The organism is Zemynaea arenosa (assembly GCF_004614185.1).
Taxonomy (GTDB): Bacteria; Pseudomonadota; Gammaproteobacteria; order Burkholderiales; family Burkholderiaceae_D; genus Telluria; species Telluria arenosa.
Genome location: NZ_SPVF01000257.1, coordinates 1 through 56,577 on the forward strand (window position 1 = coordinate 1; position 56,577 = coordinate 56,577).

Genomic DNA, 56,577 nt, shown 5'->3' on the forward strand with positions numbered 1-56,577 from the left:
GAGGCGTCCACGCGCGGCCCGCCCGGCGCCGCCGGTGCTGGTGCCGAGGCAGGTGGGGTGGCCCCTCCCGCCGGGACCAGGCGCCGGGACGACCCGGTCAATAGCCGCTGCAGCCACTGGTACATGGGAACCCTTTCCGTGTTGTCTCTTGTGTTTGTTTGTGTTTCTTGCGTGGACGTGCTGGACGTGATCGACGTGCTGGACGTGCCAACCGACAGTCGGATCATTGTATCGACTTCCTCTCCTCTTGCAACTAGGAAAAAAGTTGATTGCAGTCAACGAACAACAGCGCCGCTGCCGTAGGATGCAGACTCCGATATCACGGCGCTCCTTCACCATGAACATTTCGGCCTCTCCCCGCAACGGCACCACGGACTTCCTCAGCTTCCGCCTTGGCGGCATGGAGTACGGGCTGGATTTCAGGAAGGTGCATGAACTCCGGGTGCTCAAGTCGCTGGAGCGCTTCACCACCGAGGGCATGATCGTCAGCGGGGTGGTGATGTCGCGCGGCGTGATCATGCCGCTGGTGGACATGCGGGCAGCCTTCGGCGGCGCGGCGGGCGAGCCGGATCCGCTGACGGACGTGATCGTGCTGCAGCTGGACGACACCATCATGGGGATGCTGGTCGATGGCGTCACGGACGTGGTGGCGCTGCGGCCGGACCAGATCGCGCCGCTGCCGGGCGTGCAGGCGGACTACCTGCTGGGAATGGGGCAGGCGGACGGGCGCCGCCTGATCCTGGTGGACATCGACCGGCTGATGTCGATCCGGCGCCGGTCAACCGAGACGGCGAAGTAGCCGCCCGCACCGCCGCGCGGCCCGGTGCCGCGATGGCCGCGCGCGACGCCACTGGGGCATGCGCCGATGCTGGCCGCGGCCTCAGGCCGCGATCTGCTCCAGCTGCTCCTGCAGCTCCAGCCACTCGTTCTCCAGCAGCTCCAGGTCCTTCACGCATACGGTCTGTTCGGCCAGCAGCTTCTTGAGGTCTTCCTTGCGCGCCGGCTCGTAAATGTCGGTGCCGCCCAGCTGTTCGTCGATGCCGGCCTTCTGCGCATTGCGCTCGGCGATCTTCTGCTCCAGCTTCTTGATCTTGTTCTCCAGCGGCTTGCGCAGGGAGGACAGGCGCTGGCGCTCCTCGGCCTCGGCGCGGCGCTGCTCCTTGCGGTCGACCGGCGCGGCGGACATGGGCGCGGCAGCGGCAGGCGACGCGCTCACCGCCGGTGCGGTACCGGGTGCCGGCTTGGCCAGCTTGGTCTGGAACAGCCAGTCCTTGTAGTCATCCAGGTCGCCGTCGAACGGCTGCAGCTTGTGGTCGGCCACGATCAGGAACTGGTCGGTGGTCGCGCGCAGCAGGTGCCGGTCGTGCGACACCACCACCAGCGTGCCCTCGAACTGCGCCAGCGCGAGCGTCAGCGCCTCGCGCGTTTCCAGGTCCAGGTGGTTGGTCGGTTCGTCCAGCAGCAGGAGGTTGGGGCGCTGCCACACGATCAGGGCCAGCGCCAGGCGCGCCTTCTCGCCGCCGGAGAACGGTGCGATCGACGAGGTCACCATATCGCCGGGGAAGTTGAAGCTGCCCAGGAAGTTGCGCAGCTCCTGCTCGCGCGTAGTAGGTGCGATTTTTTGAAGATGCCACAGCGGCGATTCGTCGTGCCGCAGCATCTCGACCTGGTGCTGCGCGAAGTAGCCGATCGAAAGGCCCTTGCCCAGCGTGGACTTGCCCTCCAGCGGCTTGAGATCGCCCGCGATGGTCTTGATCAGGGTCGATTTGCCCGCGCCGTTCACGCCCAGCAGGCCAATGCGCTGGCCGATCTGCAGCGAGAAGTTCACGCGCCGCACGATGACCTTGTCGCCGTCGTCGGTGTGATAGCCCGCGTTCACATCCTCCATCACCAGCAGCGGATTGGGTGCGGACAGCGGCTCGCGGAACTCGAACGAGAACTCGGTGGCGGCGCGCAGCGGTGCGATTTCCTCCATCCGCGCCAGGGCCTTCATCCGGCTCTGGGCCTGGCGCGCCTTGGTGGCCTTGGCCTTGAAGCGGTTGATGAAGGATTCCAGGTGCGCGCGGGCGCGCTGCTGCTTTTCGAGGGCCGCTGCCTGCAGCACCATCTGGGCGGCGCGCTGGCGCTCGAAGGCGCTGTAGTTGCCCGAGTAGCGTTTCAGCTTGCGCTCGTCGATGTGCACCACCACATTCACGATCTCGTCGAGGAAGTCGCGGTCGTGCGAGATGATGATCAGGGTGCCGGGGTAGCGCTTGAGCCAGTCCTCCAGCCAGATGATCGCGTCCAGGTCCAGGTGGTTGGTCGGTTCGTCCAGCAGCAGCAGGTCGGAAGGGCACATCAGCGCCTGCGCGAGGTTCAATCGCATGCGCCAGCCGCCGGAGAAGCTGGCCACGGGCTGGCGCATCTGGTCCAGCGTGAAGCCGAGGCCCAGCAGCAGCTGTTCGCCGCGCGACTGCACGGTGTAGGCGTCGGCATCGGCCAGCGCGCTGTGGATCTCGCCCAGCCTGATGCCGTTCTCGGTGGTGTGGGGCAGGGCTTCCACGCGTTCGAGTTCGGCCTGCAGGTGGCGCAGGTGGACGTCGCCGTCGATGGCGTAGTCCAGCGCGGCGCGCGGCAGCGGCGGGGTCTCCTGCGCCACATAGGCCATGCGCCACTTGGAGGGGTAGTCGATGGAACCCTGGTCGGGGTGAATTTCATTGCGCAGCATGGCGAACAGGCTGGATTTGCCTGCGCCGTTGGCGCCGATCAGGCCGACCTTTTCGCCGGGGTTAATGGTCAGGTCGACCGACTCGAGCAGCGGCTTCACGCCGCGCATCAGGCTTACATTGGTGAGTTTGATCATCGAAGATTCTTGTTATCCCGCCGGGGCGGAACAACGTCTATTTATTCTGAAGCTGTTCAGCCGTGACGAGGAAGACGGCATCGTCACCCGCGCTGGTGGACAGCCAGGTGAGTTCGAGGTCGGCAAACGCCGCCTCCGCAAACTCGCGCTCATTGCCGATTTCAACGATCAGCACACCCTCCGGCGTCAAACGTTCACCCGCACCGGCGACGATCTGCCGTACCAGGTCCATGCCATCCTGCCCGCCCGCCAGGGCAAGCTGCGGCTCGCGCAGGTACTCCTGCGGCAGACGCTTCATGGACTCCGCGTTCACGTACGGCGGATTGGTCACAATCAGGTCGTACTTCTTGAAGGGCACATCCGCATACAGGTCGGACTCGATCAGGTTCACGCGACCATCGAGCTTGTAGTCCTGCACATTGCGGCGCGCGACTTCCAGCGCGTCCTTTGAAATGTCGACCGCGTCCACCAGCGCATCCGGGAAGGCATCGGCCAGCATGATCGCCAGGCAGCCGGACCCGGTGCACAGCTCCAGCACGTTCGACACGCTGCCCGGATCAGCCACCCACGGCTCGAAGTACGACGGAATCAGCTCCGCGATGAAGGAGCGCGGCACGATGGTGCGCTCGTCCACGTAGAACTTGTACTCGCCCAGCCAGGCCTCGTTGGTAATGTAGGCCGCCGGCACGCGCTCGTTGACGCGGCGGTCGATCACCTTGATTACCTGCGCCACTTCGTCCGGCAGCAGGCGCGCATCGAGGAAGGGCTCCAGCCGGTCCAGCGGCAGGCGCAGGGTGTGCAGGATCAGGTAGGCCGCCTCGTCGAAGGCCTCGGCGCTGCCGTGCCCAAAGAACAGCTGCGCCGTGTTGAAGCGCGTGACGGCATAGCGCAGCAGGTCGCGCAGGGTGGTGAAAGGTGCATTGTTCATATGGTTCATGGCGCGTCCTTGGCCAGCAGCTTGCACAGCGTGCGGCGGTAGATGTTCTTGAGGGGATCGATGTGGCGCAGTTCCACGTGTTCATCGATGCGGTGGATGCTGGCATTGGGTGGCCCGAATTCCACCACCTGCGGGCAGATCGCGGCGATGAAACGCCCGTCCGAGGTGCCGCCCGTGGTCGAGAGCTCGGTCTTGACGCCCGTTTCGTCGCAGATCGACTGGCACACCGCGTCCGACAGCGTGCCTTTGGGCGTGAGGAACGGTTTGCCGCTCAGGGTCCATTCCAGGTCGTATTCGAGGCAGTGTTTGTCGAGGATCGCGTGCACGCGTGCTTCCAGCCCGTCCGCGGTGGACGCGGTCGAGAAGCGGAAGTTGAAGTCGATGCACAGCTCACCCGGGATCACGTTGGTCGCCCCGGTCCCCGCCTTCATGTTGGAGATCTGGAAGGAAGTGGGCATGTAGTACTCGTTCCCTTCGTCCCACTGCTCGGCGGCCAGTTCGGCCAGGGCGGCCGCGGACTGGTGGATCGGGTTGCGCGCGTTCTGAGGGTAGGCCACGTGGCCCTGGATGCCTTTGATGATGAGGTGCCCCGACAGCGAACCGCGCCGCCCGTTCTTGATCATGTCACCGAGGATGTGGGCGGAGGTCGGCTCGCCCACCAGGCAGTAGTCCAGCGTTTCGCCGCGTTCTTCCAGCATATCGACGACAACCTTGGTGCCGTCGACGGCCGGGCCTTCCTCGTCGCTGGTGATCAGGAAGGCGATCGAGCCTTCATGGTCCGCATGATCTTTCACGAATTCTTCGACAGCGACCACCATGGCCGCGATGGAGGTCTTCATGTCGGCGGCGCCGCGGCCATACAGCTTGCCGTCGCGGACCGTGGGCTGGAAGGGGGCACTGGTCCACTGGCTGGGCGGGCCGCTCGGCACCACGTCGGTGTGGCCCGCAAACACGAACACGGGCGCCGTGGTCCCGCGCCGCGCCCACAGGTTGGTTACGCCGTTGGATTCGATGGTTTCACACCGAAAGCCCAGCGGTTCCAGCAGCTTGATGAGGCGCTGCTGGCAGCCCTTGTCGTGCGGCGTGACCGAGTCGAGTGCGATCAGTTCTTCGGTGAGCAGCAGGGTGCGGGACGGGGCGGCGACCATGGTTCAGCCCTGGAAGATCTGCTGGTAGGTGGCATCCGAGAAGCCGACGTGTACCTGCGGCCCGGCGCCTTGCAGCACGGGGCGCTTGATCACCGATGGGTATTCCAGCATCAGTTCCAGCGCGCTGTCTTGGTCCGTGACCTGCGCCTTGCGCTCGTCCGGCAGGCCGCGCCAGGTGGTGCCCTTGCGGTTAACCAGCGTCTCCCAGTCCACTTTCTGCAGCCAGCCCGCGACAGTGGCGCGGTCCAGCCCCTGCTTCTTGAAGTCGTGGAAGTCGAAGGCGTGGCCGTGGTCGGCCAGCCAGGTGCGGGCCTTCTTGACGGTGTCGCAGTTGGGGATGCCGTAGAGTTTCATTGCACTGTCGAGTGAGTGGGTTGCGAACGCAGGCCGACATTATACTGTTCGGCACCCGGCCGGAGCCCGCCTCACTTCTTGAGGATGGTGATCCCACCGTCCACTTCCAGGAAGGCAAACTTCATGTCTTGCTGTTCGCAATCGGCCTCGCGCAGCGATTCCTTCAGGTCTTCCTGGGTCAGGCGGCAGCGCCGCACGGTCTTGTCGAAGAAGCGGCCATCGCGGCCGATCATGATCGCCTCGCCATCCAGCAAATGGGACATCTTCTTGCTCCGCGCCGCCAGCGTGGCCACGATGGCGTTGAGCGCGAGAAGAGTGGCTGCGATGATCAGGCCACCGGCCAGGGAATCGTCGCCGCCGGACAGTGAGTTGGACACCGCTTCGCTCAGCAGCATCACGACCAGCAGGTCGAAAGGCGTGAACTGGCCCACCGTGCGGTGCCCGGACAGGCGCACCATGGCCAGCAGGGCGAGGTAGACCACCACCCCGCGCACGATAAATTCCCACCAGGGCAGGTCCATGTCAAACATGGTGCACCGCCGCTGTCAATGGGGCGTGCCAATCCCCGCGCCCGTTTTTGCGCCGGCACCGGCCAGCAGGGGGTAGGGGTCCTGCGGCGTGCCTTTCCACCACTGCTTCTCGGGCGTCAGCTGGAACACGGCAAAGTGCAGGTGCGGGGTGTTCGGGTCCGCGTTGCCGCTGGTGCCGACGTAGCCGATCAGGTCTCCCTTCTTGAGCTCCTGGCCTTCCTTCAGGCCTTCGGCATAGCGATCCAGGTGCGCGTAATAGTAGGAGAGCGTGCCACTCGGGTCGAACTGGTAGACGGTCAGGCCACCGGGCTTGCTGTTGAAGAGCTTGACCACCTTGCCGTCCGCCGCGGCCACCACTTTCGTACCCTTCGGCGCGAGGATGTCGATCGCCTCGTGGCGGCGCTGGCCGTCGCGCGGCTGGTCGAAGGTGTCGGAGAGCTGCGCGGCGGTGACGCCCTCCACCGGCACCAGCAGCGTGGCCGAGTCATTGCCGCCGCCCGTATGGACGCTGCCTTCCGTCCCGCTGGAGCCGACCTGCGCGTCTCCGCCGCCGGCTCCGGGGAGCGGCGGTTGCGGTAGCGGAGGCAGGGCGCTTTCCGGCAGCGCCACCTGCACGCCGGGCGGTGGGCTCGGCGTCGCCTGCACGATGCCGGGTTCGGTGGAGGTGACGGTCGCGGTGCGCGTGGTGTCACCCGCCGGGTAGCGGCTGAGGAAGATGAAGAGGGCAACGGCGCCCAGGATGGCGCCGAGGATGAACGTCCAGATGCTTCTCATGTGAGCCTCCTTGTCGATAATGCCCCGGCTATTCCTCCAGCACCACCTCGGTCCCGGTGGGGACGGACTTCAGCAGCGCCGTCACGTCCCAGTTGGTGACGCGGATGCAGCCGTGCGATTGCGTCTTGCCGATGCCCGAGGGCTCCGGCGTGCCGTGAATGCCGTAGTGCGGCTTGGTCAGCTCCAGCCAGGCCAGGCCGACCGGATTGTTTGGACCCGCGGCGATCCTGGCCTTCTGGTGGCCGGGCGTGGCGTCCCAGAACAGCTGGGGGTTGTAGAAGAAAACGGGGCGCTCCGAGATCAGTTTGATGGCCCAGGTGCCGATGGGAAGCGGGTCATGTTCGCTGCCGGTGGAGGCGGGGAATTGCGCGATCTCCTGGCCGGTGGTGTCGAACAGCGTGAGTGTGTGCTGGGCTTTGCTCACCACCACGCGGCCGGCCTTGGGCAGCGGTTCGGTGTCCAGCACATTGGGCACCACGATCTGTTCACCGGCACGGGTGAAGTCCTTGCCGGGGTTGAGGCGCTTGAGCAGGGCCGGGCTGGCATGGAATTTCTCGGCCAGGCCTTCCAGCGGGGTGGCGAAACTCAGGGCCTGCAGGTTGGCCTTCTCCATCATGTCTGTGGGGATGGGCTCGAAGGGGCCGGCCACGTCGGCGTCCTGGATGGTGTAGTTGATCAGGGCCGGGGCCTGGTCTTCGTTCAGCGCGGCCCAGGTCTGCTTGCCGATGGCGCCCGTCTGTTCGAGGCCGCGCTTGCGCTGGAAGCCGGTGATCGCGGCGCGCATGTTGGACCCGAAGCCGCCATCGATCTCGCCGACGCCATAGTGGGCGCGATCCAGCAGGATTTGCGCGCGCAGCACGGCCGGGCCACGGGACTTGGCGCTGACGGCGGGCGTCTTGTCGCTGGCGTTGACAGTGTCAATGGACAAGTTGGGCTGCGGCGCCGCGAAGACGGGGGCGCCAATGGCGACGACAACGCAGAAAATAAACTGGCGAATCACATGGGCTCCTGAAACTGCTCGGTGAGCCCAGCTTAGCCCCCGGCCGCCAGCCGGTCTGTTCGGCAACGAACGTGGGGAATCGCCAAAGGTGAGTGCCACACTGCTGAGTCGGAAACCGTTACAATTGGTAAATATTCCTACTGGAGACCGTTATGGCTGGTTCAATCAAGTCCTATCAGTTGCTAGTTGCGTCGCCCTCAGACGTGGGAGAGGAGCGACGCGTGGTCGAGGATGTTGTGTCTCAGTTGAACTCTCAATGGAGTCGGTCGCTAGGCCTTCGGATCGATACCGTTAAATGGGAAAATTCGACTCATCCGGAATTTGGTGAATACCCCCAGGCCGTAATTAATGAGCAAATTGGCGACGATTTCGATATCCTTGTCGGCATTTTTTGGACGAGAATAGGGTCTCCGACGCCACAGGCACGTTCCGGAACAGTTGAAGAAATAGAGCGCGCGCTTAAAAGAAGAAAAGATACTGGCGGCGTACCCGAAGTGATGCTTTATTTCAAGACAGCTCAGATCTCGCCAAAAGTTGACATCTCGCAATTGGCTGCGGTTCAACAGTTCCAAGCCAGCATCGGTGATCTGGGAGGACTCTATTTTGAGTTCGAATCTTTGAGCGACTTCGAATCATCGTTAAGGGCACACTTAGCTGCTGTCGCTCAGAAGCTGGCCGCAAGGCGCTCCGCCGACCGTGCCGGATTAAATAGTGTAGAACATCCATTGTCACCAGATCGTGGTTCAGAAGAGGATGACGACGAGCTTGGATACTTCGACTACATCGACATTCATCAATCACAAATCGAGGTGATGAATGCCTCAATGACCGCGATTAGTCGGGCGACTGTTCTGATTGGGGAACAAATCGAGGGGCAAAGTGTTGAAATGGGCGCGAATGGCAAACATGATGTTCGTATAGCACGAACTATTGTCAATCGCACCGCGCAATACATGAATAACTATGCTGACACTCTTTCAGGTCAAGTCAGAGTGTTAGGGAATGCTCGGGTCCAAGCGTTCGATTCGTTATCAAAACTTTTAACGTTTGCAGGAACAGGCGAAAATTCACCTGAAGACCTCACGGTGCTACGGAAGACCCTTCGCGAAACGATTAACAGCGCAGAATCTGCGCGGGAAGGGATGCAAGGGATGAGGGACGCTGCGGCGGGCCTTCCCCGGATGAGCAAAGAGTTAAACGCCTCGAAACGTCGTGTGGTCGCAGAGCTAGATTCCCTGCTTTCCGAGATTGATAGTGTGAGGTCTACGGTCCGAAATATTGTGGAAGCTATTGATCGGCTGCTCACCTCGAGCTAACTTCGAGTAAAAAAACTGACCGCGTACCCAACGTTAGTCGAATATTTTGTTAGGTGTTGAGGGTGAACTCGGTGAACGAGGCGGAAGGTTCGGCGGGTTTGTCCGGCTCCGCCTCCGACTTGGCGAGCGCGCTGTCCGGGCCATTGTTGAGGAGCCAGAGCAGGTTGGTGGCCGAATCGGCGTTGGCCAGCGCTTCTTCCTGCGTGACCATGCCTTCCTTCACCAGCTTGTACAGCGCCGCCTCGAAAGTCTGCGAGCCAGGCGTCAGCGACTTCTCCATCGCCTCCTTGATCTGGCCGATCTCGCCCTTTTCAATCAGGTCCGCCGTGTAGCGGGTGTTGACCAGTACCTCGACGGCCGCGTGCCGCTTGCCGCCTTCGGCCGCGCGCACCAGCCGTTGCGACACGATTGCCTTCACCGCCGCCGACAAATCCTGCAGCAGCGCCGGACGGTTCTCGATCGGATAGAAGCTGATGATGCGATTGAGCGCGTTGTAGCTGTTATTGGCGTGCAGGGTCGCCAGCACCAGGTGGCCCGACTGCGCATACGCCAGCGCCGCCGCCATGCTCTCCTGGTCGCGGATCTCGCCGATCAGAATGCAGTCCGGCGCCTGCCGCATCGCGTTCTTCAGCGCTGTGTGGAAGTTCTTGGCATCGCTGCCGATCTCGCGCTGGTTGACAATCGACTTCTTGTTCTTGAATAGGTATTCGACCGGATCTTCCAGCGTCAGGATGTGCCCCGGCTTCTGCTCGTTGCGGTGGTCCAGCATGGCCGCGATGGTGGTGGATTTGCCGGAGCCGGTCGCGCCCACGAGCAGCAGCAGCCCGCGCTTTTCCATGATCAGCTCCGCCAGTACCGGAGGCAGGTCCAGCGAATCCAAAGGCGGGATATCGACCGGGACGAAGCGGAAGACGGCAGATACGGTCCCACGCTGCACGAAGGCCGACAGGCGGAAGCGCCCCAGGTTGGGCACCGAGACCGCCATGTTCAGCTCATGCTCGTCTTCGAGCGTCTTCATCTCCTCAGCCGAGCAGACTTCGGCGAGGAGGGCGATGATGTTCTCCGCCTCCAGCTTCTGCTGGTTGATCGGAATGAGGTTCCCGTTGATCTTGATATGTACCGGTGAATTCACCGCGAAGAACATGTCCGACGCGCTCTTCTCTTTCATCAGCTGGAACAGCCGCTCCATCATCGCCATGATGCGTCTCCTTTGAGATTAGATCCCGCGCAGCAGCTCGTTGATGCCGGTCTTGGCGCGGGTCTTGGCGTCCACACGCTTGACGATCACCGCGCAGTACAGCGAGTAGGTGCCATCCGCCGAGGGCAGGTTGCCCGAGACGACCACCGAGCCTGCGGGCACGCGGCCGTAGGTCACTTCACCGGTCTCGCGGTTGAAGATCTTGGTGGACTGGCCGATGTACACGCCCATCGAGATCACCGAGTTCTCCTCGACGATCACGCCTTCCACGATCTCGGAGCGCGCGCCGATGAAGCAGTTGTCCTCGATGATAGTGGGGTTGGCCTGCATCGGTTCCAGCACGCCGCCGATGCCCACGCCGCCCGACAGGTGCACGTTCTTGCCGATCTGCGCGCACGAGCCCACGGTGGCCCAGGTGTCGACCATCGCGCCTTCGTCGACGTAGGCACCGATGTTCACGTAGGACGGCATCAGCACCACGTTCTTGCCGATGAAGGAGCCGCGCCGCGCCACGGCAGGCGGCACCACGCGGAAGCCGCCCTTGGCAAAGTCCTCGGCGGTGTAGCTGGCGAACTTGGTCGGCACCTTGTCATAGAACTGCATGCCGCCGCCCGCAGGGACCTGCACGTTGTTCTCAAGGCGGAAGGACAGCAGTACGGCCTTCTTGATCCACTGGTTGACGACCCACTCGCCGGTGTCCTTTTGCGCCACGCGCAGGCTGCCGTCGTCCAGGCCCGCGAGCACGTGGGCCACGGCGTCGCGCACTTCGGCGCTGGCGCTGGTCGGCGAAAGGTCGGCGCGCTGGTCCCAGGCGGTGTCGATGATGGCTTGCAGTTGTTGGGTCATTTGGAGTTCGGGTTCAGATAGGGTGGTTGTTTCAGTTCGGTGCAGAACTGGACGATCCGCTGCGCGGCTTCCAGTCCCTCGTCGATTTCGGCCACGAGCGCCATGCGAATGCGGTTGCGGCCCGGGTTGGAGCCGTGCGCGTCGCGCGCCAGGTAGGTACCCGGCAGGACGGTGACGTGATAGTCCGCGTACAGGCGGCGGGCGAATTCCTCGTCCGTCAGGCCAGTACGGGCGACGTCGGCCCACAGGTAGAAGCCGGCGTCGGGCAGGTCCACGTCCATCACGCTCTTGAGCAGGGGCGTGATGAGCGCGAACTTCTCGCGGTATTTGTTGCGGTTCTCGACCACGTGCGTCTCGTCGTTCCAGGCCGCGATGGACGCAGTCTGCACCGGCGGCGACATCGCGCCGCCGCTGTAGGTGCGGTACAGGAGGAACTTCTTGACGATGGCGGCATCGCCCGCGACGAAGCCGGAACGCATGCCCGGCACGTTGGAGCGCTTGGAGAGGCTGGAGAACACCACCAGGTTGCGGTAGTCCGCACGGCCCAGCTGGTGCGCCGCTTCCAGCGCGCCGAGCGGGGGCTGGCTGCCGTGGTAGATCTCGGAATAGCATTCGTCCGCCGCGATGATGAAGCCATAGCGGTCGGACCGCGCGAACAGCTCCTTCCAGTCATCCAGCGAGACGGTGGCACCGGTCGGGTTGCCGGGGGAGCAGAGGTAGAGCAGCTGCGCGCGTTCCCACACCTCGCCGGGGACGGTGGCGTAGTCGCAGGCGAAGTTGAGGGCCGGGACCGAATTCACGTAATACGGCTCGGCGCCCGCCAGGAAGGCCGCGCCTTCGTAGATTTGGTAGAACGGGTTGGGGCAGACCACCAGCGCCCTGGACGCCGGGTCGATCACTGCCTGCGCGAACGCGAACAGCGCTTCGCGCGAGCCGTTCACCGGCAGCACCTGGGTGGCCGGATCCAGCGCCGGAATGCCGTAGCGGCGCTGCAGCCAGCCCGCGATGGCGGCGCGCAGCGCGTCCGTGCCGATGGTGCTGGGGTAGTTGGCCAGCCCACTCATCGCGTTGACCAGCGCTTTCTGGATGAACGCGGGCGTGGCGTGTTTTGGCTCGCCGATCCCCAGGCTGATCGCGCTGTACTCGGCATTGGGCGTCACGCCCGCGAACAACTGGCGCAGCTTTTCGAAAGGGTAGGGGTGGAGCTGGTCGAGATTGGGGTTCACGTGCTGTCGGGCGGTGAAGCGGCCGGGTGGCCGCTGCGTGTCTTTGGGCGATTCTTATTATAGCTTTGTCAGCTGGCGGTCGCGCCAGGCGCCCGGGTTTATGCCCGACCACTCCTTGAACGCATGCGTGAAGGCGCTCTGCTCCTGGTAGCCGAGCAGGAAGGCGATGTCCACCAGCGACAGGTTGGGCTGGCGCAGGTAGTCGACGGCCAGATCGTAGCGGGCGCGGTCCAGCACCTGCTGGAAGCTGGCGCCTTCGTCGGCCAGCTTGCGCTGCAGGGTGCGCGGCGAGAGGCTGAGCTCTTCCGCGATGCTGGCCAGTCGCACACGGTCGTGCGCGAGGTTGCGGATGATGGCGGCGTAGACCTGCTCGGCGGTGCGCGGCTCGGCGGCGCTGGCGTGGGGGCTGGCGCTGGTTCGCTGGCGCAGCAGCTGCTCCGCGTGCTGCTGGAGCACGGGGTAGAGGCCGACATCCGCATTCGGCACCGGCCATTGGAGCAGCTGGGCGGGAAAGGTCACCGCGTCCGTCGTCGCCCCGAACTCTGGCAGCGTGCCGAAAATCCGCTCGTACTCGGCGCCGTCCGCATCCTGTTGATGGCGGAAGCGCAGGCGCGCGCCGGGCAGCTCCATCCCGGCCAGCCACGTGCTGAAGACACGGATGCCCGCGAACACGCTTTCGGCCAGATGGCGCGGGCCGTCTGGATAGTTGGTCACCCATTCGTACTGCGCCACCGGGCCATCCAGGTGCAGCACTGAGCGGCCCAGGTCGTGGGCCAGCTCCTCGTAACGACGCGTTTGCTCGAATACCTGGCCGAAGTCGCGGCAGGACAGCAGGATCAGGCCATAGACGCTGTAGGTACCCAGCTTGACGCGTTCTCCCACGTGCAGGCCGAAGTGCGGATCGTCCGTGACCTTGGCGGCGATGCCGAGCAGGCGAACGTAGTCCGCCGCGTTGAAGGAATCGGGCAGCGGGGCGAGCGCATCGTCCGGCAGCCCGGCAGCGCGGGCCAGGGTGCGGGCGTCGATGCCGCGCGCCTCGGCCGCCTCCAGCAGGGGCTGGAGATAGCTGCCGGTGACGCGGCGGGTGTCATGTTTGAGCAATTCAAGTGGCATGAAAGAGCAAGACCGGATGGCGCGCGTGAACGTAACCTGCTGTGATCAAAAGTATAGCGGGAATTGGGTATGCGGCGATGGAATGGCTGGGGTGACTCGGCGGTGGAATACGGTCTGCACGCGGACGCGCTGGCGTTCCTGCGCGCGCGCGTCGGCGAGGGTGCGCGGGTGGAGGATGCAGGTTTCGAGGCCGTCTGTGCGGCAGCGCCGCCATCGCGCCTGCCGTCGTTTGGTTCCGTGGACCGCACGCCGCAAACCCGTGTGCTCAATGCGCTCGGCCAGAGCCTGCCGGACTGGCTGCGCCTGCGCTATGGCGACATCGGCCCGGTGCCGGATGGCGTGGCTTTCCCGGAGAGCGATGGGGAGGTGCGGGTGCTGCTGGACTTTGCGCGGTCGGTTGACGCCATCGTCATTCCGCACGGGGGCGGGACCAGCGTGGCGGGGCACCTGGCCGTGCCTGCGGGGGAACGGCCGGTCCTGTCGATCAACCTCACGCGGATGCGCGCCTTGTTGAATCTCGACCGGCAGTCGCAGCTCGCGACATTCGGCGCGGGCGTGTACGGGCCGGACCTGGAAGCGCAGCTGCGAGCGCACGGCTACACGCTGGGCCATTTTCCTCAGTCGTTTGAGTATTCGACGCTGGGCGGGTGGATCGTCACGCGGTCCTCGGGCCAGCAATCGCTCAGGTATGGGCGGATCGAGCAGATGTATGCGGGCGGCCGCGTACAGACACCGCGCGGGGCGCTCGCCATCCCCACATTCCCCGCGTCGGCAGCGGGGACGGACTTGCGCGAGCTGGTGCTCGGGTCGGAGGGCCGCATCGGTATCCTCACCGAGGCGACGGTACGCGTCTCGCGGCTGCCGGAGCGGGAGGCGTTCCACGCCGTGTTCTTTCCCAACTGGGACGCAGCCGAGGCGGCGGTGCGTGAGCTGGCGCAGGCACGCCTGCCACTGTCGATGCTGCGCCTCTCGAACGCGCTGGAGACGGTGACCATGCTCACGCTGGCCGGGCACGCACGCCTCATCGGTCTGCTGGAGCGATACCTGGTCCTGCGCGGCTGCGGCGAGGGCAAATGCATGCTGATGTTCGGCTTCAGCGGCACGCATTCCGACTATCGGCATGCCGTCCGCGCGGCCCTGCGCATCTCGCGCGCGCGCGGCGGCGTTCATGTCGGCACCAGGATGGGCGAGAAGTGGAAGCAGAACCGCTTCCGTACTGTCTACCTGCGCAACGCGGCATGGGAGCAAGGCTATGCCATTGACACGGTGGAGACGGCGGTCGACTGGCCGCGCGTGAAACCAATGATGCAGGCGGTCGAGCAGGCGGCTGTGGCGGCCTTCGCCCAGTACGGTGAACGCGTACACACGTACACGCACCTGTCGCACCTTTACGCGCAAGGGGCCAGCGTGTACACGACCTTCGTTTTCCGGCTCGCGGGCCGGTACGAGGTCGATCTTGCGCGCTGGCGGACTTTGAAGGCGGCGGTGTCGCAGGCGATCGTTGCGCAGGGCGGCACCATCAGCCACCAGCATGGCGTCGGCAGCGACCATGCACCGTACCTCGCGGCCGAGAAGGGCGAGGCGGGCGTGGCGGCGCTGCGCGCCCTGTTCGCGCACTTCGACCCGGATGGACGCATGAATCCCGGGAAGCTGGTGCAGCCATGACTGCGCTCTGGCACGCCGGATGGCGCGAGCGTTTGCCTGAGCTGTTCGGGCAGGAGTGGGATGTTCTCGTCATCGGCGGCGGCATCACGGGGGCGGGTACCCTGCTGGAGGCGGCGCGGCGAGGCTTGAAGGCGCTGCTGGTGGAACAGCGCGACTTTGCGTGGGGGACGTCTTCTCGTTCATCGAAGCTGGTGCACGGCGGCTTGCGCTACCTGAAGGAGGGGCGCATTGCGCTGACCCGCGAATCGGTGCACGAGCGCGAACGGCTGTTGCGCGAGGCCCCGGGCTTGGTCGAGCGGCAAAGCTTTGCGTTTGCGGACTATGCGAACCACAAGCCTGGCCGGCATTCTTTCCTGCTCGGCCTCACTGTGTACGACATGCTGGCCGGGCACCGTGAGCGGCACTATTTGCCGCCGGATGAATTCCTGATGCTGGCGCCGAACATCTCGCAGGACCGGCTCGAAGGTGGCATCAAGTACACGGATGCGAAGACGGACGATGCGCGGCTGGTGCTGCGCGTACTGCAGGAGGCGCTGGCGGCAGGTGGTGTGGCCGTCAACTATGCGGGTGCCAAATCGCTGCTGCGCGACGCGGACGGGCGCGTAGCCGGGGCCGTGATTGCCGATGCGCCGAGTGGTTCTTCATACGAGGTCCGGGCACGTGTGGTCGTCAACGCCACCGGCGCCTGGGCCGATGGCCTGCGCGGCCAGGCTGGCGCCGAGCGCAAACTACGGCCCCTGCGCGGCAGCCACCTGGTCCTGCCCGCATGGCGCTTGCCGCTCGCGCAGGCCGTGAGCCTCATGCATCCGCTGGATGGCCGCCCCGTATTCGCGTTCCCGTGGGAGGGCGTCACGCTGGTCGGTACGACGGATGTGGACCATGCCGAAGACCTGGTGCAGGAAGCGGCCATCACCAAGGGCGAATTCGACTATCTCATGGAGGCGCTGGTCTTCCAGTTCCCTCAGTTGGGCCTCACGCCGCACGACGTCATCGCCACCTACGCCGGAGTCCGTCCCGTGATCGACAGCGGCCAGTCCGATCCCTCCAAGGAGCCGCGCGAGCACGCAGTGTGGACGGACCACGGCATGGTCACAGTCACCGGCGGCAAGCTGACTACCTTCCGCGTCATCGCACTCGATACCTTGAAGGCTGTGGCGGCGCTGCTGCCTGATTGGTCCGCGCCGATGGATGCACGGCCGGTGTTTGCGCCTCCGCCCATGCCCGACGCGCGGCGCCTGCCCGCCACCTGGGCCGCACGCTTGCAGGGGCGGTATGGCACGCACGCGGCGCAGGTGCTCGAACTCGGCGGATATGACCTCTACGAGCGTATCCCCGGTACCGAAACACTGTGGGCCGAACTGGCCTGGTGCGCGCGTGCCGAAGCGGTGGCCCATCTTGAAGACCTGGTGCTGCGCCGGACCCGTCTCGGCCTGCAGCTTCGGCTGGGCGGCATTGATCATCTGCCGCGCATCCGCCAACTGTGCCAGTCCGCGCTGGGCTGGACCGACGAACGCTGGGATGCGGAAGTGACCGCGTATCTGGCATTATGGAACGCTCACTACGCCCTGCCACGGGAATATGCCTGACCACATCCTCGCCATCGACAACGGCACCCAGTCCGTCCGCGCCATCCTGTTCGACCTGGATGGGAACATCGTCGCCAAATCGCAGATCCATTTGCAGCCGTACTTTTCGACGCACCCCGGGTGGGCGGAGCATGATGCCGATGGATACTGGGGGGCAGTATGCGAGGCCTGCCGCGCGCTGTGGCAGCAGCCGGGCGCCGTGCCAGCGAACGTGCGCGGTGTGGCCGTCACCACGCAGCGCGGCACGGTGGTCAATGTGGACAAGGATGGCGTGCCGCTGCGGCCCGCGATCACGTGGCTGGACCAGCGGCGCGTCGAGACCATCCCGCGCATCGGGCCATTGTGGACTGCGGCTTTTCGCTTGGCCCGCGTGCACGACACCATCACGTACTTTCAGCGCGAGGCGGAGATCAACTGGCTGCATGTGCACCAGCGGGACGTGTGGAATCGCACGCACAAGTATCTTCTGCTGTCCGGGTACCTGAATTTCAAGATGACGGGGCGGTATGTGGATTCGACAGGGTCACAGGTGGCCTATATCCCGTTCGACTACAAGCGGCAGGCGTGGGCTTCGAAACGGGACTGGAAGTGGCAGGCGCTGAAGGTCGAGGAGCACATGCTGCCGGAGCTGGTAGAACCGGGGACGGTCATCGGCCAGGTCGAGGCACACATCGAACAGGCGACGGGCATTCCCGTCGGCACGCCGATCATCGCCGCTGCTGCGGACAAAGCCTGCGAGGTGATTGGTGCGGGATGCCAGCAGCCGCACATCGGCTGTCTGTCTTACGGCACCACCGCAACCATCAACACGACGACCACCAAGTATGTCGAGGTGACGCCGTTCCTGCCGCCTTACCCCGCTGCGATCCCGGGAGCGTACAGCACCGAGGTGCAGATCCCGCGCGGGTACTGGATGGTCAACTGGTTCAAGAACGAGTTCGGGCACCACGAACAGGCGCTGGCCGCGGAGCGTGGGGTGGCGCCGGAGGTACTGTTCGATGAACTGGTCAATGCGGTGCCGCCTGGCTCTATGGGTTTGATGCTGCAGCCGTATTGGAGTCCCGGCATCCGCGTGCCGGGGCCGGAGGCGAAGGGCGCCATCATCGGCTTCGGCGACGTGCACACGCGGGCGCACGTGTACCGCGCGATCCTGGAAGGCTTGGCGTACGCGCTGAGGGAAGGGAAGGAGCGCACTGAGAAGCGCTCGGGCGTACCGATCACGGAGCTGCGCATCTCGGGTGGCGGGTCGCAGAGCGACGCGGCCATGCAGCTTACCGCCGACATCTTTGGCTTGCCGACGGCGCGGCCGCATATCTACGAGACCTCCGGCCTCGGCGCCGCCATCGACGCCGCTGTCGGTCTGAAGATGTACCCCGACTTCAGCGCCGCCATCCAAGGCATGACCCGCATCGGCCGCGTCTTCGAGCCGATCGCCGCGAACCACGCCACCTACGACCGCCTGTACCACAAGGTCTACCGCGGTATGTACCGCCAGCTGCAGCCCCTCTACGCGCAGATCGCGGAGATCACGGGGTATCCGAAGCGGGGCTAGTCAGAGGTTGGTCTGGAAGTTTGGCGCAGTCGAAATGAGCTTCGCCCCGCAGCTGGTCAAGTCGCCTTCAAAGGCGACTGCCTTGCCGTTGATGCGGTGGTGCTCCGAGCCTGTCGCAATTTTGCAGCCGCTGTGTCCTGGAAGCGGGCAGCTGCATGTGTCGCCGACACATGCGACAGGAATCCCCGCTACTTTGAAGTGCCCCGCGTCTGCCGAAATCACCTTGCCTCCATGGGAGGTCGGGTCGCCCAGTCTGATGACTTTGCGCATGCGCTTTCTCCTCAGGTTGCAATTTTCTTGTCAGCGCGTGACCGCTTAATGGGTCGACTCAGCGTAATTTGCCGGGTCGATGGCCATCGATTTGATACTGCGGAACACGTCACCGCCTCGTGCGTGTTCCTGGGACTTGCGCTTCTCTTCCGAGGGCGGGCTTATGAAAACAAGGCTGGCCTCGTGCGGATCGCGTAAGTTGATCGCAAGGCTCGGACCGCCGGCGCGGTAGCTGCCCATGACGCCAATCGCCATCTCCATAAACAGGGTGGCGGCGCCAGTATTGCCCAAGCGGCGGTCGATATTGATGAATTGGTCTAGCTTGCCGCTGTCGATCTCAGGACCACCCTGTGCGGCGTACTCGTGCAGCACGCGTTCGAGTGCAATCAACTGCTCGGTTTGGTTGTTGGTGGCGGCGATGACCCGCGCTGGGCCCTTCGCGCGTTCACCTTCCGGCAGGGTATGGAGCGCTTCTTGTAATCCTTTAAATAGCGCCTTTTCGCGGGCATCGCGTCGGGCGAGCGGCTTGCCGTGTTCGTCGGTCATCTTGATGAACACGGGCCGATGGACGAAACCCAGCGTGGGCAGCTTGTCGAAATCAGCCAGTTGGGTTTTGCTCCAGGGAACGGGGAACCAGGGCGTTGATTTCCAGTCCAGCGGTGGCAAATGCTTGGCTTTGAATTCCCGGTCCAAAAAGCTGGTCGGTCCGGTCCCCCGGATGTCTGGACGCACGGCGAATTTGGCGGCGAAGTCCAGCCATTCGGCGACCGTGACGGTGCGTTCGGTCCGCCATGCGGGTTCCTTCGGCCTCGGTACTGTCTTCTTCAAGTCCAAGTATCCCAGATACAGTCGGCGCGCTACCCCATCGCGATTCAGCACCTCCACGCCGAGGCGCAAGTCATCGATATCGTCATAAGCGAAGGGCCGGACAGGATCTACCCTTTCGCGCCGGGCCAGTACCAATAGGGCCGAGGAGTCTGGCATTTCTGGGACGTAGTAGCCGGTCTTGACGAGGGGCGGTGATCCAGATGCCTGTGACAGTTCTCGTAGGGCTAGGTCGTCATCCGAGTTCAACACGACATACGGGATGTCTGGATGAGTGTCGAAAAAATCGAATACATCTTCGAGGATTCGGTCCGGCCGCTCCGCAAATCGACGCGGACCAGCCACGAACAGGAGACTTGCCATGCCAGACGACACGGCCGAGTTCGCCAAACCCATGTCAGGCGACTGTGGCCCATCCTGATCATCACTCATACTTGGTGGCCTGGCATTGAATACCGGAACCCCCCACTCCGATAGCGTGTATGCCGCTCCATTTTCCAAGGTGTCGCCACTGCGACTGCCACTTGTGCCGAGCTTGTCGTTGTTCAACCAAGGATATTTTTTCGGATCCTGTTCTCGAATCGATGTGTAGGGTGTGGCGGTTTGCAGAACATCCCACAACTTTCCCTGCCTGTACTTGTCCAGCGTGACTCCTAGGCTGATGACCTCCAATACGTATTCACGGCGGCCATTTTCAGTGTGTGCTAGCGACCGCTGCAACCGCATCGCCTCTGCGGCAGCAGCAGCCTGCGCCTGCCTCGTACTGGTCTCGCGGGCGGCCAGCAGCCAACGTCCGCCAAGTAGCGCTCCAATCCCTAATGCGACCGCAAAGAACCACCACACTTTGTTCATGCTCGTCTCCGGTTGGTTGTGTGCCGCCAATCCATCGCGTGCGAAGGCAATGAAAGAAGCAAATGCGAGAACTAGTGCGAGAGCAATTCTGTGAATTCTTGGTCTACCATTGCCATGCCGCGTTTTTCTGTTGATATTCATGAAGTCACCCGCTTCGCGTTCGTAGTGAATGGTGACATCGATTCAACGGTCAGGGCCGGTGGTAATTCCGGGGGCAATGGGAGATTCTTCGGAAGTTGGCCGGTTGAGTAATATGTTATGTTGGCTTCAATCAGCTCCGTGCGCCATTTTGGTTCAGCGCTCCAATAGCACGCGAACTGACTAATGAAATTGTCCCTTGTGAGTATTCCAAGACGTATGGTTTCACGCACATCCGGTTGCTTTAACCGCCAATCAGCCACCGCGCACAGGTACAGGTAGAACAGCGGGTGGGTCGGCGCATGTCCTCCGCCGATGGCGACGTCATAGGCCGTCACGTGGCTGTGATTCTTGCGGCCGCCATATATGGCGCTGTGAAATGAGCGGGGCGCGTCCGTCTTTTGCCAGCGCTTGCGAGCCTCGTTGGCCGTCTCGTTCCGCTCGATCAATAGCTTGGGCGGGTTAAGCGGGCGCGGTCTGTATCCGCTGTCCAGGCACAAGTACAAGTTCTTAATCTCACGCTTGTCAGCATTGTCCTTGCTCCGATTGAGACGCTCAGCGAGTGCCGGAGAGTGCTCGTTGACCTTCGCGACTTTTCCATCGTACAGCTCGGGATTTGGGCTTCGCATCGATACATAGCCGTGCAAGTTATTCCAGGGCCCGGTGGGATCCGTGAGGCATTCCCAATGTTTGTTTATGCCGTAATCACTGGTAACAGCGGTCGAGGCGTCGACTTGATCGACGTGTTCGCTCGCACCGTACCGGTACTGCGCATCCGTGAAAGCGCCTTCGGCCATGCTGGCGCAAATGGGCTTTGGCAGCGGTTCACCGGTGATACGTCGGACAGCGTGGCGTGTGCGCTCATCGGGTGACGCGTCGGCCGGCGCGTCGCCGTGGGTCGGCAGGTGAGCGCGGGCGATGTGATTGCTCGTCCATTTATCACTGTCAGCTGTATGCGCGTGATCGTCCTCACCAGGTAACCGAAGTATGAAGTCATGGGTGCCTTGTCCGAGCATGACGAATCTGCCGTTCTGTGGATCGGGTCGACGCTTCAATGTGAATATGCGTTGAAGAAACGTTCCGCCCAGTTCCGCGAGAGGCCTACATACGAACGGGCGCGGTACTTGTGTCGTCTTGCGGATCGGCGCATTGTCTTTGAAACCTGCACCAACGTTGGCTTGCCCAGACTGGAGTCGATGGCCCCGCTGGTAGTCAGGCACCCCCTGCCACCCGATCCCTTGCACATTGGCGAGCGCCACGGTCATGTCCTCAGGCGAAAAATAGAGGTAGACCTTGCCTCGGTTGTCGCGGTCAGCGCTGGCCGTCCACTTGGGTCCAACAGTGCCGAAGTGTTTTCGCGTGTCCGTGAGTTCCGCGAGCGGAGGCGACTCGTGCTTTTGCGCAGCCACGCCTTTGACAATGTTTGCCAACGTGGTCAATCGCGCATGAAGTGTTTGGCCGCCGGTAATGTGCCGGTAGCGGTCGTCTTCCCTCATTTGCGCGTCTTCGCCTGAATAACCGTCAACCATTCCAGCCAGTTTCGGTACCTCATCGACCAAGCTGTACGGTGGGTTGCACAAGATCAGCGTGTCCGCGGGACGTGCATTGGGCTGGATGTCCTTCATTTTGGGATCCAGGAGAAAAGCCTGCGCCAACAGGCTGAGCATACAGCCCTGGCTGTGCGCGACGATCGAGACCGTTTCGTCTTCATCGTAGTCACGGATCATCGTGATGAGCGCCGCTAGCCGTCGGGCCGCCAAGATCATGTAGAGTCGGCCCGGATTTCTTAGGATGGGACGAGTTGCATCGTGCGCCATCCAGTCAAGCGCTCCGTGGGCGTCGCTCTTCCCGCGATTCCACATCTCTGGGAGCGAGTTGGTCGCATTCGAAAACGGCCCGCCACCCTTCGAATAGTCCCTGTCCAGACGGTTCCCGTAACGGTCAACTGCTTGTCCATGCGGGGTCTTTTTCCAGTCGCCGACTTTGTCCAGTTCTTCGCGAAAGCCCCAGTAGAACGGGATCACTGGACTGTACGCAGTGTTGGTGATGTGGCGCTTGTAGAACACCGCGTCCGGATCCTCCTCCAGCTTCTCGCGATCGGCGGCTTGCGGCATTCGATACGTCGCGGGTCGGATGTCGCCGCACAAGCGCGTCGTCAAGCCTTCGCATAGGCCCGATTCCACCGCGTCGTAGCCTGTGCCCACATCGTTGACGCCATGCACGAGAATGATGGAACCGGGCAGATTGTGCTTGGCCGCGAGGATCCTTTCGTTGCCCTGGCCGGGAAGTGTCACGCCGTCTGCGGTTCCGACGCTGAATGGAAGCTTCTTGTACAGTCCTGCGCTTTTTTGCTTGGTCATGACTGTTCGTCCTTCCTGACGAGATTGATTGTCGCAAATTGCATCTGTCCGTGCGTCAATGTCGTGGTCTTCCCGCCCCCGTCCGTGACCCCGTTGCTGCTCGCCGCGGCTGCGGATTCGAGTTCGTAGTGGAGACCGCTTGCCGGTACTCCACCGTCGAGGTACGGGTAGTAGTGAGGAGCGAACTGAAGGTCTGTGCCGCCGTCGTCGAATCTTGGAAGTTGTGAGCTCATCGTCTCCGGGCCGTCCCAAGTGAATTGCGGTGCGTGGAATTTGAGCTGATGCTTGCTGCCGATGACCGGTGGACCGTCACCTAATTTGATGAATGAGCCGTCGGTTGTCACGAAAAGGAGCTTATCCGCCGCGATAGTGACGGTGCCTTTCGTGGCAGTGATCTTTACGTTGTCGCTCGCGGCGAGTTCGGTATCCCCGTGCTGGCTTTGAAGAATCAACTTGCCGTTGTGCGCAATGGCGTGCATCCCGCCGCTCTGCGCGAACAGAGACAGGCCATTGCCAGCATTCAGATTCACGCGCTGCCCGGCCACCATTTGAAGGTGTTGCTGCGCGACTGTGTCGATGTTCCTGGCCGAGTAGCTGACGATCGCCTGGGAGCTTGCGAATCCGATGCCAGCCGGTGAGGTCACCCCAATGACCGGTTCCCGCGGCTCCGGCGCCTTGGGCTTGGTGTTACTCCCGTCCTCCCACTTCTCGAAGCGGCCGAGCAGGTCGTCCTGGTCCTTGGCGTCGATCGGCAGGCCGTTATGGCTGCCCGCATAATTCCCGAGCGATGCGAACAGCTCGCCACACTCGCGCATCAAGCTGAGGAACTCCTCGCGCTCCAGCTGGCTGCCTTTCGTGGTCCCCGTACCGAGAAGCTTCCAAGCGCTCAAAAATATGCCTCGTGCTGCGTGCAAAGCGATGGCCTCACTGGTGCGCAGTTCTGCGCCTTCACCTCTGGGGTTGGATGAACCATCGGCGCGCGGTTCGGTCATAAAGCCAAGGTTGAGCTCACTGGAGGCGTGGTCGCTCGCCAGCTGCGCACTGATCTGGCCCGTCGTGTCATCAAACCGAAGCTGACTGCCGCGTGCCCCGCGGATCTCGCGGCTGCGCAAACCGGACTGATATTTCGTTCCTGGCAAAGGCGATTCGCGATGGAACGCAGGCGGGACACCACTCCCGTTATAGAGCTGGCCGATGATGACCGGCTTGTCTGGGTCGCCCCCAGAAAAGTCGATCAGGACTTCGGAGCCAATCCGTGGCAAATACCGGGTGCCACATTGTTCGGTACTCCCCGGGCCATTTCCGGCCCAGCTTGTGGCAACGCGTACCCAGGCTGAATCGATGTCTGAGTTTGAGGCTCCAGCGCCGGCGGCGTGCGCGTGATCTTCCGGGCGCGTCGCTGGGAAGCGTACTTTCACCCGCCCGAGCTCGTCGCACCAGATTTCTTCATTCGGCGGGCCGACGACAATGGCGCTTTGCAGTTGCGTGCGTGGTAAGACGGGCTGCGGCGGAACGATACGGCTGCCGCGCCGCACGCAGGTAAACCGGCTCTTGAACCGAATCGGTTCGCCATCGATGTTCTCGAACATCCGGTAGTCGCCCTCGCCCCATCCACTGTGGTTAAAGAGCCGGTGAACCCGCGCGGTGACTTCCTTCGGCAGGTTGTTCTGTGCCGCCAACAGCAGCGACGTGATGACGAATTCACGTTCAACCTGTGGATGGGTATCGATCTCAGGTTGTCCGCTCAGGCCAATCCACTCGCCGACGGCGAGATCGCGCACTCCGCCCTCTCCCTGGAAGACTTTCGCTTCGTAGGCAAAGTGCGAGGCATGAACATTCCCAAGGTCGGTCAGATCGAGGGCACTGTCGGCGAAATGAGGCGGGGCGACCTCATAATTTTCCAGCAAACCTGCAAGGGAATTGCCGCCATCGCCCTGGTCATGCCGGACGGGCGAACTCGTTGCCATGAAATCCGTGCTGGCCGGTTTTTTGTAGTCCCAGCTCTGCAGGGCGATATTCCCCGGCTGCAGTGAGCGTACGGCGCTCCAGGCGGTGACGGAGTCGCGCTGCTCGGTGGCGGCGTCGCGGTGAAAGCGCACGGTACCCGCGGCATTTGCTCGCAGCCGGCTCGTGTCCTGGAATAGGACGAGCGCATGGCCCACAGCCTGATCGTTGGATCGCTGGCCAGCGCGCTCTGGCAAGCCAGAACGGAAGAACCACGAGATGCCGCGGCGTTGAAGCAGTCGGCGGATAAAGCCGGCGTCCGATTCATTGTGCTGCATGATGAACTCGCGCTTGGGGATTTGACGGGCCGCGAGAGCGGCGTCGATGTCGAGTTCGAAAGAGCGTCGCAGGACCGTATTGCGCTCGCGCCATTCCGATGTCAACACGCGCACCACGTCGAGTTCGTTCATATTGCGGAAGACTCGCGTGTTGGTCCTGGCTTCCATGATCGCCAAGGCATCCGTGATGACGATCTGGTAAGTCGCCAGGGCGCCATCGCTTTGTCCAGATGAGGCTTGGCGAATGATGCCGCAGACCCGCCGGAGATCGCCGCGGTCCGTGACGATTCTGAGTTCCGCCGGTACACCAATAAAGGATTTCAGCGGTGAAGTGGCGCTGGAGGATAGGCACAGGATTCTGTATTCAAATCCCCCGCAAACCTGTTCTCGTCCGATGACCTTTTGGGGCAGGAGCTCGTCCTCACCGCTGCCGTCCTGCCGCGACAGAACGAGCGACAGGGGGCGGTTCTGCGCCTGAAGGGCGTATTCCAGCAACGCAGAAAATGAAAGCGAATTTTCGGCCATTCGATCACCCATGGAGATCAAGCTGGTAACAGACTCCTTCGCGATCAACGGTGTTGACGGCGGAAGTCAGAAATGAGGAGTGTCCCAGGCGCCAGTTTGCATCGGAGCGGAGCTGAGGTGCTTCGATAGCGTCGGCCTTGAGGACAAGCTGCACTTCAAATGACAATGCGGCGACACGAAATAGTCTCAACACAGCCGCAAGGGCGGCGGCCGCCGGACCGCGTGGCAGGAACTGCTGATATGAGTTCAATGAAAGCGGGCCAATCCTGAGACGCACTCGCTTTTGCTTGCACATGGCGCGGGCACCCAATGCGAACCCGCCGCCCAGAGTCCCGTGCTTCCCCAGGCAGACCTGCTCTCCGGGTTCAAAGTCCAGCATTTCAGGGACAAATTCCTCAACTTGCACTGGTACGCAGAAAAATTCACTGAGAACCTGCCCGAGCGTGCTGGCGGAGACCGTTGGATGCCGCAGGATCACCGCATAAAATGCTGCGAAATCCGCTGGCAGGTATTCTTCGGATCGAGCCTGCTGGGCATTCGAAGATTGCCCCGGGAAGCCCGCCAAACTGCACCCGATCGTGCGCAAATCAGGCAGCTCCGCCTGCTCCGAGGTGTGGGCTTGAACCCCCAAGGCGTGCGCACGCTGCGCGACGAAATCGAAGAACCCCAGAATGGCGGCGCCCCGGTTCCCAGCCGCCAGTAGCGCTTCTGTGTAGTGATAGGGAAGGGTGCCTCCGGTTCCGAGCAGTCCGCCGGTGGATGGGGTGAGGGTCACGTTCTTTGGCAGGCCTTCACCAGTCTCCGGGATGTCGGCCCGGAAGGCTTCTATGCCAGCCGTAGGGGAATGCAGGCCCGCGTGATTCTGGTACCGGATGCGCATGCGCCTCGTTTCTCCGCCTGCTTGCGCGGGCCGGTCCACCCGCGCCTGGGCGACCTTCGCCGCCTGCGAGAGTTGGAACTTGAAGGGCTCTCGCAGCAGTTTTTGCGTCAGAGAGAAGTTTGGCTTCCGCTGCGGGGGGCGCATCGCAGAATCTCCTTTCCGGTCTGGGCCGAGACCACGACCAACTGCACGAAGCTGTTGAGGTGAACGTATAAGCCGAAAAAATGATCGAGCAGCTGCGTGAAGGCGTGCAGCCCAGTACCGGCGTACGCCTCCTCGTTCATCGACAAGCTGATTTCAACGCCGTGCAGAAAGCCGGAGTAGTGCCGGTCCTGCCAGGGAATGCGCGCCTGCCTGCTTGTCATTGCTGCGATCCCGTCGATCTGCTTTTGCATCGCGGCTGAACGGGGCAGGTTGTACAGCGTGAGGAGTTCGGAGAGCGGGGCCGTGTCATGGCCCATCAGCGAGCTGTTATTCAAGGACAGGTGAGACACCAGCCTCCATTGATCGCTTGAGGGCAAACGGTAGGGCGGTGTTGGCTTGCGCAGCATCCGAATCGGTACGCCGCCCGTGGTATTCGCCATGCTGAAATCGCCGTCGGGTGCGCCGAACCGCATCTGGGTGGGCAGATGGCCGTTGGTGCAGGTCAGTCCTATGGAAACGCTGGCCTCATGTGCAGACAGGGGATCGAATTCCAGATCGACGAAGGAGATGAAATGCTCGTGGCCGGGGCTGATGTGCGCCAAGTGAGGATCCCGGCGCATGAGCCAATAGCGGCCTGACGGTCCCGATTCGCCATGACGCAGCGAGTAATAGGGGTGGTACTCCATGAGGCGGGAGTCGTCGCCGTTTCCTTCGATGGCGGTGACCGAATCGACGCTGTAAATGTCGAAACAGCGCGGATTGACGGAGTCGGATGGCAAGGAGTATTCGGCCTTGGTGTGATCCAGGCTCACCGGGCACGCCGCTTTGGGAAAGAGGTTGACCGCCGGAGTGCAGCCGAGGCGCAGATGATCCGGCGTGAGCTGCGCGAGCATATCTCCAATGGCCGCGTCGTGCCGCGACAGGCGAACGGCGAAGTAAATGCTGAACTGCTCGGCCGAAGGCGAAACTGAGCGTTTCACCGCCCGCATATCCAGCCTGAGGAAGTTGAACTTCTCCGGGAAGCAGCCGAATTCCAGCAGGAGGCGGTAGGCTTGATGGGAGCGCGAAGGGTAGGGCAGCAATGCTTCCTCGTCTGCGAAACCGGGCGTGTCGAGAATGGATTCCCGTATCGCGATCGCATTGCCGTCGCACTCGGTCCAGATCGAAGACACACTCATGGAGAGCGTGTCGCGCAGGCAGGAGGACAGGGCAGCGTCGGCGTCCAGGAACAGGTTCAAGTGATCCGGGAGGACGGATGCAATCCCTGTGCGGGACGACTGGTTTTCGAATGTCAGGCCAATGCAGTGGGTGACGCCAGGCGGGATCCCCAGGCCCGCCAGATCGCGCGGCACGGGGCCGAATCGCGCGGCCGCCAGCGATACCGGGGCTATCTCGACTGGAAACACAGTCTGGAACTGGTAGCGCACCCCATCCATGACGGGGCCGTGCAGCATCGAACCGCGAGGGACGCTGGTCACATTCTCGGCTTTGGCGCGGCCGGCCCGCCGGGCGGCGTCGAACTGGACGATGGTGCAGGAGGGGAAAGGCCGCAGATAATGCGGATAGTTGACGTTCAGGAGCGCTTCCGTGAACCGGTCGTAATTGCGGTCGATCCGCATCGCCGTGTGAGCGTTCATCAGGGCCACACCCTGCAGTAGCCTCCGGATGTGCGGATCCTGTTCCGCCCCGGCCGCGTTCACGCCAAGATGGGAAGCCAGCGCCGGGTACCGCCGCGCGAACTCCTCCCTTAGAACCTCGTTCTGGGCGAGCTCACGTTCGTAATACCGGAGAAGTTCCTGCACCGACCCACCTCATGGCATGGCACTGATGAGGATCAATTATTGCCATGCCAAAACGTGGACGTTTGCGCTATCGCAAACGAAAACCGAGCTGAGCGGAAGGAACCGGAGGGTGTCTCAGATCGCCGACAACGCCTTCACCGCCTCCCACGCGGTAGTGGCCGAACCGACGGCCTCCACGCGATTGCGGCCGCTTTCCTTGGCGGTGTACATGGCGCGGTCGGCGGCGACGAACAGGCGTTCGACGCTGTCGAGCTGCGTGGGCGCGAGCGTGGCCACGCCGATGCTGACCGTGATCCACGGCGACGTGGGCGACTTCGGATGCGGGATCCGCAGCCCCTCGATGTGCTGGCGGATGGTCTCCGCCAGCTGGGCCGCCGCAGCGGGTGGCGTATCGGCAAACAGCAGCACGAACTCCTCGCCGCCGTAGCGCGCCGCGAGGTCGGTGGCGCGCATGGCGTGGGCCTGCACCGCCTCCGCCACCCTCTGCAGACAGAGGTCGCCCTGCTGGTGCCCCAGCGTGTCGTTATAGAGCTTGAAGTGGTCCACATCCAGCACCACCAGCGACAAGGGCGCGCCGCTGCGCACCGCGCGCTGCCATTCCTTGTCAAGGAAGCTGTCGAAGTGGCGCCGGTTGGCGATCTTGGTCAGCGGGTCGGCCAGCGCGGCGCGCTGCAGCGCGGTGGCGGACTGCTTGTGGTGCGTGATGTCGTGGAACAGCCCAATGAACAGCGGCTCGCGCACAAACATCGGCGTGATCGACACATCCATCGACTTGACGCTGCCATCGTGCAGCCGCACCGGCACTTCGCGCGCGGCCTGCTGGCGCGTCTCGGCCGGCTGCTTGGCGTACATGTGGAACCAGGTCAGGTATTCATCCGCCACCGACGCGGGGAACAGCTCGCGGATCGAGCTGCCCGCCAGCTCCCCGTCGCGGTAGCCCAGGTACTGGTCGCAGGCGGGATTGGTGTACTGGATGCGGCCATCGGCCTCGATGATCATCAGCCCTTCGCCCATGCTGTTGACGATGGTGCGCAGGCGGTCGGCCTGCTGCTGCTGGGTCTCGGCCTGGCTGCGGATCTGGAGCTGGGTGCGCACGCGCGCACATACTTCGGCCATGCGATAGGGCTTGGTGATGTAGTCCACGCCGCCGATGTCGAAGCCCGCGACCACGTCATCGGTCTCGTCGCGCGCGCTCATGAAGATCACCGGAATGCGCTCGGTGACCGCGTGCGCCTTGAGCTGGCGGCAGGTTTCGATGCCATCCATGCCCGGCATGACAACGTCCAGCAGGATCAGGTCCGGATGTACGCGGCGCGCGATCTTGAGCGCGCGTTCGCCGGAGTTGGCGACGAAAGTCTGATAGCCCTGCTGGACCATCATCTTGCGCAGGACGCTCAGGTTGGTGGGTGCGTCGTCGACGATCAAAATCGCGGCTTCGCGGGGCGTGTCCTGTGTATGCGTACGGTACGGAATCATGCTGGTGTTCAATATGTCCCAGCGCTGATCATACCGCCGCTGTAGTGACGGTGGGAAAAATCTTAGGCCTTACAGCCGTGTCCCTTGAACACAGGATACGGCTGTTGTACTCGTGCAACCAACCGTTATCAGAAGTGGTAGACCGCCTGCAACGACGCGGTGCGCGGCGCCATCGGCAGGTCGTGCGGCAGGGCCAGGCCGGGGGCCAGGCTCGGTTCACGCACGTCCGCGTTGAACACATTGCGCAGGGCCAGCGTGAAGTCGACATTGCGCCAGCCACGCTTGGTGCGCAGGGCCAGGTCCACCGTGGTGTAGTCGGGGATGGCGGTACGCGCATCGCCCGCAGGACGGCGGCGGTCCGCCACCCAGTTGGCCTGCAGGCTGGCCTGATAGTCGCCCGCAAAGTGCCAGTCCGCGCGCGCGAACAGGTGCTTGCGCGGCGCGTAGCCGGCGTCGGTGTGCGTGGTCTCGTCGATCGAGCGCTGCAGCGCGAGGCTGCCGGTCAGGCGCAGGTCGCGCGTGACGTCCCAGGTGCCTTCCACTTCCAGGCCCTTGCCGTTCTGCGCACCCCTGTTGGCATAGGTCGATCCGGTGTTCGGGACCGTGTTAGGCACCGCGCGGATGATGTCGTTCATCGCGTAATGGTACACGGTCACGTTGAGCAGCGCGTCCGAGCTGACCTGCCAGTTGACCGAGCCTTCGATCGTGTTGTTGGTCTCCGGCTTGAGGTTCGGGTTGCCCAGGGCGACCGGATTGCTCATGCCGTAGCTCTCGATGAAAGCCGGGGCGCGGAACGCGCGGCCGTACAGCAGCTTGGCCGTGAGATTCAGCGCCGCGTCCCACACCACGGCCACGCGCGGATTGGTGGTGCCGCCGAAGTCGGAGTAGCGGTCATGCCGCACACCGGCCGTGACCGACCAGTCGTTGGCGAGGCGCCATTCGTCCTGCAGGTACACGTAGTCGATGCGGCGGCGGTGCGGCAGCAGGAAGCTCAGTTCCGGTGCGATTTCCACCGCCTGGCCGCCGGCCAGCGGAATCGGCGTCCCGGAAGTGCTGTAGCTGAAGTTGCGGCGCTCGCGCGTGCGGTACAGGTCCAGGTCATCGTGGCCGATGCCGATGCGGATGTGGTGATCGTCGATGCCGGTGTAGCTGGCAAAGCCGCCCAGGCGGAACTGGCGCTCCCACGTTTCCGGCGCACCGAACATCCCGAGCGGGAAGGGGCCAGTCGGCAGGCGCGCGCCCGGCGGCAGCAGCTGGTAGTCGGTCGGGATCAGCTGCATGTACTGCAAGGAGCTCAGTGACACGCCCAGCGCCCAGTCCTTGGCGAACTGGTTGTCCGTCCACGAGAGGTCCGAGGTGATCCGTTCGCTCTTCGATTTACCGACCGGGTCCAGCGCATAGGCCACGCCCGCGCCGCTGCCCAGGTCATGCCGTTCCTTGTAGCCGGCGCGCAGGCGCCAGTTGCCCCAGGTGGCGTCGAAGTTGGCGTCGATGGCCTTGCCGCCGGTCTGCACCTGGCCGGGCGCGAGGCTGGCGTGGGTGCCGAACAGCGCGTCGTTGCGGGTCTGGGCGTCGGCGTCAATGGTGGAGTCGAAACCATCGGTCTCGCCGACGCGGATATAGGCCGAGTAGTCCGCCGGACCGGCCTTGCCGCCATGCTGGACCCAGGCGTCACGCGAGTTGAAGGAGCCGATGCGGCCACCGATGTCGGTGCCTTGGGCATCCGCCGCGGACTTGGTGATGATTTTGATGACGCCCGAGAAGGCGTCCGATCCGTACAGCGCCGAGCCGGGGCCGCGAATGATCTCGATACGGGCGATATGTTCGACCGGGTAGCCGCCCCACAGGTTGCCCTTGTTCCCCTGGAACAGGGTGGTGACGGGGATGCCGTTCTGGAGGACCAGCAGCTGCGGGGTGTACTGCGTGACGATGCCGCGCACCACGTACAGCGGCGCGTACATGGAGGCAGCGCGGGCCACGTGCACGCCCGGCACCGATTCCAGCACCTGGTCCAGGTCCGTGGCGCCCATGGCGGCGATGTCCTGGGCCGTGATCACGGTGGCCACCGCTGGCGCACGCCGCAACGACTGCGCGCTGCCGGTGGCGATGGAGACGGTCTCCTTGTCGCCGTAGATCTGGCTCAGTTCTTCTTCCTCGCTGGCCTGGGCCAGCGGTGAGCTGCGTTGAGGCGTGTCTTGAGTAACCTGGCGTCCCATTGCGGTGCAGGCCTGGGTGACCAGCACCGCCATCAGGGCCAGGCGCATGGCAGCGCTCGACGTCATTGGCGATCCCCTCTTATGTAATGCTCAGGCCATTGTAGCCTGAGGGATACATTTTTCGAAAGGGGCAGTTTGCCCTAGCGGCTGGGCGGCCACACTCGCCCGGCCACGCCTTCGTAGGCGATGCCGGAGCAGGGCGTCGGGAACAGGGTGCCTTCGGGCTTGGCGGCGGCATCGGCCACGCAGGGCGGCATCCCGGCCAGGAAGGTCGGCACCCGCACCATCTGGTAGTCGCGCGGGGTGAGTCCCATGTCGGCGATGAGGGCCGCGTGCAGGGCGGCGTAGTTCATCTTCAGCTTGGGAAAGCGCGGGACCAGCACCTTTTCGATCTCGTGGGCCAGCAGCACGTGCTTGCCCTGGTCCAGCCCATTCTCGCGCGCCACCTGCATGATGAAGGGGTTGCGTTCGTCGATGGAGTTGATCGGGCGCCCGTAGCCGTAGATGCGGCGCGCGGCTTTTTCGGCCAGGACCACGTCCTCGATGCTGGCGCCTTGCTCGACTTTCTGCATCGCTTGGGTGATGAAGGTGATCGAGCGCAGGCCCGCTTGGCCGCCATAGGTGGTGGCTTCGGACAGGGCCAGCCCGGCCACGATGCCGAGGTTCGCGCTGCTGCGGTTGGAGGCGGCCAGCGAGGCCACGCGGTTATTCCACAGGCGGGTGTCCGGGTAGCTGGTGCAGACCCAGATCGCGTGCAGCATCCGCACCTGGGCGTCGCTCAGCTTGCGGCCGGTGATGGAGAATACGTACAGGCCCACCCAGTCCATGTCCAGCAACTCCTGATGCAGGTCGTGGCCGCGGAAGATGGTGTGGGTGCCGGGGAAGCACTGGCCCATGGCCGTTTGCAGGCGGCCGGTGTTCTGTTGGAGGATGTCCGGGCCGCTCATGGCGCTTGCTCCGATTGCAGGTCGATCTGGTAGAAGGGGAAGCGGCGGTAGCCGTGGTGCTGCTGCTCCAGCGCGTGGGCGGCGGCGCCGGGCAAGCGCAGGAGCAGGAACAGCATCTCGCCTTCCGGGCCGGTGAAGCCGAGGTCCGCGAACAGGGCGGCAGCCACGCCACTCATGGCCAGCGGCTTGCCGATAGCGTGGGTGAGCGCGTCCAGGTTGGCGTGCAGCCAGGTGGTGCGCGGCGTTTGCGCGCCGCTGGCCACGGCGGCCAGCAGCTGGCGCACGACGGTCGGGGTGACGGTGCCGTTCGGGTCGAAGCCGGGGGTATGTTCGCGGTCGGGGAAGGCTTCCACCGGGTCGCTGGCACGCGGGCCGCCGTTGGCCTGCCAGGCGTCCACGCTCATGCCGCAGTCGGACCACATGCGGATGGCGTCCAGCACGTCGCGCGCGCCGCCGGTGCGTCCGGCGCCTACGGCCAGGGCGGCCATCAGCGAGGCGGCAGCGGCGGAGCCGCCCACGCCGCCGCACATGGCGGCGTGCACGGATGGGTCGCGCGGGCCTGGGTTGGCCAGGCCGACGGCCAGGGTTTCGAGGGCTTGCAGCTGTTCGGACGAGGGCAGCTCGTCGCGCAGCAGCAGGACCAGCATCTGGATCCAGCTGGCGCGGCCCAGCATCTGGCCGTACACGTCGTAGCCGCGCACATAGGCGGCGCGGGTGGCAAAGTCGTTGCCGGGTTCAGGCTCTTCACGCCAGATGCGGGTGTGGACCACATCGGCTTTGTCGATATCGCTCATGAATAGGATGCGCCTCCCCGGGCGAGGGAGACAGCGCTCAAGTTGTGGGGTTATTGATTTGCGGCGAGCACGCGCATGCGGGCGTTCATCGGGGGGACTTCGTCGCCGTCGATGTGCACGTCCAGCAGCGTGGGGCCGTTGCGGGTCAGGATGGCGTCCATGTCCAGCGCTTCCAGGTCGGCCGGGCTCTTGATGGTGTAGCCGTCCGCACCAAGGGCGCGCGCCAGCATGGCGAAATCGGTCGGCGGCATGTCGCAGCCGACGCGCTCCGCACCGGCCAGGCGCTGGCCGTGCTTGACCATGCCGAGGGCGCGGTCGTTCAGCACCACGAAGATGCAGTTCAGGCGTTCGGCCACGGCCACGGAGATCTCCTGCCCGTTCATCAGCAGGGAGCCGTCGCCGGTGATGCACACCACTGGCACCGAGGGATTGGCCATCGCGGTACCGACCGCGCCGCCGATCGCCCAGCCCATGGCCGCGAAGTTCATCGTCACGCGCAGCCAGCCGCCATGCGAGGTGCGCTGGCCCGGCACGCGTTTGCGCTCGCCGCCGCCGAGGCGGCGCTCGCCCATGCGGCGGTCCTGCGGCTGCAGGTAGTGGGTGGCCCAGGCCACGCTGTTGCCGGTGTCGGCAAGGAAGCGGGTGGTGGGCGGGAACATCTTGGAGAGTTCGCGCATCAGGCGCTGCGGCTTGATCGGTGCGGCGTCGCTGGTGAAGGCGTGCGGCGCGGCCAGGATGCTGTCCGGATCGAACTTGATCGCAGCCAGGTCGCGCGTCGCGCTGCGCTTCTCGACCGGGACTTCGGTGCCGATGCGGATGTCGTGGATGCGTTCGACCAGGCGGTTGAAGATGGCGCGGATCGAACCGCGCATGTGCAGGCTGGCCATCGGCGTGCGCGCGAGGTTGTCCTCGGACTCGTCGATGTGGACCATGCGCGCGTTCATCAGGCTGTTCGACCAGCCGCCGGTGTTCCACTCGCCCATGCTGGCGCCGATGGCCAGGATCATGTCGACCGACGGATCGGTGAGCGCATCGTCCGCGCTCTGGTGGCCGCCGAAGCCGAACACGCCGCGAAACAGCGGGTGCTGCGGGCTGACGAGGCCTTTGCCGTCCGGCGTGGTGACGAAGGTCGCGCCCTTCAGGCCCGCGAACTGCAGGATCGAATGAATCGCTTCGCCGCAGCCGCCGCCGACCAGCAGGACCACCTTGCGGGCCTGGGCCAGCTTGTCGCGCAGCGCTTCCACCGCATCATCATCGACCAGCGAGGAGGGGCGCAGCAGGTTGGAGAGGTCGTACGACGGCGTTTCGACCATGGCGGGCTGGCGGAACACGTCCACCGGTACGGCCAGGTGCACCGGGCCGCGCGGAGTGCGGGTCGCGTGCTGGAGCGCCTGCACCAGCTTCGGTTCGAACTGCTTGGCGTGGGAGACCAGGGAGTTGTAGCGGGTGCAGTGGCGGAACATGCCCAGCACGTTGATGCCGGTGCAGGACGACTCCTGCAGCGGGTGGCGGCCGAAGTGCGGCAGCGCGGGCTGGCCGGTCACCATCAGCAGCGGGACGTTGTTGTCGTAGGCGGTGGCGGCGGCGGTGATCAGATTGGTCGCGCCGGGGCCGGAGGTGGCGATGCACACGCCGATCTTGCCGGTCTCGCGGGCGTAGCCGTCGGCCATCGAGGCGGCGCCGGCTTCGTGGCGCGCCAGTACGTGGCGGATGCTGCCCCGGCGTTCGCTGCGGGCGAGGGCGTTGTACAGCGGTTCGATGGCGCCGCCCGGAATGCCGAACACATATTCGACACCCATCTGTTCGAGGTAGGCGACCAGCAGGTCGGCCATATCCATCGGGGGGACGGCAAGCTTGGGGTTAATCTGGGACAGCTGGCGCAGCAGGTCCGGCGTGGAGGTGCCGGGCGATTCGAGCATCATGGTCATACCTGGTCGGGGTCGGCCGTGACGTCTCCGTGGGACATGGCCTACATTGTGAAAGAACTGACTGCTTCGACTATTGTGTATTTTTTAGCAGTAATTAATGTTTCTACACGTAATTTTAAATTATTTTTGTGAAACCGTGTGGAAATTGGTGAGAAAAATCCGTTGGGAAACAACACGTTGCGACGTGGAAATGTCACTTGGAAATAAAAAAGCCGGCGCACCTTGCGGTGGCCGGCTTTTCGGAGGATGTAGGACGGGTCTTACAGCATCGCCTTGATCAGTTGACCAAGAATCGCAATGCCTTCACGAATACGCTCCGGTGGCACCGTCACAAAGGACAGGCGCAGGGTGTTGGTTTCCGCCTCGTTGGCGTAGAACGGCGCGCCCGGGACAAAGGCGACCTTGGCGGCAATCGCCTGGTCCAGCAGCGTCATGGCATTGATCTGCTTTGGCAGCGTAACCCAGATGAACATGCCGCCTTCCGGACGGGTCCAGTGGGCTTCGCTCGGGAAGTGCTCGGTCAGCGCGTCCAGCATCGCCTGGCACTGGTTGCCATACAGCTCGCGGATGGTCGGGATGTGCTGGTCCAGGAAGCCGTCCTTGACCACGTCGTGCACCACCATCTGGGTCAGCTGTGCGGTGTGCAGGTCGGCGGCCTGCTTGGCCAGCTCCAGGCGGCGCACCAGCGGCAGCGGCGCGCACACGTAACCGAGGCGGATGCCCGGGGTCAGCACCTTGGAGAAGGAGCCCATGTAGATCACACCGTCCGGGTTCATGGCGACCATCTTCGGCATCGGCTCGCCCTTGTAGCTCAGGGCGCCGTACGGATCGTCCTCGATCAGCGGCAGGCCGAGGCGGGCGCAGGTCTCGACCAGCTCCACGCGGCGCTCGACGGACAACGAGCGGCCGGTCGGGTTCTGGAAGTTCGGCAGGGAGTACAGCAGGCGCGCGCCTTCGGCCACGGCATCGATCGACTTCGGCACCAAGCCATGGTCGTCGGTCTGCACGGATTTGAATTCGGGGCGGTACACCGAGAACGCCTGCAGCGCGCCCAGGTAAGACGGGGTCTCCACCAGCACGCGGCTGCCTTCATCGATCAGCACCTTGCCCAGCAGGTCCAGGGCTTGCTGCGAACCGGAGGTCATCAGGATCTGCTCGGGCACGATCTTGGCGCCGTTCTGCGACAGCTGGTTCGCAATCCATTCGCGCAGCGGCGGGAAGCCGTCGGTCGGGCCGTACTGCAGGGCGACCTTGCCAGCGCTGGTCAGCACGGTGTCGTAGGCCTGCTTCATGCGCTCGACCGGGAAGGTGGCCGGCGACGGCAGGCCGCCCGCGAACGAGATGATCTCGGGACGCTGGGTGATCTTCAGGATCTCGCGGATGAACGAGCTTTGCAGCTGCTGGGCGCGCTCCGAGAAGCGCCACTCGATGGGATTGGGATTTTCGATTTTCATTGCTGTCTCACTGTGTGGGTCCGCTGTGGTCTCTAGGCGGCGGGCCGTTGGTTCGCAGTCCGCTTGTGGCGGGCCGTGGGAGGCGCCGCCGGGTAGGCTGCGCCCGAATGCTTGGGTTCTTCTATATTAGGCCAGTTCGGCGATCAGTTCGATCTCGACGCAGGCGCCGCGCGGGATCTGCGCCACTCCGAAGGCCGAGCGCGCGTGCTTGCCGGCGGCGCCGAACACTTCGCCGATCAGTTCCGAGCAGCCGTTGGTCACCAGGTGCTGGTCGGTGAAGTCCGGGGTGGAGTTCACCAAACTCATGACCTTGACGATGCGCTTCACTTTATTCAGGTCGCCGCCGGCGGCTTCCTGCAGGGTGCCGATCAGGTCGATGGCGATCGAGCGCGCGGCCTGCTGGCCTTCTTCCAGGCTGATGTTCTTGCCCAGCTGGCCCGTCCACGGCTGGCCGTCCGGCTTCTTGGCGATGTGGCCCGAGATGAACACGAGGTTCCCGGTCTGGACATACATGACGTAGGCGGCGGCCGGGGTGGCCGGCGCGGCCAGGGTGATGTTCAGGGCTTTCAGTTTGTCGTAGACGGACATGGTCTGGTTCCAGGTTGGTTGGATGGGTATATGGTCAGACCGCTATTTTACCTGTCCCGCAAAGCTTTCTGGCGCGTACATTTCCGCGTGAGGGTCGCGTTCCTCCGCTGCCGGTGGGGCGGCCGGGCGGGCCACGCGCATGCGGCGGCCGACGGCCACCACGGCGATCACGGCGCCGGCGAACAGCAGGTTGGAGAGGCGCAGGGGCTCGCCCAGCAGGGCGGCAGCGCCGAACAGGGTGAGCACGGGCTGCAGCAGCTGGACCTGGCCGACCCGCGCAATCCCGCCCAGGGCCAGGCCGCGGTACCAGAAGAAGAAGCCGATGAACATCGAGATCGCGGAGACGTAGGCAAAGCCGATCCAGGCCGGTCCACCAGCGGTGGCTGTACCGGTACTGTGCGTGAAGGTGTACCAGTACAGTAGGGGCAACAGTACCGGTACGGCCAGCAACAGGGCCCAGCAGATGGTGGCTTCGCCGCCCATCGTTTGCGAAAGCTTGCCGCCTTCCGCGTAGCCAGCGGCGGCGCAGAGCACGGCGGCCAGCAGCATCAGGTCGGCGAGCGCAAAGTGACCGCCGCTCTGGCGCAGGGCATAGCCAATGACGATGGCCGAGCCGGTGCAGGCGGCCAGCCAGAAGCCGGGCGAGGGCTTGTCGTTGCCGCGCAGGGCGGAGATGGCGGCGGTGGCCAGCGGCAGGATGCCGATCAGGACCGCGCCGTGCGAGGCGGGGACGTGGCGCAGGGCGATCGACGTCAGCAGGGGGAAGCCAAGGATGCAGCCGCCCGCGACCCAGGCCAGCGGTTTGATGTCATCCCGTTTCGGCAGTGGCGCGCGCTGCCAGAGCAGCCAGAGCGCGCCCAGCACAGCGGCCACCAGGGCGCGGCCGAGGGCCACAAACACGGGGTCGAGGTCGGCGACGGCCATGCGGGTGAACGGAAGAGTGAGGCTGAACATGGCCACGCCGACGAAGCCGAGCAGCATGCCGCGGTTCTCCGCGCGGCGCGCGCTGCCAGCGGCCGCCGGCGCGCGGCATGCCATGGCGCCAGCCGCCTCCGTCGGGGCGAGGGATGGCGTGCCGTGCGGGCCGGTCCGTCCGGTTGTCTCACTGCGGACATCGTTCTGCAGGCGCGGCATATCAGTCGCCCTCCAGCACGCGGCGGAAGAGAGGCGCATCGACGTTGCCGCCGCTGAGTGGCAGGCCGATGGTGCGGCCGGCGATCAGCGGGGTCGCGCGCAGCTTCATGGCCGCCGCCAGCGCCGCCGCGCCCGCGCCTTCGGCCACATTGTGCGTCGCGCGGAAGTACATGCGCATGGCCCGCGCCACCTCGTCGTCCGTCACCGTCACAATGTCGTCCACGCATTCGAGAATCATCGGCAGCGATTGCGCATCCGGCACCCGGCACGCCACCCCGTCGGCCAGCACGGTGCTGACCGGCGCCTCCACCGCATGCCCGGCCTCGAACGACAGCCGGTACGCGGGCGCATGCGCGGATACCACGCCCACGATGCGCGTCCTGAGCCCCAGCGCATGGCGCGCCGCGATGGCCGCACAGATCCCCGACCCTTGCCCAATCGGCACCAGCACCAGATCCAGCTCCGGCTGGGCGCGGAACAGCTCCAGCCACCCGCTGGCCACCCCGGCCACCAGGTCCGGGTGCCACGACGGCACCATGTGCAGCCCATCCCGCTCTGCCAGCATTCGTGCGTGCTCCCGGGCCTCCTGGAACTCCGTCCCCTGCTCGATCAGCGTCGCCCCCAGGGCCTGCATGGCCGCGTTCTTCTCCACGCTGTTCCCGTGCGGGACCACGATGGTCGCCGGCAGCCCGTACTGGCGCGCCGAGAACGCCACCGACTGCCCGTGATTGCCCCGTGTCGCCGCGATCACCCCTTTGAGCGAAGGCAAGCGCTTGAGCAAACGCTCCATATAGACTGGGCCGCCGCGCGCCTTGAACGCCCCCAGCGGCGTGTGATTTTCATGCTTGACCCAGGCGCGCGCCCCCAGCGCCGCATTCAGCAGCGGCCATTGGTACTGCGGCGTCGGCGGCATGGCGCGGTAGACGATCTCGGCAGCGCTTTCCAGTTCTTCCAGGGTGGGCAAATACATGGGCTGTTCCTTTGCATGGTGTCACGGTGTATCCTAGACAAAAAGCCCAGTACAGTCCCAGTACACTTTTTCAAACAGTTTTGAATACTGTGCCGGTAAAATGACCAATACACGCCCCCACCCCGCAGTCCGCCGCGCCGGGCGCGGCAAGGCCACGCCCGCGCCGATGGCGCCTTTGCTGTCTCGTGAAACCGGCGAATCGCTGATCGACCAGATCGTGCGCTCGGTCGCCATGCGCATCGACGACAAGCTGCTGCGCAGCGGCGCGCGCATGCCGTCGATCCGGCAGTTCGCCACCACCCATGGCGTGTCCTGCTTCACGGTGGTCGCCAGCTACGACAAGCTGGTCGCACAGGGCTACCTGGAATCGCGCCGCGGCGCAGGCTTCTTCGTGCGCGAACGCTCGCCGCTGAACGGCCACGGGCGGCTCAATGCCGATGCCGGCGTCGCGCTGGCGGAGACCGGAGCGGCGGCCCACCAGAAGCTGGACGTGGTCTGGCTGGTGCGGAACATGTTCCGCCAATCCCCGCTGCAGGCCGCGCCGGGATCGGGCGTGCTGCCCGCCGAATGGCTCGATGGCCCGGCCGTCGCCAATGCGCTGCGCGCCGTCAGCCGCCAGAACCCCTCGGTGCTGCTGAACTACGGCGCCCCGCAAGGCTTCCTGCCCCTGCGCCAGCAGCTCCAGCTCAAGCTCGCGGAACTGGAGATCGATGCGCCACCCGAGAACATCGTCACCACCGTCGGCGTGACCCAGGCGCTGGACCTGGTCGCGCGCGAGTTCACCCGGCCGGGCGACACCGTGTTCGTGGACGACCCGGCCTGGTTCCTGATGTTTGGGTCCTTCGCCGCCATGGGCCTGAACGTGGTTGGCATTCCGCGCCTGCCGGACGGCCCTGACATCGACCGCCTCGCCCAGCTGGCGGCGGTGCACAAGCCGCGCCTCTTCATCATCAACTCGGTGCTGCACAACCCAACGTCGTCGTCGCTCTCCGCGGCCAAGGCGTTTCAGGTCCTGCGGCTGGCGGAGGAACACGGCTTTACCATCGTGGAAGACGATATTTACTGCGACCTGCACCCCGGCGGCGCCGTGCAGGCGGCGACCCGCCTGGCTGCGCTGGACCAGCTGCGCCGCGTGATCTACCTGAGCGGCTTTTCCAAGTCCCTGTCCGCCAACCTGCGGGTCGGCTTCATCGCCACCTCGGCTGAATGGGCGCGCCGCCTCGCCGACCGCAAGATGCTGGCCACGCTCACCACCAGCGAGATCGGCGAGCGGGTGGTCTACAAGATCCTGTCGGAGGGTCTGTACCGCAAGCACGCGGACCGCATCCGCGCGCGCCTGGATGAGGTGCGTGTACGTACGATCCGCCAGGTCGAGCGCCTCGGCATGCGGGTCGAGGTAGCGCCGCCCGCCGGCATGTTCCTGTGGGTGGACACGGGCCGCGACACCAATGCCCTCACCGAGCGCGCCATGGCCGAGGGCTTGCTGCTGGCTCCCGGCTCGCTGTTCTCGCCCCACCAGCTGCCGTCCACCATGATGCGCCTGAACGTGGCCGCGATGCAGGACGCCGCCCCGTGGCGCTTCCTGGAGCGGGAGCTGGGTGAGCGCCACGCGCAGATGCAGGTCTTGAAATCCGTTTTGTAAGCCCCATATCGGGGAACGGTTCCATAAACCCCCACCAGTTTTAAAACGAGGAATAACATGGCAGTCGCCGAAAAAGAAACCCTTGGCTTTCAGGCTGAAGTCAAACAGCTGCTCCAGCTGATGATTCACTCCTTGTACTCCAACAAGGAGATTTTCCTGCGCGAGCTGATCTCGAATGCGTCCGACGCCTCGGACAAGCTGCGCTTCGAAGCAATCAATAACGACGCCCTGTACGGCAACGACCATGAACTGAAGATCAAGGTCACCTTCGACAAGGCCGCGCGCACCATCACCATCTCGGACAACGGCATCGGCATGAGCCGGGACGAGGCAGTGTCCCACCTCGGCACCATCGCCAAGTCGGGCACCAAGGAATTCTTCGGCAAGCTCTCGGGTGACCAGCAGGCCGACGCGGCTCTCATCGGCCAGTTCGGCGTGGGCTTCTACTCGGGCTTCATCGTGGCCGACCGCATCACCGTCGAGACCCGCCGCGCGGGCCTGGACGCAGCCGAAGGCGTGCGCTGGGAGTCGGCCGGCGAGGGCGATTTCAGCGTCGAGCAGATCGACAAGCCGAACCGCGGCACCGACATCATCCTGCACCTGCGCGAAGGCGAGGATGAATTCCTCTCGTCCTGGAAGCTCAAGTCCATCATTCGCAAGTACTCGGACCACATCTCCATCCCGATCCAGATGCAGAAGGAAGAGTGGGACGAAGAGAAGAAGGAAACCGTGGTCAAGGACGAATGGGAGACCATCAACCAGGCCAGCGCGCTGTGGGCCCGTTCCAAGTCCGAGATCACGCCGGAGCAGTATGAAGAGTTCTACAAGCACGTCTCGCACGACTTCAGCGCGCCGCTGACCTACACCCACAACCGGGTGGAAGGCCGCAGCGAGTACACCCAGCTGCTGTACGTGCCGTCGCACGCGCCGTTCGACCTGTGGGACCGCAACAAGCGCGGTGGCATCAAGCTGTATGTGAAGCGCGTCTTCATCATGGACGATGCCGAGCAGCTGATGCCGACCTACCTCCGCTTCATCAAGGGCGTGATCGATTCGAACGACCTGCCGCTGAACGTCTCGCGCGAGATCCTGCAGGAGTCGCGTGACGTGCGCGCCATCCGCGAAGGCTCGACCAAGCGCGTGCTGGGGATGCTGGAAGACCTGGCGAACGCCGAGGAGCAGGACAAGAAGGATAAGTACACTACCTTCTGGCAGGAGTTCGGCCAGGTGCTGAAGGAAGGCATCGGCGAGGACGCGACCAACAAGGACCGGATCGCCAAGCTGCTGCGCTTTGCGTCGACCCACGGTGACAGCGACGCGCAGACCGTCTCGCTGGCCGACTACATGGGCCGCATGAAGGAAGGCCAGGACAAGATCTACTACGTCACCGCCGACACCTTCCAGGCTGCGAAGAACAGCCCGCACCTGGAGATCTTCCGCAAGAAGGGCGTGGAAGTCCTGCTGCTGACGGACCGCGTGGACGAGTGGATGGTGTCCTTCCTGACCGAGTTCGAAGGCAAGGAGCTGGTCTCGATCGCCAAGGGTGGCCTGGATCTCGGCAAGCTGGAAGACGAAGCCGAGAAGCAGGAGCACGAGAAGACCGAATCCGACTACAAGGACCTGGTCGAGAAGATGAAGACGGCGCTGGCCGACAAAGCCAAGGACGTGCGCGTGACCTTCCGCCTGACCGATTCGCCGGCCTGCCTGGTGGCGGACGAGAACGAGCTGTCGGGCCACCTGGTGCGCATGCTGAAGGCTGCGGGCCAGAATGCACCGGAGTCGAAGCCGATCCTGGAGATCAACCCGTCGCACCCGCTGGTGACGCGCCTGAAGTACGAGAACGCGGACAGCCCGCAGTTCGCGGATTGGTCTCATATCCTGTTCGACCAGGCGATGCTGGCCGAAGGCGGTTCGCTGAGCGACCCGGCGGCCTTCGTCAAGCGCCTGAACGAGATGCTGCTGGCGAAGTAACCCTTTTCCGCTTCTCCTTAAAAATCCGGCCCGTGGCAACGCGGTGCCGGATTTTTTTGTATCCTGTCCGGCTCCTGCCCACCTTGATCGGAGCGCGCCATGCTGGAACTGTACATCGCCAACAAGAACTACTCGTCCTGGTCGCTGCGGCCATGGGTGCTGCTGCGGGAGCTGGGCATTCCGTTCACTGAGCACACCATCCTGTTCGGCCAGCAGGACACGCAGGTGCAGCTGCGCGCGGTGTCGGGTGCGGCCAAGGTGCCGTGCCTGCGGGACGAGGACACGCTGGTGTGGGACTCGCTGGCCATCGTCGAATACGTGGCCGAGGACTATCCGCAAGTCTGGCCACGGGAGCGTGCGGCGCGGGCCTGGGCGCGCAGTGCGGCGGCCGAGATGCACTCTGGCTTCTTCACCTTGCGCGATGTGTGCACCATGAATTGCGGGATCCGCGTGGCGCTCAAGGCGATTTCGCCGGCGCTGCGGCGCGAGTTCGATCGCCTCGATGAACTCTGGACCGAAGGGCTGGAGTGTTTCGGCGGTCCGTTCCTGGCGGGTGAGACCTTCAGCGCGGTCGATGCGTTCTTTGCACCGGTGGCATTCCGCGTGCAGACCTACGGTATTCCGCTATCCGGGCGCGCGCTCGCGTATGCGGCGCGTCTGCGCGAGCTGGTGCCGATGCAGGAATGGTATGCCGCCGCGCTGCAAGAGACGGCACGCGACGAGCCGCACGAAGCCGAGGCCCGCGCGGCGGGAGAATGGACGGCGGATTTCCGGCGCACGGCCTAGTGCCGGGCCGGCGTATGCCGTGCGCGGCGCGCCGCGTCATGCCGCAAGCGCTGCTGCGCGCACCGTCCATGCGTGCCGCAGCGCGGGAAGCGTGTCAGAGTTCGGTGCGCAGGGCGAACAGTTCGGGGAACAGCACCACGTCCAGCATCTTGCGCAGGTAGCTGACGCCAGCCGTGCCGCCAGTGCCGGTCTTGAAACCGATGATGCGCTCCACCGTGGTCACATGGCGGAAGCGCCAGAAGCGGAAAGCTGTTTCCAGGTCCACCAGCTTCTCGGCCAGCTCGTAGAGAGCCCAGTGCTTCTCGGGGTCCTGGTACACGCCCAGCCACGCGGTCTTGACCGATTCGTCGGCCTGGGTCGGCAAAGTCCAGTCGGCGTTCAGGCGCGCGGGCGCGATGGCGAAGCCGCTGCGGGCCAGCAGCATCACCGATTCATCGTACACCGAAGGCGTGTGCAGTTCGCGCTTGAGGATTTCGTGCGCCTGCGGCAGCGTCTCGTGCACGGACAGCAGCTTGGCGTTCTTGTTCCCGAGGATGAATTCCAGCTCGCGGTACTGGTAGGACTGGAACCCGGACGAGGCGCCGAGGTAGGGGCGGATGGCCGTGTACTCGGGCGGCGTCATGGTCGCCAGCACGTCCCACGCATGCACCAGCTGATCCATGATGCGCGCGACCCGGGCCAGCATCTTGAAGGCCGGTTCCAGCTCGCCGCTGCGGATATGCGCGCGCACCGCCTGCATCTCATGCAGCATGAGCTTCATCCACAGCTCCGAGGTCTGGTGCTGGATGATGAAGAGCATCTCGTTATGGTTCGGCGAGAGCGGGTGCTGGGCGTTGAGGATCTGGTTCAGGCCCAGGTAGTCGCCATAGCTCATGGCTTTGCTGAAGTCCATTTGCGCTCCGTGCCAGGAGCTGCCGTCCTTCTTGTCATTGTCATTCATGCTGTTCTCTATATATCAGGTGACTGCACTGCGCTGAGCGTTTACGTCATACGCCTGGTCGTCGAGGATCTGGCGCAGGATCTCCACCGCGTCCCACACATCGGCATAGCTGGTGTACAGCGGCGTAAAGCCAAAGCGCATGATCTGCGGTTCGCGGTAATCGCCGATCACGCCGCGCGCGATCAGGGCCTGCATGACAGCATAGCCATGCGGGTGCGTGACGCTCACCTGGCTGCCGCGGCGCGCGTGTTCGCGCGGCGTGACGAGGCCCAGTGGGTGGTGCGCGCAGCGCTGTTCCAGCAGTGCGATGAACAGGTCGGTCAATGCCAGCGACTTCCGGCGAATGGCTTCCATGCTGGTGCGCGAGAATATCTCCAGGCCGCATTCGACCAGGGCCAGCGACACTACGGGCTGGGTGCCGCACAGCGCGCGGCCGATGCCGGAGCAGGGCGCGAACGCGGGCGCCATGTCGAACGGGGATGCGTGGCTCCACCAGCCGGAGAGCGGATGGCGGAACGCTTCCTGGTGGCGGCACGGGACCCAGATGAAAGCCGGCGATCCGGGCCCGCCGTTGAGATATTTATAGGTACAGCCCACCGCGAAGTCGGCCTGCGCCGCGTGCAGGTCGACCGGGACGGCGCCGGCTGAATGCGCGAGGTCCCATACGGTGACCGCGCCGCGCGCATGGGCCAGCGCGGTCACGGCGGCCATGTCGTGCTGGTAGCCGGTCCGGTAGTTCACGTGGGTGAGCATGAGCACCGCGCAGTCTTCGCCGATGGCGGCGGGCAGTTCGTCCACGCTGTCCACCAGGCGCAGGCTGTAGCCGCGGTCCAGCCAGGAGGTCAGGCCTTCCGCCATATAGATATCGGTCGGGAAGTTGCTGCGTTCCGTGACGATGACCTTGCGCGGCGTGTTCTTCTGGAGATAGAGGGCGGCGGCGAGGGCCTTGAACAGGTTGATCGAGGTGGTGTCCGTCACCACGACCTCGTTCTCCTGGGCGCCGACGAGGGGGGCGAGCAGGTTGCCGAGGCGGCGCGGCATTTCGAACCAGCCGGCGGTGTTCCAGCTGGTGATCAGGTCCCGGCCCCATTCGGCCGCGATCACGGCCTGGGCGCGTTCGAGCGACTTGACCGGGCGGGCGCCGAGCGAGTTGCCGTCCAGGTAGATGACGCCTTCCGGCAGGGCGAATTCGCGGCGCAGAGGCGCCAGCGGATCGGCGGCATCGAGGGCGAGGCAGTCCTGGCGCATAGTCATGGGTGATCCTTCATGCGGAGTCCTTGGCGGCGGGGCCGGCGTTGGATGCGGACAGGGCGCGCAGGATGGCGCGCACCGGGCTGGCATCCAGGCCGGCCAGTTTGAGGGGGAGGGCGACCAGTTCGTAGTCGCCTTCGGGCACGTCGTCCAGCACCACGCCCTCCAAGATGGACATGCCGTGTGTACGGACGGCGTGGTGGGCGTCCAGGGTCTTGGAGTCCTGTGGATCCAGCGAGGCGGCGTCAGTGCCGATCAGCTGGACGCCGCGGGAGGCCAAAAGGGCGATGGTGGCAGGGGCGATGGCGGGGAAGGCCGCGTCCCAGTCCTGCTGCGGTGCGCGCTCGTAAGTACGTACGATCACGCGAGCCGGCACGCCATCCAGTTTGCCGGTGAAGTGCTCCGGCTGGACCAGTGCAGTCCCAATACAGTGGACCACACGGCACGGCCCGATGTACCGGTACAGATCGACCTGGTCGATCGCCGCGCCGCTGGGATCGTAATGACAGGGGGCGTCGGTGTGCGCGCCGAGGTGGGTGGTCATCGTCATGCGGCTGACGTGAACCGGGCAGCCATCCTTGATTTCCCAGGTGGCCGCCGCCTGGAAAGGGGTGTCGCCGGGCCAGACCGGTATGCCAGCCGAGATCGTGGGGCTGATATCCCAGAGGATTTTACGTTGCATGATGAGCAAGCTTGTCTATGCGTCTTGAGCGACGAGAGGCGCAGTTTACAGCCGGGAGAACTTTTTTAGGTTTTTTTCAAAAATTTTTTCGCCAGACCCTAAAGTTCTCGAAAACCCCGCCGTTACCCTTCTCGATAGCGCAGTACTCCGCCCCAAAAAAAATCGAGAATTTTTGTCCGGAACCCTAAAGTTCTCGAAAACGGCGCCGTAAAGCTTATCGAAGACGAATTCAAAAGCAGCAAAAAAAAGTTCGTCGGAACCCTAAAGTTCCCCAAAAGTGTGCCGTAAAGGGTACATGCGACGACAGCTTGAGATAGTTTGATGGAGCAGTTGTCCTACAATCTGCGCCCTCCGCGGGCACCCTCGGAACCCCTGTTTTCATAGGGGAGGCAGAGCGATCTGGAAGCGTTTGTCAGACAAACGCCGACAGGTCGCGTCATCTATTGGCGGACCCAAAATACAGCGGTCCACCTATTCACCTAAAATTTCCCCACGGTCACAATGCTTCTCATCGGCAACGCATTCAGGCGTTGATCCACAGAGGAGAGAGAGAAAATGACCGCAAATGACATGATGGCTGAGATCCGCGACGCGAACCTGAGCTACCTGATGCTGGCCCAGCAGATGATCCGCGCCGACAAAGTGACCGCGATCTTCCGCCTGGGCATCTCCGAAGAGATCGCCGACCTGATCGAGGGCATGAGCAACGCCCAGATCCTGAAACTGGCCGGGGGCAACATGATGCTGGCCCGATTTCGATTCGATGACACCGCAATTCTCTCCATGCTGACCAGCCACAGCAAGGACCGCACCCTGGCTCAGTCGCACGCCGCCATCCTGATGGCCGGCCAGGCAGTCGAAGAGATCGCTTAAACGATCCTCGTAGTACCGGGTGTGGTAGTCAGCAGTCAGTGTTCAGGTAACGTAAGCGGAGAGCGAATCATGACCAAGAAGAGCGTTGTTTCGGAAGCCCAGGAAATCCAGCTGGCCATCGAACTGATTCAACTGGGGGCCCGCCTCCAGCTGCTCGAAACGGAAGTCTCGCTGTCGCGCGAACGTCTGCTGAAGCTGTACAAGGAACTGAAGGGCGTCTCTCCTCCGAAAGGCATGCTGCCTTTTTCGGCCGACTGGTTCCTGACCTGGCAGCCGAACATCCATTCCTCGCTGTTCATCAATATCTACAAATTCCTGGTCGACTACGCCGGCGCCACCGGCATCCAGGCGGTCATGAAAGCGTACAAGCTGTACCTGGAACAGATGCCGCCGGAAGCCGGCGAAGAGCCGCTGCTCTCGCTGACCCGCGCCTGGACCCTGGTGCGCTTCTTCCAGAGCAAGATGCTGACCGTGGCTCCGTGCTCCAAATGCCAGGGCAAGTTCGTCGTCAATACGATGGACCTGAACGACTCCTACGCCTGCGGCCTGTGCCACATGCCGTCCCGCGCGGGCAAGACCAAGCGCGCCAAGGATGCCGCCGAGGCGCTCGCCGCTTGATTCGCTGCGTGGATTTCTCTCCCCGATACCTGAAGGGCAGGGCATGAGCTCTGCCCTTCGCCGTTTCTGGACCGCCCCCGCGATCCGCGCGGCGCTGGTGCAGGCCGTCTGCTTCCCGCTGACGCTGGCGCTGGTGTTCGCCCTGGCGCGCGCCGGCCTGGCGCCCGGCTACCCGGCCGCCGCCCTGATCCAGGGTGTGCTCGCGGCCGCGCTGACCTGGCGCATCCGCCTGGCCGCCTGGTGGTGGCCGATCCAGTTCCTGTTCCCTGTACTGGTGCTGTGCGCACAGTGGGTGGAACTGTCTCCCTGGCTGTACTTGGGGTGTTTCTTATTCATGCTGGTACTGTACTGGTCCACGTTCCGGACCCAAGTGCCGTATTACCCGTCTGGCCCGCGCGTGTGGGAAGAGGTTGAGAAGCTGCTGCCCCCCGATCGCCCGGCCCGCGTGATCGACATCGGCTCCGGCCTCGGCGGCCTCGCGCTGCACCTGGCCCGCCAGCGCCCCGATTGCGCAGTCACCGGCATCGAGCTGGCGCCACTGCCGTGGTTCATCAGCCGCCTGCGCGCCGTCACGGCCCGCGGCCATGTGAAATTCATCCGCGGCGATTACGAGCACCTGAACTTCGCGCACTATGACGTGGTGTTCGCCTATCTGTCCCCGGCGGCCATGTCCAGGCTCTGGATCAAGGCGTCCCAAGAAATGCGATCTGGCGCTATCTTGCTGAGTTATGAATTCAACATAGCTGAAAAAGCACCTTCTCTTACCATCCTGCCAAAAGGCCGCGGACCCGCGCTCCACGTCTGGCACTTTTAGGCCACAACCCCGCTGTTTTTCCTATGAGAACGGGCGGTTTTACTTGCCCCGAATGCGCAGTCACGCTATCGTAGTTACCCATCGGAATTAAATTTCACAATAGGGTAAGACCTTGCTAGTCATCCTCGGTTATCTGATCGTCTGCGGCGCCGTGTTCGGCGGCTTCGCCATGGCGGGCGGCCACCTGGCCGCCTTGTTCCAACCGCTGGAACTGCTCATGATCGGCGGGGCGGCGGCCGGGGCTTTTCTGGTCGGCAACAACGGCAAGGCCATCAAGGCGACCCTGGGCGCGCTGCCCAAGCTGTTCAAAGGCTCGCGCTTCACCAAGGATCTCTACATGGAGCTCATGTCGCTGCTGTTCGACGTGCTCTCCAAGGTCCGCAAGGAAGGCCTGATGTCGATCGAAGGCGACATCGAGAAGCCCGAGGAGTCGCCCCTGTTCTCGAAGTACCCGGCGGTGCTGCAGGACCACCACATCGTCGAATTCATGACCGACTACCTGCGCCTGATGGTCTCGGGGAACATGGACGCGTTCCAGATCGAGAACCTGATGGACAACGAGATCGAGACCCATCACCACGAAGGCGCCGTGCCCGCGCACTGCATCGCCAAGCTGGGTGACGGCCTGCCGGCCTTCGGTATCGTGGCTGCGGTGATGGGCGTGGTGCACACCATGGAATCGGTCGGCATTCCCCCGTCCGAGCTGGGCATGCTGATCGCGCACGCGCTGGTCGGTACCTTCCTCGGCATCCTGCTGGCCTACGGTTTCGTCGGTCCGCTCGCCAGCCTGCTGGAACAGAAGCTGGAAGAAGAGGCCAAGATGTATCAGTGCGTGAAGGTGACGCTGCTGGCGAGCCTGAACGGCTACGCGCCGGCCCTGGCCGTGGAATTCGGCCGCAAGGTGCTGTACTCGACCGAGCGCCCGACCTTCATGGAGCTGGAAGAGCACATCAAGAAGGCCAAGGCGAAGTAAGCCTGCGCCCAACCGTTCCAGCGCGACGACACTGACACAATAACAAGCGGGTGACCCATGGCCGACGAGGGCTTGCGACCGATTATCGTCAAACGCATCAAGAAGGGTGGCGGCGGCCACCACGGCGGCGCGTGGAAGATCGCATACGCCGACTTCGTGACGGCGATGATGGCGTTCTTCCTGCTCATGTGGCTCCTCGGTTCGACCACCAAGGGGGACCTGAACGGCATCTCCGAATTCTTCAAGACGCCGCTGAAGGTGGCGATGTCCGGCGGCTCCGGCTCGGGTGACAGCTCCTCGGTGATCCAGGGCGGCGGCACCGACCTGACGCGCCGCACCGGCCAGGTGAAGAAGGGCGACATGACGCCCCAGAAGAAGACCTATGACCTGCGCGCGGCCAAGGCGCTGGTGGAGAAGGAAGAGCAGCAGCGCCTCCAGCAGCTCAAGCAGAAGATGGAACAGACCATCGACTCCAACCCGCTGCTCATGAAATTCAAGAACCAGCTGCTGCTCGACATCACCAGCGAAGGCCTGCGCGTGCAGATCGTCGATGAACAGAACCGGCCGATGTTCTCGCTGGCGAAGGCCGAGCTGCAGCCGTACACCCGCATCATCCTGCAGGAAATCGGCAAGGTGCTCAACGAGGTGCCGAACAAGATCAGCATCTCGGGCCACACCGACTCCACGCCGTACCCCACCGATACGGGCTACAGCAACTGGGAGCTGTCCAGCGACCGCGCCAACGCGTCGCGCCGGGAGCTGATGCGCGGCGGGATGGCGGAGAACAAGATCATGCGCGTGGTGGGCCTGGCCTCGGCCGCGCACCTGGACCGGAAGGATCCTTTCAATCCGGTCAACCGCCGCATCAGCATCATCGTAATGAACAAGAAGACCGAGGAAGCGGTTGCGCGCGATGGCATCGCCGCCGAGCAGGCGCCGGATGACGCGCCGGCTGCCACGCAAACCTCGGCCGCTGCTGCCCCGGCCGTGAAATGACAGGGCGTTGAGGACTGGAGAAGGCACATGAACAGAAAGAAGATCCTGGGCTCCCATGTCAAGCGGCTGCTGTCGGGAGTGTCGGACCATGGCCGCAGGCACCTGACCGAGGTCGAAACGGACCTCGTGCAAACCGAATTGCTGCTCGAGGAAGCGGTCGAGAAGCTGACCGCCGCCTTCATGGCGATCAATGCCGCGGTGGTGTCGCAGCAGGAGACGATTGCCCTGCTGCTGAAGGGCGGACAGCCCACGCCCGAGCAGTGCGCGCGGCTGGAGGACATGTCCGGCGAGGTGACCACGCATGTAAATGCGGCCATCACCAGCATGCAGTTCCAGGACATGACCAGCCAGCTGATCGACCGCACGCTCAAGCGCGTCACGGGCCTGCGCGAATTCCTCGGCACCCTGGGCGCGCACAGCAACGACCTGGCGCATGAAAGCGACAACGAACAGATCGTCGATCTGCTGGGGAAGGTGAGCATGGCACTGGCGATCCAGTCCCTGGAACTGCGCAGCGTGCTGCGCAAGGCAGTGAATCAGCAGCACCTCGAAAGCGGCGACGTAGAACTCTTTTAAATTTTGCAGGGCTTCGCAGGAAGCCCATTCCATAACAGCAGGAGCAAAGCAGATGGCAAAAACAATTCTCGCGGTTGACGATTCCAGTTCCCTGCGCCAGATGGTGGCGTTCAGCCTCAAGGCAGCGGGTTACCAGGTCGTCGAGGCGGTCGACGGCCAGGACGGCCTGGAAAAAGCCAAGGTACAGACCGTGGACCTGGTCCTCACCGACCAGAACATGCCGCGCATGGACGGCCTCTCGCTGATCAAGAATCTGCGCACGCTGCCGACATACCAGAAGGTGCCCATCCTGATGCTGACCACCGAGTCCTCGGACGAGATGAAGCAGAAGGGCCGCGCCGCCGGCGCCAACGGCTGGCTGGTCAAGCCGTTCGACCCGCAACGCCTGATCGAAGTCGTGAAGAAAGTCATCGGCTAAGGCATCGCGCAGACGAAAGAGCTTGGAGTCTCATCATGAGCATCGACATTAGCCAGTTCTACCAGGTCTTCTTCGACGAGGCCGAGGAACTGCTGGCTGAAATGGAGCGGCTGCTGCTGGCCGTGAACGTGGAAGCGCCCGACCCGGAAGACCTGAACGCGATCTTCCGCACCGCCCATTCGGTGAAGGGCGGCGCGGGCACGTTCGGCCTGACCGACATGACGGAAGTGACCCACGTGCTGGAGTCGCTGCTGGACCGCATCCGCAAGGGCGAGATGGCGCTCACGGCGCAGCATGTCGATGCCTTCCTGGCCGCCAAGGACAGCCTCAAGATGCAGCTCGAGGGCCACCGCGGCAACGGCACCGTGGACCAGGACCATGTGGCCAACGTGCGCATGATGCTGCAGGAACTGTCGGAAGACGTGGTGCACGCGCCCCAGCACGTGACCCCATCGTTCGTGCAGGTGGAAAAGCCCGTGGTGGCGCACGCCGATGGCGGCCACCGCTACCGCATCGAGCTGCCCAAGGTGGCGGACCGCGACGTCAACGCGCTGGCCGCGGAACTGGGCCTGCTGGGCCACGTGACGGTCTCGCCGCTGCCGGGCGAGCGCAATGCCGTCACCGTCACCACGCACGAGTCGCTGGACGACATCATCGCGATCTGCTCCTTCATCTTCAATGTCGATGAGCTGAAGATCTTCGAAGCGCCGCCGCTCACGCCCCAGCAGATGGCGCTCGAAAAGGCGGAACGCGCCAAGGCCGAGGATGAACTGGGCTACGGCTTCTTCGATCCGATCGAGCCCGAGGCCGAGCCGGAAAAGAGCGACGACGAGCGTGGCTACGGCTTCTTCCAGCCGATCGACGTGATCCGCGCCGAAGCCGGCATCAAGGACACTCCGCCGCCGGCGCCGGCCAGCAAGGCCCCGCCGCCGCTGGAGATCACCGAGACTGGCGCCGAGAAGAAGGCCGCCGCCAAGCCGGGCGAGAAGGGAACCTCGCACCTGAACCCGTCCTCCGAATCGAGCTCGATCCGCGTCTCCATCGAAAAGGTGGACCAGCTGATCAACCTCGTGGGCGAACTGGTGATCACCCAGGCCATGATCGAGCAGCGCTCCAACAACCTGGACCCGGTGCTGCACGAGCGCCTGCTGAACTCCGTCAGCCAGCTGACCCGCAACACGCGCGATCTGCAGGAAGCCGTGATGTCGATCCGCATGATGCCGATGGACTTCGTGTTCTCCCGCTTCCCGCGCATGGTGCGCGACCTGGCGCACAAGCTCGGGAAGAAGGTCGATTTCATCACCAACGGCGCCGCCACGGAACTGGACAAGGGCCTGATCGAGCGCATCGTCGATCCTTTGACGCACCTGGTGCGCAACTCCATCGACCACGGCATCGAGATGCCGGAAGCGCGCCGCGCGGCCGGCAAGACCGAGACCGGGCGCCTGTTCCTGTCCGCCTCCCACCAGGGCGGCCATATCGTCATCGAAGTGTCGGACGACGGCGGTGGTCTGAACCGCGAACGGATCCTCGCCAAGGCCGCGCAGAACGGGCTCGCGGTCTCGGACAGCATGAGCGATGCCGACGTCTGGCAGCTGATCTTCGCGCCCGGCTTCTCGACCGCCGAAACGGTGACCGACGTCTCCGGCCGCGGCGTGGGCATGGATGTCGTCAAGCGCAATATCCAGGCGCTGGGCGGCACTGTCGACATCCGCTCGGCCAAGGGCTTCGGCACCACCATCACCATCTCGCTGCCGCTCACGCTGGCGATCCTGGACGGCATGACGATCCGCTGCGGCGAAGAGATCTACATCCTCCCGCTGGGCTACGTGGCCGAATCGCTGCAGCCGGCGCCGGACGACATCAAGGAGATCGCAGGCCGCGGCCGCGTGCTCAAGGTGCGCGGCGACTACCTGCCGCTGGTGCCGCTGTACCAGATGTTCGACATCGAACCGCGCTACACCAACCCGGCCGAAGGCATCGTGGTGATCGTCGAATCGGACGGCCGCCGCGCGGGCCTGTTCGTGGACGAACTGGTGGGCCAGCAGCAGGTGGTGGTCAAGAACCTGGAATCGAACTACCGCAAGGTGGCCGGCATTTCCGGAGCCACCATCCTGGGCGATGGCGGCGTGTCCCTCATTCTCGACGTGTCGGCGCTGATCCGCTCCTCGCGCCAGCTGGCCGACGAATCCATTTACTCATAGGAGACTCTCATGTCCACCTCCGATAAAGACCACGCCGAAGCGCTCGACGCCGGCAAGGAATTCCTGGCCTTCAAACTGGGCGCCGAAGAATACGGAATCGACATCCTGAAGGTGCAGGAGATCCGCGGCTATGAGGCCGTGACCCGCATCGCCAGCGCGCCGGAATTCATCAAGGGCGTGATCAACCTGCGGGGCATCATCATCCCCGTGGTCGACATGCGCATCAAGTTCAAGCTCGGCACCCCGACCTACGACCAGTTCACCGTCGTGATCATCCTGAACATCAGTGGCCGCGTGGTCGGCATGGTGGTGGACAGCGTGTCCGACGTGACTACCCTGACCGCCGACCAGATCCGCCCCGCGCCGGACATGGGCGCCTCGTTCGACACCCAGTACATGGTCGGCCTGGGCACCATCGACGACCGCATGCTGATCCTGATCGACATCGACCGCCTGATGGCATCGCCCGACATGGGCCTCCTGGAAAAGCTGGCCGCCTGATACACATAGAGCCGGTCCGGGAACAAGAGCAGCAGCACCTGCAGCACACACGGAAAACACGAGTTAACAAGAGAACCAAAATGAATCTCCGCGACTTCAAGATCGGCACCAGGCTGGCCATCGGCTTTGGCGTGATCCTCTTCATCATGATGGCAATGGTGGTGTTGGCCAACACCCTCAACCACAATAACAAGACGGAGCTGCGGAAGGGGCTGGAGCTGGCGACTGCCAAGAGCCAGCAGGTCGCGTCGATGAAGTCGCTGATGCTGGAAGGCGGCATTGCGATGCGCAACATCGGGCTGCAGTCGGAAGTCGCGGCCATGCAGAAGGAGCAGGAGCGCGTGAGCGCCCTGCGCAAGCGCTACGACGACAGCATCGCGAGGCTGAAGGCCATGGGCCTCGACGAGCAGGAAAAGAAGGCCCTCGCTAACGCGGAGGCTGTGGAAAAAGAGGTGGGCGCAGCGTTCAAGGAAGCCAGCGATTCCATCATGGCATTCAATCCCGAGGGCGCGGTCAAGATCCTGGCAGGGAAGATCGACCCCCTCAACACCCAGTCGCTGGCCGCGCTGAACAAGCTGGTGGAGCTGGAGCAGGCGTCGGCCAAGGCGCTGCTGGCAGAGTCGGATGCCGACGACAAGCGTCTGATGCTGATCCTGCTCTGCATCGGCCTGGCCGCCGTGGCCCTGGGCGCGGTGTCCTCGGTCATCATCACCAAGTCGATCACCCAGCCCCTGCAAGGCGCGGTGGAAGTGGCCAAGAAGGTCGCCGAGGGCGAACTGACCTCGGTGATCCACGTGGAAGGCAAGGACGAGACCAGCGAACTGCTGGATGCCTTCAAGCACATGCACGATTCCCTGGCCCGCACCGTGGCCGACGTGCGCACCGGCACCGAGACCATCTCGGTGGCGTCGGAAGAAATCGCGCGCGGTAATGCCGACCTGTCGGCCCGCACCGAATCGCAAGCCAGCTCGCTGGGCGAGACCTCGGGTTCGATGGAGACCCTGACCTCCACCGTCAAGCAGAACGCGGACAACGCGCGCCAGGCCAACCAGCTGGCCGTGTCGGCATCGTCGGTGGCAGAGAAGGGCGGCATGGTGGTCTCGCAGGTGGTGGACACCATGGGCTCCATCAAGGAATCGAGCCGCAAGATTGTCGACATCATCGGCGTCATCGACGGCATCGCCTTCCAGACCAACATCCTGGCGCTGAATGCGGCCGTGGAAGCGGCGCGCGCCGGTGAGCAGGGCCGCGGCTTCGCCGTGGTTGCGAGCGAAGTGCGCAACCTGGCGCAGCGTTCCGCCTCGGCGGCCAAGGAGATCAAGGAACTCATCTCGGACTCGGTCGAGAAGGTCGACAACGGCGGCAAGCTGGTGGACGAAGCCGGCCAGACCATGGAGCTGATCGTGACCTCGATCCGCCAGGTGGCCGACATCATGGGCGAGATCACCGCCGCCACCGCGGAGCAGAGCTCGGGCATCGAAGGCGTCAACACCGCCATCACCCAGATGGACGAGATGACCCAGCAGAATGCCGCGCTGGTCGAGGAAGCCGCCGCCGCTGCCGAAAGCATGAAGGACCAGGCGCAGAAGCTGACCGCCGCGGTCTCGATCTTCAAGCTGGCCGGCGACGACCTGGCCCGCCGTGGCGCTTCGCGCCTCGG

At 64.1% G+C, this 56,577-nt stretch carries 48 protein-coding genes; 19 read left to right on the forward strand and 29 right to left on the reverse strand.

Features of this window, described 5'->3' with window-relative positions:
- Nucleotides 1-303 (forward strand): hypothetical protein (locus E4L96_RS24140; protein WP_220433462.1); only part of this gene is annotated, 303 nt, incomplete at its 5' end.
- A 34-nt stretch (nt 304-337) separates the two neighbouring features.
- On the forward strand, nt 338-799 hold the full coding sequence (locus E4L96_RS20895) for a chemotaxis protein CheW (protein ID WP_135209149.1): 462 nt from the start codon (nt 338-340) through the stop codon (nt 797-799).
- Between the two features lie 81 nt (nt 800-880).
- Here the strand turns inward: E4L96_RS20895 and E4L96_RS20900 are convergent, their stop codons facing one another.
- From E4L96_RS20900 to E4L96_RS20930, 7 genes are all read right to left on the reverse strand, one after another.
- The gene (locus E4L96_RS20900; RefSeq protein WP_135209150.1) at nt 881-2,842 is read right to left on the reverse strand and encodes an ATP-binding cassette domain-containing protein; all 1,962 of its coding nucleotides are present in this window, start codon (nt 2,840-2,842) and stop codon (nt 881-883) included.
- A 37-nt stretch (nt 2,843-2,879) separates the two neighbouring features.
- Complete coding sequence (gene prmB, locus E4L96_RS20905; RefSeq protein WP_135209191.1) at nt 2,880-3,770, reverse strand: 50S ribosomal protein L3 N(5)-glutamine methyltransferase; 891 nt, start codon at nt 3,768-3,770, stop codon at nt 2,880-2,882.
- Nucleotides 3,771-3,775: 5 nt separating this feature from the next.
- On the reverse strand, nt 3,776-4,927 hold the full coding sequence (gene dapE / locus E4L96_RS20910) for a succinyl-diaminopimelate desuccinylase (protein ID WP_135209151.1): 1,152 nt from the start codon (nt 4,925-4,927) through the stop codon (nt 3,776-3,778).
- Between the two features lie 3 nt (nt 4,928-4,930).
- Nucleotides 4,931-5,281, reverse strand: a complete 351-nt coding sequence (locus E4L96_RS20915) for an ArsC family reductase (protein ID WP_135209152.1) — start codon at nt 5,279-5,281, stop codon at nt 4,931-4,933.
- Between the two features lie 71 nt (nt 5,282-5,352).
- On the reverse strand, nt 5,353-5,811 hold the full coding sequence (locus E4L96_RS20920; protein WP_135209153.1) for a DUF421 domain-containing protein: 459 nt from the start codon (nt 5,809-5,811) through the stop codon (nt 5,353-5,355).
- A 15-nt stretch (nt 5,812-5,826) separates the two neighbouring features.
- Nucleotides 5,827-6,585 carry a M23 family metallopeptidase gene (locus E4L96_RS20925; RefSeq protein WP_135209154.1) on the reverse strand — a complete coding sequence of 253 codons (759 nt, stop codon included), beginning with the start codon at nt 6,583-6,585 and terminating at the stop codon, nt 5,827-5,829.
- Nucleotides 6,586-6,613: 28 nt separating this feature from the next.
- The gene (locus E4L96_RS20930) at nt 6,614-7,513 is read right to left on the reverse strand and encodes a L,D-transpeptidase family protein (protein ID WP_229414664.1); all 900 of its coding nucleotides are present in this window, start codon (nt 7,511-7,513) and stop codon (nt 6,614-6,616) included.
- A 224-nt stretch (nt 7,514-7,737) separates the two neighbouring features.
- Between E4L96_RS20930 and E4L96_RS20935 the strand changes: the two genes are divergently transcribed.
- Nucleotides 7,738-8,901 carry a hypothetical protein gene (locus tag E4L96_RS20935; protein ID WP_135209156.1) on the forward strand — a complete coding sequence of 388 codons (1,164 nt, stop codon included), beginning with the start codon at nt 7,738-7,740 and terminating at the stop codon, nt 8,899-8,901.
- Between the two features lie 49 nt (nt 8,902-8,950).
- Here E4L96_RS20935 and E4L96_RS20940 read toward each other — a convergent pair whose 3' ends face one another.
- Genes E4L96_RS20940 through E4L96_RS20955 form a run of 4 tightly spaced genes read right to left on the reverse strand, consistent with a single transcriptional unit; the run spans nt 8,951 to nt 13,284 of the window.
- Complete coding sequence (locus tag E4L96_RS20940; RefSeq protein ID WP_135209192.1) at nt 8,951-10,090, reverse strand: PilT/PilU family type 4a pilus ATPase; 1,140 nt, start codon at nt 10,088-10,090, stop codon at nt 8,951-8,953.
- A gap of 27 nt (nt 10,091-10,117) precedes the next feature.
- Nucleotides 10,118-10,945, reverse strand: coding sequence for a 2,3,4,5-tetrahydropyridine-2,6-dicarboxylate N-succinyltransferase (dapD, locus tag E4L96_RS20945; RefSeq protein ID WP_135209157.1), 828 nt, complete (start codon nt 10,943-10,945; stop codon nt 10,118-10,120).
- Complete coding sequence (gene dapC, locus E4L96_RS20950; protein WP_135209158.1) at nt 10,942-12,171, reverse strand: succinyldiaminopimelate transaminase; 1,230 nt, start codon at nt 12,169-12,171, stop codon at nt 10,942-10,944. The genes dapD and dapC overlap by 4 nt, the downstream gene beginning before the upstream one ends.
- A 57-nt stretch (nt 12,172-12,228) precedes the next feature.
- Nucleotides 12,229-13,284 carry an AraC family transcriptional regulator gene (locus tag E4L96_RS20955; RefSeq protein ID WP_135209159.1) on the reverse strand — a complete coding sequence of 352 codons (1,056 nt, stop codon included), beginning with the start codon at nt 13,282-13,284 and terminating at the stop codon, nt 12,229-12,231.
- A gap of 69 nt (nt 13,285-13,353) precedes the next feature.
- Between E4L96_RS20955 and E4L96_RS20960 the strand changes: the two genes are divergently transcribed.
- Genes E4L96_RS20960 through E4L96_RS20970 form a run of 3 tightly spaced genes read left to right on the forward strand, consistent with a single transcriptional unit; the run spans nt 13,354 to nt 18,087 of the window.
- Complete coding sequence (locus tag E4L96_RS20960; protein ID WP_135209160.1) at nt 13,354-14,949, forward strand: FAD-binding oxidoreductase; 1,596 nt, start codon at nt 13,354-13,356, stop codon at nt 14,947-14,949.
- A complete protein-coding gene (locus E4L96_RS20965; RefSeq protein ID WP_135209161.1) occupies nt 14,946-16,535 on the forward strand; it encodes a glycerol-3-phosphate dehydrogenase/oxidase in 1,590 nt (529 codons plus the stop codon). Before E4L96_RS20960 ends, E4L96_RS20965 begins: the two co-directional genes overlap by 4 nt.
- On the forward strand, nt 16,528-18,087 hold the full coding sequence (locus E4L96_RS20970) for an FGGY-family carbohydrate kinase (RefSeq protein ID WP_135209162.1): 1,560 nt from the start codon (nt 16,528-16,530) through the stop codon (nt 18,085-18,087). Before E4L96_RS20965 ends, E4L96_RS20970 begins: the two co-directional genes overlap by 8 nt.
- Here E4L96_RS20970 and E4L96_RS20975 read toward each other — a convergent pair whose 3' ends face one another.
- The 15 genes from E4L96_RS20975 to E4L96_RS21045 form a co-directional block, all read right to left on the reverse strand.
- A complete protein-coding gene (locus tag E4L96_RS20975) occupies nt 18,088-18,357 on the reverse strand; it encodes a PAAR domain-containing protein (RefSeq protein WP_135209163.1) in 270 nt (89 codons plus the stop codon).
- Nucleotides 18,358-18,402: 45 nt separating this feature from the next.
- A complete protein-coding gene (locus tag E4L96_RS20980) occupies nt 18,403-20,034 on the reverse strand; it encodes a type VI lipase adapter Tla3 domain-containing protein (RefSeq protein WP_167758766.1) in 1,632 nt (543 codons plus the stop codon).
- A 137-nt stretch (nt 20,035-20,171) separates the two neighbouring features.
- Complete coding sequence (locus tag E4L96_RS20985; protein WP_135209165.1) at nt 20,172-22,532, reverse strand: T6SS effector phospholipase Tle3 domain-containing protein; 2,361 nt, start codon at nt 22,530-22,532, stop codon at nt 20,172-20,174.
- The gene (locus E4L96_RS20990) at nt 22,529-25,339 is read right to left on the reverse strand and encodes a type VI secretion system Vgr family protein (protein WP_135209166.1); all 2,811 of its coding nucleotides are present in this window, start codon (nt 25,337-25,339) and stop codon (nt 22,529-22,531) included. The genes E4L96_RS20985 and E4L96_RS20990 overlap by 4 nt, the downstream gene beginning before the upstream one ends.
- 4 nt (nt 25,340-25,343) lie before the next feature.
- On the reverse strand, nt 25,344-26,363 hold the full coding sequence (gene tssG, locus E4L96_RS20995) for a type VI secretion system baseplate subunit TssG (protein ID WP_135209167.1): 1,020 nt from the start codon (nt 26,361-26,363) through the stop codon (nt 25,344-25,346).
- Nucleotides 26,327-28,165 (reverse strand): type VI secretion system baseplate subunit TssF, encoded by a 1,839-nt coding sequence (gene tssF, locus E4L96_RS21000; protein WP_135209168.1) that lies wholly within the window; start codon nt 28,163-28,165, stop codon nt 26,327-26,329. The genes tssG and tssF overlap by 37 nt, the downstream gene beginning before the upstream one ends.
- A gap of 114 nt (nt 28,166-28,279) precedes the next feature.
- Complete coding sequence (locus E4L96_RS21005; RefSeq protein WP_135209169.1) at nt 28,280-29,641, reverse strand: diguanylate cyclase; 1,362 nt, start codon at nt 29,639-29,641, stop codon at nt 28,280-28,282.
- 128 nt (nt 29,642-29,769) lie between these two features.
- Nucleotides 29,770-31,923 (reverse strand): TonB-dependent receptor plug domain-containing protein, encoded by a 2,154-nt coding sequence (locus E4L96_RS21010; RefSeq protein ID WP_229414666.1) that lies wholly within the window; start codon nt 31,921-31,923, stop codon nt 29,770-29,772.
- Nucleotides 31,924-31,997: 74 nt separating this feature from the next.
- Nucleotides 31,998-32,804 (reverse strand): citrate synthase family protein, encoded by an 807-nt coding sequence (locus tag E4L96_RS21015; protein WP_135209170.1) that lies wholly within the window; start codon nt 32,802-32,804, stop codon nt 31,998-32,000.
- Nucleotides 32,801-33,598, reverse strand: coding sequence for a citrate synthase family protein (locus E4L96_RS21020; RefSeq protein WP_135209171.1), 798 nt, complete (start codon nt 33,596-33,598; stop codon nt 32,801-32,803). The genes E4L96_RS21015 and E4L96_RS21020 overlap by 4 nt, the downstream gene beginning before the upstream one ends.
- A 50-nt stretch (nt 33,599-33,648) precedes the next feature.
- Complete coding sequence (locus E4L96_RS21025; protein WP_229414668.1) at nt 33,649-35,526, reverse strand: thiamine pyrophosphate-binding protein; 1,878 nt, start codon at nt 35,524-35,526, stop codon at nt 33,649-33,651.
- Nucleotides 35,527-35,786: 260 nt separating this feature from the next.
- The gene (locus E4L96_RS21030) at nt 35,787-36,980 is read right to left on the reverse strand and encodes an aminotransferase-like domain-containing protein (RefSeq protein ID WP_135209172.1); all 1,194 of its coding nucleotides are present in this window, start codon (nt 36,978-36,980) and stop codon (nt 35,787-35,789) included.
- A 126-nt stretch (nt 36,981-37,106) separates the two neighbouring features.
- On the reverse strand, nt 37,107-37,568 hold the full coding sequence (locus E4L96_RS21035) for a RidA family protein (RefSeq protein ID WP_135209173.1): 462 nt from the start codon (nt 37,566-37,568) through the stop codon (nt 37,107-37,109).
- Between the two features lie 42 nt (nt 37,569-37,610).
- Nucleotides 37,611-38,606, reverse strand: coding sequence for a DMT family transporter (locus E4L96_RS21040; protein WP_229414678.1), 996 nt, complete (start codon nt 38,604-38,606; stop codon nt 37,611-37,613).
- Between the two features lie 97 nt (nt 38,607-38,703).
- Nucleotides 38,704-39,672 (reverse strand): threonine dehydratase, encoded by a 969-nt coding sequence (locus E4L96_RS21045; protein ID WP_135209174.1) that lies wholly within the window; start codon nt 39,670-39,672, stop codon nt 38,704-38,706.
- Nucleotides 39,673-39,772: 100 nt separating this feature from the next.
- Here E4L96_RS21045 and E4L96_RS21050 point away from each other — a divergent pair, with 100 nt between their 5' ends.
- The 3 genes from E4L96_RS21050 to E4L96_RS21060 all read left to right on the forward strand — a co-directional run bounded on the left by E4L96_RS21050 (nt 39,773) and on the right by E4L96_RS21060 (nt 44,071).
- Entirely contained in the window at nt 39,773-41,314 is a 1,542-nt protein-coding gene (locus E4L96_RS21050) for an aminotransferase-like domain-containing protein (RefSeq protein ID WP_135209175.1), read from the forward strand.
- A gap of 57 nt (nt 41,315-41,371) precedes the next feature.
- A complete protein-coding gene (gene htpG / locus E4L96_RS21055) occupies nt 41,372-43,285 on the forward strand; it encodes a molecular chaperone HtpG (RefSeq protein WP_135209176.1) in 1,914 nt (637 codons plus the stop codon).
- A gap of 99 nt (nt 43,286-43,384) precedes the next feature.
- A complete protein-coding gene (locus E4L96_RS21060) occupies nt 43,385-44,071 on the forward strand; it encodes a glutathione S-transferase family protein (protein ID WP_135209177.1) in 687 nt (228 codons plus the stop codon).
- 94 nt (nt 44,072-44,165) lie between these two features.
- Here the strand turns inward: E4L96_RS21060 and kynA are convergent, their stop codons facing one another.
- The 3 genes from kynA to kynB are packed head-to-tail and all read right to left on the reverse strand — an operon-like array spanning nt 44,166 to nt 46,944.
- On the reverse strand, nt 44,166-45,011 hold the full coding sequence (gene kynA, locus E4L96_RS21065; protein WP_135209178.1) for a tryptophan 2,3-dioxygenase: 846 nt from the start codon (nt 45,009-45,011) through the stop codon (nt 44,166-44,168).
- A 15-nt stretch (nt 45,012-45,026) separates the two neighbouring features.
- Nucleotides 45,027-46,265, reverse strand: coding sequence for a kynureninase (gene kynU / locus E4L96_RS21070; protein WP_135209179.1), 1,239 nt, complete (start codon nt 46,263-46,265; stop codon nt 45,027-45,029).
- Between the two features lie 10 nt (nt 46,266-46,275).
- Nucleotides 46,276-46,944: an arylformamidase gene (kynB, locus tag E4L96_RS21075; protein WP_135209180.1), complete on the reverse strand. Its 669-nt coding sequence runs from the start codon at nt 46,942-46,944 to the stop codon at nt 46,276-46,278.
- 555 nt (nt 46,945-47,499) lie between these two features.
- On the opposite strand from kynB, the gene flhD reads away from it, so the two are divergent.
- From flhD to E4L96_RS21125, 10 genes are all read left to right on the forward strand, one after another.
- Nucleotides 47,500-47,817: a flagellar transcriptional regulator FlhD gene (gene flhD, locus E4L96_RS21080; RefSeq protein ID WP_135209181.1), complete on the forward strand. Its 318-nt coding sequence runs from the start codon at nt 47,500-47,502 to the stop codon at nt 47,815-47,817.
- 69 nt (nt 47,818-47,886) lie between these two features.
- Nucleotides 47,887-48,435, forward strand: a complete 549-nt coding sequence (gene flhC / locus E4L96_RS21085; RefSeq protein WP_135209182.1) for a flagellar transcriptional regulator FlhC — start codon at nt 47,887-47,889, stop codon at nt 48,433-48,435.
- 43 nt (nt 48,436-48,478) lie between these two features.
- The gene (locus tag E4L96_RS21090; RefSeq protein ID WP_135209183.1) at nt 48,479-49,249 is read left to right on the forward strand and encodes a class I SAM-dependent methyltransferase; all 771 of its coding nucleotides are present in this window, start codon (nt 48,479-48,481) and stop codon (nt 49,247-49,249) included.
- 112 nt (nt 49,250-49,361) lie between these two features.
- Nucleotides 49,362-50,222 (forward strand): flagellar motor stator protein MotA, encoded by an 861-nt coding sequence (gene motA / locus E4L96_RS21095; RefSeq protein WP_135209184.1) that lies wholly within the window; start codon nt 49,362-49,364, stop codon nt 50,220-50,222.
- A 57-nt stretch (nt 50,223-50,279) separates the two neighbouring features.
- A complete protein-coding gene (motB, locus tag E4L96_RS21100) occupies nt 50,280-51,218 on the forward strand; it encodes a flagellar motor protein MotB (RefSeq protein WP_135209185.1) in 939 nt (312 codons plus the stop codon).
- Nucleotides 51,219-51,245: 27 nt separating this feature from the next.
- Nucleotides 51,246-51,794, forward strand: a complete 549-nt coding sequence (locus tag E4L96_RS21105; protein WP_135209186.1) for a chemotaxis protein — start codon at nt 51,246-51,248, stop codon at nt 51,792-51,794.
- A 52-nt stretch (nt 51,795-51,846) separates the two neighbouring features.
- Nucleotides 51,847-52,212, forward strand: coding sequence for a response regulator (locus E4L96_RS21110; protein WP_135209187.1), 366 nt, complete (start codon nt 51,847-51,849; stop codon nt 52,210-52,212).
- A gap of 35 nt (nt 52,213-52,247) precedes the next feature.
- On the forward strand, nt 52,248-54,416 hold the full coding sequence (cheA, locus tag E4L96_RS21115) for a chemotaxis protein CheA (protein ID WP_135209188.1): 2,169 nt from the start codon (nt 52,248-52,250) through the stop codon (nt 54,414-54,416).
- A gap of 9 nt (nt 54,417-54,425) precedes the next feature.
- The gene (locus E4L96_RS21120; RefSeq protein ID WP_135209189.1) at nt 54,426-54,917 is read left to right on the forward strand and encodes a chemotaxis protein CheW; all 492 of its coding nucleotides are present in this window, start codon (nt 54,426-54,428) and stop codon (nt 54,915-54,917) included.
- Nucleotides 54,918-54,997: 80 nt separating this feature from the next.
- Nucleotides 54,998-56,577 (forward strand): methyl-accepting chemotaxis protein (locus E4L96_RS21125; RefSeq protein ID WP_135209190.1); only part of this gene is annotated, 1,580 nt, incomplete at its 3' end.

What these genes read in the sequence shown, in the direction of transcription:
- E4L96_RS20895 (WP_135209149.1), top strand. Translation starts at nt 338, where the DNA reads ATGAACATTTCGGCCTCTCCCCGCAACGGCACCACGGACTTCCTCAGC.
- dapE (WP_135209151.1), bottom strand. Translation starts at nt 4,927, where the DNA reads ATGGTCGCCGCCCCGTCCCGCACCCTGCTGCTCACCGAAGAACTGATC.
- E4L96_RS21010 (WP_229414666.1), bottom strand. Translation starts at nt 31,923, where the DNA reads ATGACGTCGAGCGCTGCCATGCGCCTGGCCCTGATGGCGGTGCTGGTC.
- E4L96_RS20980 (WP_167758766.1), bottom strand. Translation starts at nt 20,034, where the DNA reads ATGAACAAAGTGTGGTGGTTCTTTGCGGTCGCATTAGGGATTGGAGCG.
- E4L96_RS20915 (WP_135209152.1), bottom strand. Translation starts at nt 5,281, where the DNA reads ATGAAACTCTACGGCATCCCCAACTGCGACACCGTCAAGAAGGCCCGC.
- cheA (WP_135209188.1), top strand. Translation starts at nt 52,248, where the DNA reads ATGAGCATCGACATTAGCCAGTTCTACCAGGTCTTCTTCGACGAGGCC.
- E4L96_RS21090 (WP_135209183.1), top strand. Translation starts at nt 48,479, where the DNA reads ATGAGCTCTGCCCTTCGCCGTTTCTGGACCGCCCCCGCGATCCGCGCG.
- E4L96_RS20970 (WP_135209162.1), top strand. Translation starts at nt 16,528, where the DNA reads ATGCCTGACCACATCCTCGCCATCGACAACGGCACCCAGTCCGTCCGC.
- E4L96_RS20960 (WP_135209160.1), top strand. Translation starts at nt 13,354, where the DNA reads ATGCGGCGATGGAATGGCTGGGGTGACTCGGCGGTGGAATACGGTCTG.
- E4L96_RS21110 (WP_135209187.1), top strand. Translation starts at nt 51,847, where the DNA reads ATGGCAAAAACAATTCTCGCGGTTGACGATTCCAGTTCCCTGCGCCAG.
- flhD (WP_135209181.1), top strand. Translation starts at nt 47,500, where the DNA reads ATGACCGCAAATGACATGATGGCTGAGATCCGCGACGCGAACCTGAGC.
- E4L96_RS20975 (WP_135209163.1), bottom strand. Translation starts at nt 18,357, where the DNA reads ATGCGCAAAGTCATCAGACTGGGCGACCCGACCTCCCATGGAGGCAAG.
- E4L96_RS20925 (WP_135209154.1), bottom strand. Translation starts at nt 6,585, where the DNA reads ATGAGAAGCATCTGGACGTTCATCCTCGGCGCCATCCTGGGCGCCGTT.
- kynA (WP_135209178.1), bottom strand. Translation starts at nt 45,011, where the DNA reads ATGAATGACAATGACAAGAAGGACGGCAGCTCCTGGCACGGAGCGCAA.
- E4L96_RS21060 (WP_135209177.1), top strand. Translation starts at nt 43,385, where the DNA reads ATGCTGGAACTGTACATCGCCAACAAGAACTACTCGTCCTGGTCGCTG.
- E4L96_RS20965 (WP_135209161.1), top strand. Translation starts at nt 14,946, where the DNA reads ATGACTGCGCTCTGGCACGCCGGATGGCGCGAGCGTTTGCCTGAGCTG.
- kynU (WP_135209179.1), bottom strand. Translation starts at nt 46,265, where the DNA reads ATGACTATGCGCCAGGACTGCCTCGCCCTCGATGCCGCCGATCCGCTG.
- tssG (WP_135209167.1), bottom strand. Translation starts at nt 26,363, where the DNA reads ATGCGCCCCCCGCAGCGGAAGCCAAACTTCTCTCTGACGCAAAAACTG.
- E4L96_RS20935 (WP_135209156.1), top strand. Translation starts at nt 7,738, where the DNA reads ATGGCTGGTTCAATCAAGTCCTATCAGTTGCTAGTTGCGTCGCCCTCA.
- E4L96_RS21040 (WP_229414678.1), bottom strand. Translation starts at nt 38,606, where the DNA reads ATGGCATGCCGCGCGCCGGCGGCCGCTGGCAGCGCGCGCCGCGCGGAG.
- E4L96_RS21105 (WP_135209186.1), top strand. Translation starts at nt 51,246, where the DNA reads ATGAACAGAAAGAAGATCCTGGGCTCCCATGTCAAGCGGCTGCTGTCG.
- E4L96_RS20985 (WP_135209165.1), bottom strand. Translation starts at nt 22,532, where the DNA reads ATGACCAAGCAAAAAAGCGCAGGACTGTACAAGAAGCTTCCATTCAGC.
- E4L96_RS21030 (WP_135209172.1), bottom strand. Translation starts at nt 36,980, where the DNA reads ATGAAAATCGAAAATCCCAATCCCATCGAGTGGCGCTTCTCGGAGCGC.
- E4L96_RS21035 (WP_135209173.1), bottom strand. Translation starts at nt 37,568, where the DNA reads ATGTCCGTCTACGACAAACTGAAAGCCCTGAACATCACCCTGGCCGCG.
- kynB (WP_135209180.1), bottom strand. Translation starts at nt 46,944, where the DNA reads ATGCAACGTAAAATCCTCTGGGATATCAGCCCCACGATCTCGGCTGGC.
- E4L96_RS21020 (WP_135209171.1), bottom strand. Translation starts at nt 33,598, where the DNA reads ATGAGCGATATCGACAAAGCCGATGTGGTCCACACCCGCATCTGGCGT.
- E4L96_RS21050 (WP_135209175.1), top strand. Translation starts at nt 39,773, where the DNA reads ATGACCAATACACGCCCCCACCCCGCAGTCCGCCGCGCCGGGCGCGGC.
- E4L96_RS20900 (WP_135209150.1), bottom strand. Translation starts at nt 2,842, where the DNA reads ATGATCAAACTCACCAATGTAAGCCTGATGCGCGGCGTGAAGCCGCTG.
- E4L96_RS21045 (WP_135209174.1), bottom strand. Translation starts at nt 39,672, where the DNA reads ATGTATTTGCCCACCCTGGAAGAACTGGAAAGCGCTGCCGAGATCGTC.
- E4L96_RS21015 (WP_135209170.1), bottom strand. Translation starts at nt 32,804, where the DNA reads ATGAGCGGCCCGGACATCCTCCAACAGAACACCGGCCGCCTGCAAACG.
- E4L96_RS20920 (WP_135209153.1), bottom strand. Translation starts at nt 5,811, where the DNA reads ATGTTTGACATGGACCTGCCCTGGTGGGAATTTATCGTGCGCGGGGTG.
- dapD (WP_135209157.1), bottom strand. Translation starts at nt 10,945, where the DNA reads ATGACCCAACAACTGCAAGCCATCATCGACACCGCCTGGGACCAGCGC.
- htpG (WP_135209176.1), top strand. Translation starts at nt 41,372, where the DNA reads ATGGCAGTCGCCGAAAAAGAAACCCTTGGCTTTCAGGCTGAAGTCAAA.
- E4L96_RS20990 (WP_135209166.1), bottom strand. Translation starts at nt 25,339, where the DNA reads ATGGCCGAAAATTCGCTTTCATTTTCTGCGTTGCTGGAATACGCCCTT.
- flhC (WP_135209182.1), top strand. Translation starts at nt 47,887, where the DNA reads ATGACCAAGAAGAGCGTTGTTTCGGAAGCCCAGGAAATCCAGCTGGCC.
- prmB (WP_135209191.1), bottom strand. Translation starts at nt 3,770, where the DNA reads ATGAACAATGCACCTTTCACCACCCTGCGCGACCTGCTGCGCTATGCC.
- E4L96_RS21005 (WP_135209169.1), bottom strand. Translation starts at nt 29,641, where the DNA reads ATGATTCCGTACCGTACGCATACACAGGACACGCCCCGCGAAGCCGCG.
- E4L96_RS21025 (WP_229414668.1), bottom strand. Translation starts at nt 35,526, where the DNA reads ATGACCATGATGCTCGAATCGCCCGGCACCTCCACGCCGGACCTGCTG.
- E4L96_RS20940 (WP_135209192.1), bottom strand. Translation starts at nt 10,090, where the DNA reads ATGGAGCGGCTGTTCCAGCTGATGAAAGAGAAGAGCGCGTCGGACATG.
- E4L96_RS21120 (WP_135209189.1), top strand. Translation starts at nt 54,426, where the DNA reads ATGTCCACCTCCGATAAAGACCACGCCGAAGCGCTCGACGCCGGCAAG.
- E4L96_RS20955 (WP_135209159.1), bottom strand. Translation starts at nt 13,284, where the DNA reads ATGCCACTTGAATTGCTCAAACATGACACCCGCCGCGTCACCGGCAGC.
- motB (WP_135209185.1), top strand. Translation starts at nt 50,280, where the DNA reads ATGGCCGACGAGGGCTTGCGACCGATTATCGTCAAACGCATCAAGAAG.